48 protein-coding genes (2 of these 48 only partly in view) are annotated in these 57,179 nt (G+C 73.5%); 29 read left to right on the top strand and 19 right to left on the bottom strand.

Going from position 1 to position 57,179, the window contains the following annotated elements; all coding sequences use genetic code 11:
* Positions 1–2,289: the 5' portion of a SpoIIE family protein phosphatase gene (locus ACIRS4_RS10265; protein WP_404192752.1), read on the bottom strand. 213 nt of this gene lie to the left of the window's left edge; only the first 2,289 of its 2,502 coding nucleotides appear in the window; its start codon is at positions 2,287–2,289; its stop codon lies beyond the left edge, outside the window.
* A 139-nt stretch (positions 2,290–2,428) separates the two neighbouring features.
* On the opposite strand from ACIRS4_RS10265, the gene ACIRS4_RS10270 reads away from it, so the two are divergent.
* On the top strand, positions 2,429–4,582 hold the full coding sequence (locus tag ACIRS4_RS10270) for a SpoIIE family protein phosphatase (protein ID WP_404192755.1): 2,154 nt from the start codon (positions 2,429–2,431) through the stop codon (positions 4,580–4,582).
* A gap of 172 nt (positions 4,583–4,754) precedes the next feature.
* On the opposite strand, the gene ACIRS4_RS10275 is transcribed toward ACIRS4_RS10270, so the two are convergent.
* Positions 4,755–6,245, bottom strand: a complete 1,491-nt coding sequence (locus ACIRS4_RS10275; RefSeq protein ID WP_404192757.1) for a S1 family peptidase — start codon at positions 6,243–6,245, stop codon at positions 4,755–4,757.
* Positions 6,246–6,433: 188 nt separating this feature from the next.
* On the opposite strand from ACIRS4_RS10275, the gene ACIRS4_RS10280 reads away from it, so the two are divergent.
* From ACIRS4_RS10280 to ACIRS4_RS10325, 10 genes are all read left to right on the top strand, one after another.
* Positions 6,434–6,847 (top strand): PaaI family thioesterase, encoded by a 414-nt coding sequence (locus ACIRS4_RS10280; RefSeq protein WP_404192760.1) that lies wholly within the window; start codon positions 6,434–6,436, stop codon positions 6,845–6,847.
* 533 nt (positions 6,848–7,380) lie between these two features.
* Complete coding sequence (locus ACIRS4_RS10285) at positions 7,381–7,596, top strand: type A2 lantipeptide (protein ID WP_404192763.1); 216 nt, start codon at positions 7,381–7,383, stop codon at positions 7,594–7,596.
* An 84-nt stretch (positions 7,597–7,680) separates the two neighbouring features.
* Positions 7,681–8,487 carry an HlyD family efflux transporter periplasmic adaptor subunit gene (locus ACIRS4_RS10290; RefSeq protein ID WP_404192766.1) on the top strand — a complete coding sequence of 269 codons (807 nt, stop codon included), beginning with the start codon at positions 7,681–7,683 and terminating at the stop codon, positions 8,485–8,487.
* Positions 8,484–10,706 (top strand): NHLP family bacteriocin export ABC transporter peptidase/permease/ATPase subunit, encoded by a 2,223-nt coding sequence (locus tag ACIRS4_RS10295; protein ID WP_404192769.1) that lies wholly within the window; start codon positions 8,484–8,486, stop codon positions 10,704–10,706. Before ACIRS4_RS10290 ends, ACIRS4_RS10295 begins: the two co-directional genes overlap by 4 nt.
* Before the next feature lies 1 nt (position 10,707).
* Positions 10,708–13,551: an NHLP bacteriocin export ABC transporter permease/ATPase subunit gene (locus ACIRS4_RS10300; RefSeq protein ID WP_404192772.1), complete on the top strand. Its 2,844-nt coding sequence runs from the start codon at positions 10,708–10,710 to the stop codon at positions 13,549–13,551.
* A gap of 64 nt (positions 13,552–13,615) precedes the next feature.
* On the top strand, positions 13,616–14,623 hold the full coding sequence (locus tag ACIRS4_RS10305) for a Ppx/GppA family phosphatase (RefSeq protein ID WP_404192774.1): 1,008 nt from the start codon (positions 13,616–13,618) through the stop codon (positions 14,621–14,623).
* Positions 14,624–14,635: 12 nt separating this feature from the next.
* Entirely contained in the window at positions 14,636–14,812 is a 177-nt protein-coding gene (locus tag ACIRS4_RS10310; RefSeq protein WP_404192776.1) for a hypothetical protein, read from the top strand.
* 102 nt (positions 14,813–14,914) lie between these two features.
* Positions 14,915–15,928 carry an iron-containing redox enzyme family protein gene (locus ACIRS4_RS10315; RefSeq protein ID WP_404192779.1) on the top strand — a complete coding sequence of 338 codons (1,014 nt, stop codon included), beginning with the start codon at positions 14,915–14,917 and terminating at the stop codon, positions 15,926–15,928.
* Positions 15,929–15,940: 12 nt separating this feature from the next.
* A complete protein-coding gene (locus tag ACIRS4_RS10320) occupies positions 15,941–16,603 on the top strand; it encodes a HemK2/MTQ2 family protein methyltransferase (protein ID WP_404192782.1) in 663 nt (220 codons plus the stop codon).
* Positions 16,584–16,781: a CDGSH iron-sulfur domain-containing protein gene (locus tag ACIRS4_RS10325; RefSeq protein ID WP_404192785.1), complete on the top strand. Its 198-nt coding sequence runs from the start codon at positions 16,584–16,586 to the stop codon at positions 16,779–16,781. The genes ACIRS4_RS10320 and ACIRS4_RS10325 overlap by 20 nt, the downstream gene beginning before the upstream one ends.
* A gap of 241 nt (positions 16,782–17,022) precedes the next feature.
* Here ACIRS4_RS10325 and ACIRS4_RS10330 read toward each other — a convergent pair whose 3' ends face one another.
* From ACIRS4_RS10330 to ACIRS4_RS10355, 6 genes are all read right to left on the bottom strand, one after another.
* The gene (locus ACIRS4_RS10330; protein WP_404192788.1) at positions 17,023–17,457 is read right to left on the bottom strand and encodes a protease inhibitor; all 435 of its coding nucleotides are present in this window, start codon (positions 17,455–17,457) and stop codon (positions 17,023–17,025) included.
* Positions 17,458–17,797: 340 nt separating this feature from the next.
* On the bottom strand, positions 17,798–19,486 hold the full coding sequence (locus ACIRS4_RS10335) for an RICIN domain-containing protein (protein WP_404192790.1): 1,689 nt from the start codon (positions 19,484–19,486) through the stop codon (positions 17,798–17,800).
* Positions 19,487–20,023: 537 nt separating this feature from the next.
* Positions 20,024–20,401: a toxin Doc gene (locus ACIRS4_RS10340; RefSeq protein WP_404192793.1), complete on the bottom strand. Its 378-nt coding sequence runs from the start codon at positions 20,399–20,401 to the stop codon at positions 20,024–20,026.
* Positions 20,402–20,404: 3 nt separating this feature from the next.
* On the bottom strand, positions 20,405–20,650 hold the full coding sequence (locus ACIRS4_RS10345) for a hypothetical protein (RefSeq protein WP_404192795.1): 246 nt from the start codon (positions 20,648–20,650) through the stop codon (positions 20,405–20,407).
* 87 nt (positions 20,651–20,737) lie between these two features.
* The gene (locus ACIRS4_RS10350) at positions 20,738–22,978 is read right to left on the bottom strand and encodes a glycoside hydrolase family 9 protein (RefSeq protein ID WP_404192798.1); all 2,241 of its coding nucleotides are present in this window, start codon (positions 22,976–22,978) and stop codon (positions 20,738–20,740) included.
* Positions 22,979–23,200: 222 nt separating this feature from the next.
* Positions 23,201–26,296 (bottom strand): glycoside hydrolase family 2 TIM barrel-domain containing protein, encoded by a 3,096-nt coding sequence (locus ACIRS4_RS10355; RefSeq protein WP_404192801.1) that lies wholly within the window; start codon positions 26,294–26,296, stop codon positions 23,201–23,203.
* Between the two features lie 270 nt (positions 26,297–26,566).
* Here ACIRS4_RS10355 and ACIRS4_RS10360 point away from each other — a divergent pair, with 270 nt between their 5' ends.
* Together ACIRS4_RS10360 and ACIRS4_RS10365 are read left to right on the top strand one after the other, a co-directional pair.
* Positions 26,567–29,134, top strand: a complete 2,568-nt coding sequence (locus ACIRS4_RS10360; RefSeq protein WP_404192803.1) for a SpoIIE family protein phosphatase — start codon at positions 26,567–26,569, stop codon at positions 29,132–29,134.
* Positions 29,135–29,266: 132 nt separating this feature from the next.
* Positions 29,267–30,523, top strand: coding sequence for an SLC13 family permease (locus ACIRS4_RS10365; protein ID WP_404193106.1), 1,257 nt, complete (start codon positions 29,267–29,269; stop codon positions 30,521–30,523).
* 49 nt (positions 30,524–30,572) lie between these two features.
* On the opposite strand, the gene ACIRS4_RS10370 is transcribed toward ACIRS4_RS10365, so the two are convergent.
* Positions 30,573–32,714: a ricin-type beta-trefoil lectin domain protein gene (locus ACIRS4_RS10370; RefSeq protein ID WP_404192806.1), complete on the bottom strand. Its 2,142-nt coding sequence runs from the start codon at positions 32,712–32,714 to the stop codon at positions 30,573–30,575.
* A 387-nt stretch (positions 32,715–33,101) separates the two neighbouring features.
* On the opposite strand from ACIRS4_RS10370, the gene ACIRS4_RS10375 reads away from it, so the two are divergent.
* The 3 genes from ACIRS4_RS10375 to ACIRS4_RS10385 all read left to right on the top strand — a co-directional run bounded on the left by ACIRS4_RS10375 (position 33,102) and on the right by ACIRS4_RS10385 (position 35,345).
* Positions 33,102–33,929, top strand: a complete 828-nt coding sequence (locus tag ACIRS4_RS10375; protein ID WP_404192808.1) for a phytanoyl-CoA dioxygenase family protein — start codon at positions 33,102–33,104, stop codon at positions 33,927–33,929.
* 205 nt (positions 33,930–34,134) lie between these two features.
* Complete coding sequence (locus ACIRS4_RS10380; RefSeq protein WP_404192810.1) at positions 34,135–34,755, top strand: LysE family transporter; 621 nt, start codon at positions 34,135–34,137, stop codon at positions 34,753–34,755.
* Positions 34,756–34,895: 140 nt separating this feature from the next.
* Positions 34,896–35,345 carry a nitroreductase family deazaflavin-dependent oxidoreductase gene (locus tag ACIRS4_RS10385; RefSeq protein WP_404192812.1) on the top strand — a complete coding sequence of 150 codons (450 nt, stop codon included), beginning with the start codon at positions 34,896–34,898 and terminating at the stop codon, positions 35,343–35,345.
* 118 nt (positions 35,346–35,463) lie between these two features.
* Here the strand turns inward: ACIRS4_RS10385 and ACIRS4_RS10390 are convergent, their stop codons facing one another.
* Positions 35,464–36,381, bottom strand: a complete 918-nt coding sequence (locus ACIRS4_RS10390; protein ID WP_404193108.1) for a cation diffusion facilitator family transporter — start codon at positions 36,379–36,381, stop codon at positions 35,464–35,466.
* Between the two features lie 284 nt (positions 36,382–36,665).
* Here ACIRS4_RS10390 and ACIRS4_RS10395 point away from each other — a divergent pair, with 284 nt between their 5' ends.
* Positions 36,666–37,685, top strand: coding sequence for a glutathione S-transferase family protein (locus tag ACIRS4_RS10395; protein ID WP_404192814.1), 1,020 nt, complete (start codon positions 36,666–36,668; stop codon positions 37,683–37,685).
* A 59-nt stretch (positions 37,686–37,744) separates the two neighbouring features.
* Positions 37,745–38,041: a DUF4235 domain-containing protein gene (locus ACIRS4_RS10400; RefSeq protein WP_404192817.1), complete on the top strand. Its 297-nt coding sequence runs from the start codon at positions 37,745–37,747 to the stop codon at positions 38,039–38,041.
* Between the two features lie 74 nt (positions 38,042–38,115).
* On the opposite strand, the gene ACIRS4_RS10405 is transcribed toward ACIRS4_RS10400, so the two are convergent.
* Positions 38,116–38,508 carry a VOC family protein gene (locus ACIRS4_RS10405; RefSeq protein ID WP_404192820.1) on the bottom strand — a complete coding sequence of 131 codons (393 nt, stop codon included), beginning with the start codon at positions 38,506–38,508 and terminating at the stop codon, positions 38,116–38,118.
* A gap of 175 nt (positions 38,509–38,683) precedes the next feature.
* Here ACIRS4_RS10405 and ACIRS4_RS10410 point away from each other — a divergent pair, with 175 nt between their 5' ends.
* Positions 38,684–39,046, top strand: a complete 363-nt coding sequence (locus tag ACIRS4_RS10410) for a DUF1304 domain-containing protein (protein ID WP_404192823.1) — start codon at positions 38,684–38,686, stop codon at positions 39,044–39,046.
* Complete coding sequence (locus ACIRS4_RS10415; RefSeq protein ID WP_404192826.1) at positions 39,043–39,606, top strand: TetR/AcrR family transcriptional regulator; 564 nt, start codon at positions 39,043–39,045, stop codon at positions 39,604–39,606. The genes ACIRS4_RS10410 and ACIRS4_RS10415 overlap by 4 nt, the downstream gene beginning before the upstream one ends.
* 105 nt (positions 39,607–39,711) lie before the next feature.
* On the opposite strand, the gene ACIRS4_RS10420 is transcribed toward ACIRS4_RS10415, so the two are convergent.
* Together ACIRS4_RS10420 and ACIRS4_RS10425 are read right to left on the bottom strand one after the other, a co-directional pair.
* The gene (locus tag ACIRS4_RS10420) at positions 39,712–40,827 is read right to left on the bottom strand and encodes an NAD(P)-dependent alcohol dehydrogenase (protein ID WP_404192829.1); all 1,116 of its coding nucleotides are present in this window, start codon (positions 40,825–40,827) and stop codon (positions 39,712–39,714) included.
* A gap of 38 nt (positions 40,828–40,865) precedes the next feature.
* Positions 40,866–42,320 (bottom strand): aldehyde dehydrogenase family protein, encoded by a 1,455-nt coding sequence (locus tag ACIRS4_RS10425; protein WP_404192832.1) that lies wholly within the window; start codon positions 42,318–42,320, stop codon positions 40,866–40,868.
* A gap of 104 nt (positions 42,321–42,424) precedes the next feature.
* Here ACIRS4_RS10425 and ACIRS4_RS10430 point away from each other — a divergent pair, with 104 nt between their 5' ends.
* On the top strand, positions 42,425–42,862 hold the full coding sequence (locus ACIRS4_RS10430; protein WP_404192835.1) for a MarR family winged helix-turn-helix transcriptional regulator: 438 nt from the start codon (positions 42,425–42,427) through the stop codon (positions 42,860–42,862).
* 225 nt (positions 42,863–43,087) lie between these two features.
* A complete protein-coding gene (locus tag ACIRS4_RS10435; protein ID WP_404192838.1) occupies positions 43,088–43,468 on the top strand; it encodes an anti-sigma factor antagonist in 381 nt (126 codons plus the stop codon).
* Between the two features lie 55 nt (positions 43,469–43,523).
* On the opposite strand, the gene ACIRS4_RS10440 is transcribed toward ACIRS4_RS10435, so the two are convergent.
* Positions 43,524–44,474: a ribose-phosphate diphosphokinase gene (locus tag ACIRS4_RS10440; RefSeq protein ID WP_404192841.1), complete on the bottom strand. Its 951-nt coding sequence runs from the start codon at positions 44,472–44,474 to the stop codon at positions 43,524–43,526.
* Positions 44,475–44,718: 244 nt separating this feature from the next.
* On the opposite strand from ACIRS4_RS10440, the gene ACIRS4_RS10445 reads away from it, so the two are divergent.
* Positions 44,719–45,381, top strand: a complete 663-nt coding sequence (locus ACIRS4_RS10445; RefSeq protein WP_404192844.1) for a DUF4230 domain-containing protein — start codon at positions 44,719–44,721, stop codon at positions 45,379–45,381.
* 124 nt (positions 45,382–45,505) lie between these two features.
* Positions 45,506–46,132, top strand: a complete 627-nt coding sequence (locus tag ACIRS4_RS10450; protein WP_404192846.1) for a VanZ family protein — start codon at positions 45,506–45,508, stop codon at positions 46,130–46,132.
* Positions 46,133–46,141: 9 nt separating this feature from the next.
* Here ACIRS4_RS10450 and ACIRS4_RS10455 read toward each other — a convergent pair whose 3' ends face one another.
* Positions 46,142–46,378 carry a hypothetical protein gene (locus tag ACIRS4_RS10455; RefSeq protein WP_403809764.1) on the bottom strand — a complete coding sequence of 79 codons (237 nt, stop codon included), beginning with the start codon at positions 46,376–46,378 and terminating at the stop codon, positions 46,142–46,144.
* A gap of 130 nt (positions 46,379–46,508) precedes the next feature.
* Positions 46,509–47,318 carry an SDR family oxidoreductase gene (locus ACIRS4_RS10460; protein WP_404192849.1) on the bottom strand — a complete coding sequence of 270 codons (810 nt, stop codon included), beginning with the start codon at positions 47,316–47,318 and terminating at the stop codon, positions 46,509–46,511.
* 155 nt (positions 47,319–47,473) lie between these two features.
* Between ACIRS4_RS10460 and ACIRS4_RS10465 the strand changes: the two genes are divergently transcribed.
* The 4 genes from ACIRS4_RS10465 (at position 47,474) to ACIRS4_RS10480 (ending at position 51,893) form a co-directional block, all read left to right on the top strand.
* Positions 47,474–48,511: a PHP domain-containing protein gene (locus ACIRS4_RS10465; RefSeq protein WP_404192851.1), complete on the top strand. Its 1,038-nt coding sequence runs from the start codon at positions 47,474–47,476 to the stop codon at positions 48,509–48,511.
* 156 nt (positions 48,512–48,667) lie between these two features.
* Positions 48,668–49,324 (top strand): HAD family hydrolase, encoded by a 657-nt coding sequence (locus ACIRS4_RS10470; protein ID WP_404192854.1) that lies wholly within the window; start codon positions 48,668–48,670, stop codon positions 49,322–49,324.
* A gap of 35 nt (positions 49,325–49,359) precedes the next feature.
* On the top strand, positions 49,360–50,529 hold the full coding sequence (locus ACIRS4_RS10475; RefSeq protein WP_404192857.1) for an aromatic acid exporter family protein: 1,170 nt from the start codon (positions 49,360–49,362) through the stop codon (positions 50,527–50,529).
* Between the two features lie 344 nt (positions 50,530–50,873).
* Entirely contained in the window at positions 50,874–51,893 is a 1,020-nt protein-coding gene (locus ACIRS4_RS10480; RefSeq protein ID WP_404193110.1) for an SDR family oxidoreductase, read from the top strand.
* Between the two features lie 74 nt (positions 51,894–51,967).
* Here the strand turns inward: ACIRS4_RS10480 and ACIRS4_RS10485 are convergent, their stop codons facing one another.
* Genes ACIRS4_RS10485 through ACIRS4_RS10495 form a run of 3 tightly spaced genes read right to left on the bottom strand, consistent with a single transcriptional unit; the run spans position 51,968 to position 56,479 of the window.
* Positions 51,968–52,231 (bottom strand): hypothetical protein, encoded by a 264-nt coding sequence (locus ACIRS4_RS10485; RefSeq protein ID WP_404192859.1) that lies wholly within the window; start codon positions 52,229–52,231, stop codon positions 51,968–51,970.
* A gap of 59 nt (positions 52,232–52,290) precedes the next feature.
* The gene (locus ACIRS4_RS10490) at positions 52,291–53,247 is read right to left on the bottom strand and encodes a phosphotransferase family protein (RefSeq protein WP_404192862.1); all 957 of its coding nucleotides are present in this window, start codon (positions 53,245–53,247) and stop codon (positions 52,291–52,293) included.
* A gap of 22 nt (positions 53,248–53,269) precedes the next feature.
* Positions 53,270–56,479: a bifunctional cytochrome P450/NADPH--P450 reductase gene (locus ACIRS4_RS10495; protein ID WP_404192864.1), complete on the bottom strand. Its 3,210-nt coding sequence runs from the start codon at positions 56,477–56,479 to the stop codon at positions 53,270–53,272.
* Between the two features lie 155 nt (positions 56,480–56,634).
* On the opposite strand from ACIRS4_RS10495, the gene ACIRS4_RS10500 reads away from it, so the two are divergent.
* A protein-coding gene (locus tag ACIRS4_RS10500) for an HD domain-containing protein (RefSeq protein WP_404192866.1) crosses the window boundary here: on the top strand, positions 56,635–57,179 show its 5' portion. Its footprint extends 52 nt past the window's final position; only the first 545 of its 597 coding nucleotides appear in the window; its start codon is at positions 56,635–56,637; its stop codon lies beyond the right edge, outside the window.

Consider the following 57,179-nt stretch of genomic DNA (forward strand, 5'->3'; position numbering starts at 1 on the left):
CCGGACCCGGCCGTCGGTGTGCACGAGGGCGTTGGTGACGAGTTCGGAGACGACGAGCAGGGCCGCGTCCATGGCGTCGGCGGGCACGCCCCATGTGCGCAGCGTGCGCCGGGTGAAGCGGCGGGCGTGCCGGGCCGCCTCGGGGACCCGCCACACCGTCCAGCCCTCGCGCAGCGGCTTGACGGACATGCCGTCGTAGCGCATGAGGAGGAGCGCCACGTCGTCGCCGCGGTGGGCGTCGCCGAGGAGGGCGTCGGCGACCAGGCCGAGGTGCGCGGGGTCGGCGAGGGACAGGCCGTGGGCGAGGCGTTCCAGGCCGGCGTCGATGTCGCAGTCGGCGGACTCCACCAGGCCGTCCGTGGTCAGGGCGAGGACGGTGCCGGGCAGCAGCCGCAGCGGGGCCATCGGGAAGTCGGCCTGGGTGACCACACCGAGCGGCGGCCCGCCGTCGGACTCGGTGATCTCGGCGGAGCCGTCCGGGTGACGCAGGACGGGCGGCGGGTGCCCGGCCCGCACGGACCAGGCGGTGCCGGCCTCCATGTCGACGTCGACGTAGCAGCAGGTGGCGAAGAGGTCGGTCTCCATCTCCACCAGCAGCCGGTTGGAGTGGGCGACGACGACGTCCGGCGGATGCCCCTCGGCTGCGTAGGCGCGCAGCGCGGTGCGCATCTGGCCCATGAGGGTGGCGGCGGCGGTGCTGTGTCCCTGGACGTCGCCGATGACGAGGGCGACGTGGTGGTCGGGCAGCGGGATCACGTCGTACCAGTCGCCGCCCACCTCCAGACCGGCGGTGGCCGGCAGGTAGCGGGCGACGGCGACCGCCCCGGGGAGCCTCGGCAGGCGGCGCGGGAGCAGCTGGCGCTGGAGCATGCCGACGAGTTCGTGCTCGGCGTCGAAGGCGTGGGCGCGGGTCAGGGCCTGCCCGACGAGGCCGGCGGAGGCGGTGAGCAAGGCGCGTTCCTCGGGGCCGAAGGTGTGCGGCTGGTCCCAGCCGATGAGGCAGGCGCCGGTCATCCGGCCGGCGGCGGACAGCGGCAGCACCGCGAGGCCGCCGGGGCCGACCTCGGCGAGGGCGGGCTCCAGGGCGGTGCCGGCCGGCCAGATCCGGGTACGGCCCTCGCGCAGGGCGGAGGCGAGGGTGGGCATGGCGCGCACGGGTGCGTCGGGCCACTCGGTGCGCCACTCCAGCCGCCACAGCTCGGGCCAGGCCTCAGGTTCGGGCGGGTCGAGGACGGTGACGACGAGGCGATCGTTCTCCAGCGTGGCCAGCGCCATCCGGTCGGCGCCGAGCGGGGAGCGCAGGGCGGAGACGACGGCACGGCTGACCTCGCGAACGGTGCGGGCGGCGGCGAGCGAGGCGGCGAGCCGCTGGACGCGGGCCACGTCGGTGACGTCGGAGCGCAGGGTGGAGACGTCGGCGACGGTGCCGGCCAGTCGGGCGGGGCGGCCCGCGCCGCCGGGCAGGAGACGGCCGCGCAGCCGCACCCACCGGGGCGGGCCGTCGCGCCGCAGCACCCGGAACTCCAGCTCGCGGTCGCCGATCGACATATGGCCGGCCTCGACCACGGACATCAGGGACGGCAGGTCCTCGGGGAGGGTCAGGCCGAGCAGAGTCTCGACGCGGCCGTCGAATCCGTCCCGGCTCAGGCCGAACAGCTCCAGCAGAGCGTCGCCGGCCTCGACCCGTCCGGTGTCCATGGCGAGCCGGAAGGCGTGGGGGCCGTCCTCCTCGACGACGGTGCCGGAATCGGCGGCGGTGTCGGAGTCGGCGACGGCCCGGGAATCGGCGGCAGGACCGGCAGCGGTTTCGCCGTCGGCCGTCCTCGGGGCGGCGGCGGCCGGGGTCAGGGCCTCGGCGACGAGTGTCAGGAACGCGCGGTCCTGCGGGCCGAAGCCGCCGGGGCGCTCGCCGGCGACGAGGAGGCAGCCGCCGCCGGACACGGGCAGGGCGGCGACGTGGACGCCCTGCCCGGTCCGGTCGGGCTCCGCCGGGCCGGACCAGACCGGTCGGCCGTCGCGGTGAGCGCGGGCGGCCGGGGAGTCGCCGTCGGCGGGGTAGTTCTCGCTCAGCCCGTAGAACCGGTGGGGGACGCCGGCCGAGTCGACCAGGTGGAGCCGGCCGCCCTCGGGGGCGTAGCGGGCGGCGAGGGCCGCACCGGCGAAGACGAGCGCCTGTTCGAGGACGCGGCGGAGCCGTTCGGGTGAGGCCGGACCGGAAGCGATCGCTCCGAGAGCGGCTTCGGCACGCGACGCTCCCGTTCCGCGCTGCGCAGCGCCCTCACTGACCACGTCGGTATTACAGCGCTTGTCCCGGGTTCACGCAGCCCTTGCGGCGTCACCGGGGCCCGCCCGGCGGTCGGCCGCCGTGCGCGTCGGGCCGTCCGGGGGCAGATTTGGTTGCCTGGGGAGCGCGCGGCCGGGCGAGGAGGTGGTCGCCGTGTCCGAAGGGCAGACGTCCGGCGGGCGGCCGGCGACGGTCGCCGCCCCGGTGGGCCAGCCGGTGCTGTCGCTGGCGCTGACCGCGGTGATGGACGCCGTCGGGGCGCACTCCGGCGCGGTCTACCTCCGTCCGGACGACGAGCCGGTGCTGGAGATGGCCGTGATGGCGGGGCTGCCCCGGTCCTTCGCGGCGCCCTGGGAGCGGGTGGGGCTGAGCGCGCCCGTCCCGGTCGCCGAGGCGGTGCGCGAACGCCGGCTGGTGTGGGTGGGCGGTGAGGAGGACATGGCCCGGCGCTATCCCCGCGTCGCCGTCGTCCTGCCGTACCCCTTCGCGCTGGCGGCCGCGCCGGTGGCGACCGGGACGAGGGTGTACGGCGCGCTCTACGTGACCTGGCCGGGCTCGCATCCTCCGGAGCTGTCCGACCGTGAGCGCGGCGCGCTGGAGTCGGCCTGCGAGCGGCTGGCGCTGCGGCTGGAGCGGGCGGCGGCGCACAACCGTCCGGTGCGGGCGGAAACCGATCCGCTGGACGCGGGCCCGCTGGGCGGTGTGTCGGGCACGCTCGGCACGGTGGAGGCGGCGCGGATGGTGGGCCGGCTGCCGTACGGGATGTGCTCGCTGGACCTCACCGGGCGAGTGGGCTTCGCCAACGCGGCGGCGGGCGAGCTGCTGGGCGTCCCGGTGAGCGGGCTGCTGGGCACCCAGCTGTGGGCGTCGGTGCCCTGGCTGAACGACCCGGCGTACGAGGAGCACTACCGGGCCGCGCTGATCAGCCAGGTCGCCACGTCGTTCGTGGCGTTGCGCCCGCCGTCCGAGTGGCTGTCGTTCCGGCTGTATCCGAGCACCACGGGGATCAGCGTGCGGATCAGCCGGGCCCGGGGCGTGGCGGAGCCGGGTCCGCCCCGTGCCGGGCAGGGGGACGCGCCGACGCGGCTGGTGTCGATGTCGCAGGCGCTGAGTCTCGCGGGGGCGCTGACGGAGACGGTGAGCGTGCAGGACGTGGTGCGGCTGGTCGCGGACGAGATCGCGCCCGCCGTGGGCAGCCGGGCGCTGGCGCTGCTCGGGGCGCGGGCGGGCCGGCTGCATGTGCTGGGGCACCACGGCTATCCCGATCCGCATGTGGTGGAGCGGTTCGACGGGATGCCACTGAACGCCCCGACCCCCGGTGCGCACACCGTCTCGCACGGGGTGCCGGCGTTCTTCGACTCACGGCAGCAGCTGGAGCGCCTGTATCCGGCCCGGCACGCGACACCCGACGGCTTCGCAGCCTGGGCGTTCCTGCCGCTGATCGCCTCCGGCCGCCCGGTGGGGGCGTGTGTGCTGGCGTACCCGCGGCCGCGGACGTTCTCCACGCACGAGCGGGCGGTGCTGACGAGCCTGGCGGGTCTGATCGCGCAGGCCCTGGACCGGGCGCTGCTCTACGACGTGAAGCACCAGCTGGCCCACGGGCTCCAGGCGGCGCTGCTGCCGCATTCGCTGCCGGTGCTGCCCGGGATCGAGGCGACCGCCCGCTATCTGCCGGCCACCCGGGGCATGGAGATCGGCGGCGACTTCTACGACCTGGTGTCGGCGCGGCCGCTGCCGGCGGCGGTGATCGGTGACGTCCAGGGCCACAATGTGACGGCAGCGGGGCTGATGGGGCAGATCCGCACCGCGGTGCGCGCGTACACGACGGTGGGTCAGGAACCGGCGGAGGTGATGCGCAGCACCAACCGGCTGCTGTTCGACCTGGGTTCGGACCTGTTCGCGAGCTGTCTGTACCTGCGGCTCGACCCGGCGCGCGGGCGGGCGGTGATGGCGCGGGCCGGGCATCCGCCGCCGCTGCTGCGCCGGCCGGACGGCCGGGTGCGGGTCCTCGACCTCGCGGGCGGTCCGCTGCTGGGCATCGACGGCGGGGCGACGTACGCGACCACGGAGGTCGACCTCTCCCCCGGCTGTGTCCTCGCCCTCTACACCGACGGCTTGATCGAGACGCCGGGCGTGGACATCGAGGACGCGGTGGCCGCGCTGGGCCGGCGGCTGGCGGAGGCCGGCGAGTCGCCCTTGGAGGAGCTGGCCGACGAGTTGGTGGGCCACTACGCGGCGGCCGGGGAACGGATCGACGACGTGGCCCTGCTGTTGCTGCGGGCCGCCGACGGAGACTGACGGCCTCTCAAAGGTCCTGGAGATGCCGCGCGTGCGGTGACCCGGCCGGCCTTCCCACCGGCAGGTCACCGCACGCGCGTGGCCCGGCCCTCCCGCCGGAGGGCCGGACCGTTCCACCGACCGGCCCGGAACCGCTGGGTGGGGCCGGCGGTGGGGCTGTCAGGCGCCTCGGTCAGTGCTTGTCGTTCTGACCGTCGCCGCCGTTCTGGTCGTTCTGGCCGTTCTCGGCGCCCGCGCCGGCCTCCTGGCCCGCGCCCTGGTCACCGGCGCCCGCGCCGTTGTCCTGACCGCCGGCCTCCTGGCCCGCGTTCTTGTCACCGGCGCCCTGGCCGGCCTGCTCGCCGCCGGCCTCCTGGCCCGCACCGGCCTCTTCACCGGCGCCCGCGCCGTTGCCCTGGCCGGCCTGTTCGCCGCCGGCCTCCTGGCCCGCGCCCGCGTCCTGACCCGCACCGGCCTCCTGGCCCGCACCCTGGTCACCGGCGCCCGCGCCGTCGCCCTGGCCGCCGGCCTCCTGGCCCGCACCCGCGCCGCCGCCCGCGCCACCGGCGCCGAGGGTCGCGCCGGTCGCCTCGAGGGCGGTGGTCACCGGCTGGAAGAAGGTCTCGCCGCCGACGGTGCAGTCACCGCTGCCGCCCGAGGTCAGACCGATCGCCTGGCCGTCCTGGGTGAACAGCGAGCCGCCGCTGTCGCCGGGCTCGGCGCACACGTTGGTCTGGATGAGACCGGTGACGGTGCCCTCGGGGTAGTTGACCGTGGCGTCGAGGCCGAGGACCTGGCCGTTGGAGAGGCCTGTGGTGCTGCCCATCCGGAAGACCTCGGTGCCGACGGTCGCCTCGGCGGCCTCGGTTATCGCGACCTTCTGCTGGCCGACATTGACCTCGCTCGGGGCCTGGGTGGCGGCGTCGTCGTACTTCACGAGTGCGAAGTCGCCCTCGCCCGGGAACACCGCCTGGTCGACCGTGCCGATCGGCTGGCCGTTCTCGGAGTCGGACCACTGTTCGGCCGCGACCCCGCAGTGACCGGCCGTCAGGAAGGCCGGGGAGCCGTCCCCGGCGGTGACGTTGAAGCCGAGGGAGCAGCGTGCTCCGCCGCCGAAGATGGCGTCGCCGCCGGAGACGAAGGGCTTGAACGTGCCGGCCGACTTCTTGATGGTCGCCATGTTCGCGCCGAGGCTGTTGACGGTGGACTCCAGCCGGTCCCACTTGCCGCCGGTGACGGTGGAGTCGGCCGTGACGAGGATCTTGTTCGTCTTGGGGTCGACGGCCCACGAGGTGCCCGGGATGGTCGCCTTGGCCTTGAGGGTCTGCGAGGCCGCCTTGAGCTCGGCCGGGCTGTTCTCGACCTGGCGGACCTGCGCACCCGCCTTCTTGGCCTGCACGACGACGTTGTTGTCGTCGCCGGAGACGTCGACGACGTTGACCACGAGCTGCTTCTGGCCGTCGTCGTAGTAGGAGCCGGCGAAGGCGTCGCCGAGGAGCTTCTCCAGCTGCGAGGCGAGGTCCGAGGCGTCCGAGGCCTTCAGCGTCCTGGGAGCGGCCGCCGCCGCGTTGTTGCCGTCCTGGGAGGCGTTGGCGTTGGGGAGCAGGAGTGCCGCAGCACCGAGCGCCGCCACGCCGCCTACCGCGATCGCGGCCTTACGCTTCGGAATTCGCTTGTGACTCAAAAAACTCGACCTCCTGGGGGACGGGGTCTGGCTGCCGGGGATCGGCAGCTCCGTACAGCGGCGCCTGGTTGCCGAGGAGTACGCGGGGGAGGCGGCCCGCGTTCATCCCGATTGCCAATTCTCTTTGCACAACGATGAATCGGCCATGACCGGAGTCCGACCGGGCGGCCCGGGGAACAATCGCCCATATGACGATGACGACCGCCGAAGCCGACAAGATCCTTTCCGACAGCTTCGCGCCCTGGGTGCAGGCCCTGGGCCTGAGGGTGGAGAGCCTCGGAGCCGACCATGCCGTTCTGCGTCTGCCCTGGTCACAGGAGTTGGCGCGAGAGGGTGGCGGGCTGTCGGGGCAGGCGTTGATGGCCGCGGCGGACACCGCCACCGTGATCGCCGTGTCGGCCGCCCGGGGGGCCTTCGTACCGATGACGACGGTGCAGCAGTCCACCTCGTTCCAGCGCGCGGTGGCCGATTCGAATGTCTTGATTCATGCGGTCCTCACCAAGCTGGGCCGCCGGATGGCGTTCGCCGACATCACCATGACGGCCGAACGGACGGGAGAACTCGCCGCCCGCGCCAGCACCGTGTACTCGCTTCTGGGTTGACGTCCGGTCAGCGAGGACCGCGCGCCGTTCGACGAGGGGTGCCGCGCCCCGCTCGGCGGGTGGCGCCGCGCCCCGCACAAAACACCGTCCGCATCCGGATGCTGACGCTCCGTCCATCACGGCAAGCGGAATCCCTGCTTCAGAGAATCTGCACACCGATTACCCACGCCGGTCACGGCGGGCAGGAGTTCTGCACATCCGCGCGCCGCCCTCCACGTCATTGGGGCGGGAGTGTCGGATTCGCCGCGCCCGCTCCGGCCGACCGGCCGGGCGGAGCCCGGCCGAGGTGTGAAGAAGTCGCCGACAAGCCGTGCCCGAACCTGCACGGTTCAACCGTCCTGTGACGCATGTTCCCTGGTGAGAGCGCTGATTGATTGGATGCGTCAGCCCCGGACCTGCTTTGATCCATCGCACCGCAAGGTCGCAGCGGCTCCCGGAGACGGGGGCCCGGCGTCCACGGTCGCGGCCGTCATCTGTCCCCAGAGGGGGCCGCTCCCCCCTTACGAGTTATCCATATGAAGGGAAGTTCCCCCATGAACTCCACCCCCCAGGTTGAGACCGTCGAGATCGCCGACGCCGACCTCGACAACGTCTCCGGCGGCCTGTCCGTGAACGCCCTGGGCACCGTCACCGGCCTGGTGGACGGCATCGCCCCGGTCTCCGGCGTGGTCGACACGGCCGTCGGCACCGTCGAGGGTGTCACCGGCCTGAGCACCGCCCCGGTCACCAACGTGGTCGCCGGTCTCTGATCGCACCACCTGTGACTTCTGAGTCCCGGAGCCGTCCCTCGGCTCCGGGACTCGTCGCCGTACCGGACCCCCCGAGAGAAGCCCGTGCAGTTCCGCCAACAGGCCCTAGCCAAGCTCCAGTCGCCGGAGGAACTCGACCTGCCGGTGCGGTTCGCGCGCCCCCAGGGCTGGCTGGTGCTGTCGGCGACCCTGATCGCCCTCGTCGCCGCTTCCGTATGGGCGGTGACCGGCTCGGTCGCCTCCACTGTGAGCGCCCCGGCCGTCCTCACCCACGGCGAGGGCAGCTACGTCCTGCAGAGCCCCGCCGCCGGCCAGGTCACCGCGGTCCTCGCGCGCGAGGGTCAGCGGCTGCCGGCGAACTCCCCTGTCCTCAAGGTGCGCACGCCCCAGGGCGAGACCGTGGTCCGCACGGTCGCCGCGGGCCGCGTCACCGCGCTCGCCGCCACCCTCGGACAGATCATCTCCACCGGCGCGAACGTCGCCGCCGTCGAGAAGGTCGCCCACGCCGACGACCCGCTGTACGCCACGGTGTACGTGCCCGCCGAGAACGCCGCCTCCATCCCCGAGGACGCGGCCGTGGACCTGACCGTGCAGACCGTGCCCGCCCAGCAGTACGGCGTGCTGCGCGGCCATGTGAAGGCGGTCGACCGCACGGCCCAGTCGGCACAGCAGATCGGCGCCTACCTCGGGGACAGCCAGCTCGGCGAGCAGTTCACCGAGGACGGCCGCCCGGTGGCCGTCCTGGTCCGCCTCGATACCTCCCCCTCGACGAAGAGCGGCTACCGCTGGTCCTCCGCGAACGGGCCGCCGTACCCGCTCGCCTCCATGACCATGGCCACGGGCTCGATCCGGCTGGCCGACCAGCGTCCCGTCGATTGGCTGCTTCCGTGACCACCACGCAGGAGACCCGGGGCAGACGGCGCGCGGCTCCGCCCCGCCGCACCGTCCCGAAAGGCCGCCGGGGGAGCGTCCGCACGCCCACCGTCCTTCAGATGGAGGCCGTGGAGTGCGGCGCCGCCTCCCTCGCCATGGTCCTCGGCCACTACGGCCGGCACGTCCCGCTGGAGGAGCTGCGCATCGCCTGCGGGGTGTCGCGCGACGGCTCCCGCGCCAGCAACCTGCTCAAGGCGGCCCGCAGTTACGGGCTGACGGCCAAGGGCATGCAGATGGACCTGGCCGCCCTCGCCGAGGTGAAGGCTCCGGCCATCCTCTTCTGGGAGTTCAACCACTACGTCGTCTACGACGGCATGGGCCGCCGCTTCGGCCGCCGGGGCGTGTTCGTCAACGACCCCGGCAAGGGCCGCCGGTTCGTGCCGATGGAGGACTTCGACGGCAGCTTCACCGGTGTGGTGCTGGTGCTGGAGCCGGGCGAGGACTTCGAGCGGGGCGGGCGCAGGCCGGGCGTGCTCGGAGCGATGCCGGCCCGGCTGCGCGGCACCGCGGGCACCCTGCCGGCCGCCGTCCTGGCCAGTCTGCTGCTGGTCCTGGTGGGTGCGGCGGTGCCGGCGCTCAGCCGCACCTACATCGACATGTTCCTGATCGGCGGCCAGACCTCGCTGCTGGACGTGCTGTTCGCGTCCATGGGCGCGTGCGTGCTGCTCACCCTCGCCCTGACCTGGTTGCAGCAGGCCAACCTGCACCACGGGCGGATCATCTCCTCGACGCTGTCCAGCGCGCGGTTCCTGCGCCATCTGCTCCGGCTGCCGGTGACCTTCTTCTCCCAGCGCAGCCCCGCCGACCTGGTGCAGCGCCTGCAGTCCAACGACGCGGTGGCCGAGACCCTGGCCCGCGACCTCGCCTCGGCGGGCGTGGACGCGGTGGTCGTCGTCCTCTACGCCGTCCTGCTCTACACCTACGACCCGCAGCTGACGTTCGTCGGCGTGGGCGTGGCCCTGCTGAACATCGTCGCCATGCGGATCGTGATCCGGCTGCGCGCGACCCGTACGGCGAAGCTGCGCGCGGACAACGCGCGGCTGACGAACACGGCGTACTCCGGGCTGCAGCTGATCGAGACGATGAAGGCGACCGGCGGGGAGGACGGCTACTTCCGCAAGTGGGCCGGGCAGCACGCCACGACGCTGGAGGAGCAGCAGCGGCTCGGTGTGCCGAGCGCCTGGCTCGGGGTGGTCGCGCCGACGCTCGCCACGCTGAACAGCGCCCTGATCCTGTGGATCGGGGGGATGCGGGCGATCGAGGGCCATATCTCGGTGGGTCTGCTGGTCGCCTTCCAGGCGCTGGTCACCCGGTTCACCGCCCCGCTGACCCGGCTCAACGGCGTCGCGGGCCGCATCCAGGACTTCGCGGCGGACGTGGCGCGGCTGAAGGACGTGGAGAGCTTCCGCGCCGACCCGCTGTACGACCGGCCCGGCGGCGCGGACTCCACGCGCCGGCTGCACGGGCACGTCGAGCTGGAGAACATCGCCTTCGGCTACAGCCCGCTGGACAAGCCGCTGCTGACCGGGTTCGACCTGAGCGTCGGGCCGGGGCGGCAGGTGGCGCTGGTCGGCGGCTCGGGCAGCGGCAAGTCGACGGTGTCCCGGCTGATCTCCGGCCTGTACACGCCCTGGGAGGGCGTGATCCGCATCGACGGCAGGCGGCTGGAGGACATCCCGCGCGGTGCGCTGGCGGCGTCCGTGTCCTTCGTCGACCAGGAGGTGTTCCTGTTCGAGGGCACCGTCCGCGACAACGTGGCGCTGTGGGACCCGTCGATCCCGGACGAGGCCGTGGTGGACGCGCTGCGGGACGCGGCGCTCTACGACGTCGTCATGCGGCGGCCCGGCGGCATCCGCAGCACGGTGGAGCAGGACGGCCGCAACTTCTCCGGCGGTCAGCGCCAGCGCCTGGAGATCGCCCGGGCCCTGGTGCGCCGGCCGAGCATCCTCGTCCTGGACGAGGTGACGAGCGCGCTGGACGCGGAGACCGAGCTGACGGTGATGGACAACCTGCGCCGGCGCGGCTGCGCGTGCGTGGTGATCGCGCACCGGCTCAGCACGGTCCGCGACAGCGACGAGATCGTGGTCCTTGAGCACGGCACGGTCGTCGAGCGCGGGCGGCACGAGGAGCTCCTCGCACGGGGCGGGGCGTACGCGGCGCTGGTCAGGGAGCGGTGAGATGACGGTCACGCACGAAGGGGACGTCGTCCTCGCCGCGCTCGGCACGATGGGCGCGCCGGTCGACTGCGCGGGGGCCGGGCGGCTCGACCTCGAAGGGCCGCAGGTGCTGTGGCTGGTCGCGGCGGGCGCGCTGGACCTGTTCGCGGTGGACGCCGGGCAGCAGGGCCACTGGCACCACCTGGGCCGGCTGGAGGCGGGCGCGCTGCTGCTCGGCCCGGTCGCCGGCCCCCATCACACGCTGGTGGCGCGGCCGTTGCGCGACTGCGTGGTGCGCCGTATCGACCTGCGCGAGCTGTACCAGCCCGCGAGCACCCAGACCTGGTCCTACGACGAGTACGGCAACCCGCAGTACGTGCCGCCGACGTCGAGCCCGCTGGAGTACGCCCTCGCCCTGGGCGTGGGCCGGGGGCTCTCCGTCCTCTTCCAGGCGCCGATGGCCTCGGAAGGGCCCTCGGAGGTCACCGACGACGACGTGTTCTGGATGCAGGTCCCGCCCGGCAGCGTGCAGTACGGCTCGCTGTACGGCGCGGAGGCCGCCGCCGATCTGCTGATGGACCCGGCGGTGTGGCAGTCCATGGTGGACCAGCAGTACCGGCTGCTGACCACGCTGGACCGTTGGATCGAGCAGCTGGAACGCACCCACGAGACCCGCACGGCCGCCGGCATCGAGGCCGGTGAGGCGGTGCGCGCGCGGGCCGACCGGACGTTGCTGGCCTCGATCGGCAAGAACGGCAGGAACGACAGGCAGGACGGGAAGGGGCCCCGGCGCGCCACGGCCGCCGACGCGGACGCCACGTTCGCGGCGTGCCGGCTGGTCGCGCGGGCCGCGGGGATCAGCCTCGTCGAGCCCGCCCCCGCGGGCGACGACGACGAGCGTCTCGACCCGGTCGAGCAGGTCGCCCTCGCCTCCCGGGTGCGCGTCCGCGCGGTGCGCCTCGACGGCCGCTGGTGGCGGGACGACGTCGGGCCGCTGGTCGGTCACCGGGCGCTGTCCGGCGCGCCGGTCGCGTTGCTGTGGCGGCGCGGCGGCTATGTGGCGGTCCATCCCGCGACCGGGCGGGAGACGCCCGTCGAGAAGGCGAACGCGGAGGAGTTCGAGCCGCGGGCCGTGATGTTCTACCGGCCGCTGCCGGAGAAGCGGCTGGGTCCGCTCGGGCTGCTGCGGTTCAGCATGCGCGGCACCGGCCGGGATCTGACGCACCTGCTGCTGAGCGGGCTGGTCACGGTGGCGATCGGGGCCCTGGTGCCGATCGCCACCGGCAAGGTGCTCGGCGAGTACGTGCCCAGGGCGCAGGCGGATCCGATCGTCCAGGTCTGTCTGGCGGTGATGGTCAGCAGTCTGGTGGCCGCGTCCTTCATGCTGCTGCAGAACCTCACCATCCTGCGGCTGGAGGGCCGCGTCGAGGCGACGCTGCAGCCGGCGGTGTGGGACCGGCTGCTGCGGCTGCCCACCAAGTTCTTCGCCGAACGCTCGACGGGTGAACTGGCGAGCGCGGCCATGGGCATCAGCGGCATCCGCCGGCTGCTGGCGGGGCTCGGCCCGTCGGTGGCGCAGGCGTCGACGATCGGCGCGATGAACCTGGGACTGCTGCTCTGGTACAGCGTCCCGATGGCGATGGCGGCGATCGGCATGCTGGTCGTGATCGCCGGCGTCTTCCTCGGACTCGGGCTGTGGCAGGTGCGCTGGCAGCGGCGGCTGGTGACGCTCTCCAACAAGCTGAACAACCAGGCGTTCCAGACCCTGCGCGGGCTGCCGAAGCTGCGGGTGGCGGCCGCCGAGAACTACGCGTACGCGGCCTGGGCGGAGCAGTTCGCCCGCAGCCGTGAGATGCAGCAGCGGCTGGGCAGGATCAAGAACCTCAACACCGTGCTGGGCGCGGTGTACCTGCCGCTGTGCTCGCTGTTGATGTTCATGCTGCTGGCGGGTCCGGCGCGCGGTGCGCTGTCGGCGGCGGACTTCCTCACCTTCAACACGTCGATGACGATGCTGCTGACCTCGGTGACCTCGCTGACGGGCGCGTTCGTGTCGGCGGTGGCGGCGCTGCCGCTGTTCGAGGAGATCCGGCCGGTGCTGGCGGCCTCGCCCGAGGTGCGGGCGGCGAGCACCCGGCCGGGCCCGCTGTCCGGAGCGGTCGAGGCCCGGCGGCTGTCGTTCCGCTACTCCGACGACGGTCCGCTCGTCCTGGACGACGTCTCCTTCGAGGTGGGCGCGGGCGAGTTCGTGGCGGTCGTCGGACCGAGCGGCTGCGGCAAGTCCACGCTGCTGAGGCTGCTCATCGGGTTCGACCGTCCGGTGTCGGGCAGTGTGCTGTACGACGGTCAGGACCTGGCGGCGCTCGACCAGTCGGCGGTGCGGCGGCAGTGCGGGGTCGTCCTCCAGCACGCGCAGCCGTTCACCGGCTCGATCCTCGACGTCATCTGCGGCACCGGCGCGTACACGCCGGAGGAGGCGATGGCGGCGGCCGAACTGGCGGGGCTGGCCGAGGACATCAAGCGGATGCCGATGGGGCTGCACACCATCGTCGCGGGCAGCGGGTCGGTGTCCGGCGGCCAGCGGCAGCGGTTGATGATCGCGCAGGCGCTGATCCGCCGGCCGCGCATCCTCTTCTTCGACGAGGCGACCAGCGCCCTCGACAACGAGACGCAGCGCACGGTCATCGAGAGCACCCGCAAGCTCAACGCGACCCGCGTCGTCATCGCCCACCGGCTGTCGACGGTGATGGACGCCGACCGGGTGATCGTCATGGAGAACGGCAAGGTCGCCGAGCAGGGGCCGCCGGCGCGGCTGCTCGCCGACCCGGGAGGGCGGCTGCACGAGCTGGTGCGGCGTCAGATGACGTGATGCCCGCGGGGCGGCCGACGCCCGGCACGGGCATGGCGGTGTGGGCCTGGGTACTCGTCCGGTCATGAGAATGAGCGTCCTGGACGTGGGGTCCAACACGGTGCGGCTGGTGGTCGCGGATGCGCAGGACGGGGTCCCGCTGCCGGTGCACACGGCGAAGTGGCGGCTGCGGCTGTCCGAGAGCGTCAAGCCCGGCGAGCCCATCCCGCAGGAGTGCGTGGAGCGGCTCGTCGCGTCGGTCGCCGCCGCGAGCCGCGCCGCGACCCGGTGGGGCGCGGCGAGTCCGTTGGCCTTCGCGACGGCCATGGTGCGCAACGCCCCCAACCGGCGGGAGGTGCTGCGCACGGTCCGTACCCGGACCGGCGTCCCGCTGTGCACGCTGCCCGGTGAGGTGGAGGCCGAGCTGACGTTCCTCGGGGCCCGCCGCTGGATGGGCTGGCGGTCGGGGCCGCTCGCGCTCATGGACATCGGGGGCGGTTCGTTCGAGGTGGCGTTCGGGCGGGGCCGGCTGCCGGACTTCGTGGCCTCGCTGCCCCTCGGGGCGGGCCGGCTCACCCACGAGCATTTCGCTGAGGAGGACCCGCCGTCGCCGGAGCAGGTGCGGGCGCTGCGGCGCAAGGTCCGTCACCAGCTGCGGGACGTGGCCGCCCGGATCCGCTGGGAGGGACCGCGCACGGCGGTGGCCACCTCCCGTACGTTCCAGCAGCTCGGCCGGTTGTGCGGGGCGCCGCCCGGACGGCACGGGCCGTTCGTGCCGCGTGTCCTTCGCTCCCGGGACCTCGGCGAGGCGGTCACCCGGCTCGCGGCGCTGCCCGCCGCCGAGCGGGCCCGGTTGCCCGGGATCTCCGCGCCGCGCGCGGCTCAGAGCCTTGCCGGGGCGGTCGTGGGGCATACGGCCATGAAACTGGTCGGGCTGAAGACGGTCACCGTCTGCCCGTGGGCGATCCGCGAGGGCGTGCTGCTGCGGCACATCGAGGACGGCGCGTCCTGGTGGGCGGAGGTCACCCGGCACTCCGAGGAGGCCGCGCCCCCCGACCCGGTGCCACTGCGGATCGCCGCCGCGAAGAACTGAAGGGAGCCACCCATGTCGGACGACAGCCAGCGCCCGGAGAACGAGACCGCGCTCGAAGAGGTGATGCGGGAGATCGAGGAGGCGGAACTGCGCTCCGACGACTCCCCCGAGGCCCGCCACCACCGAGGCGAAGCCGCAGAGGCCATCACCCCGAACCCCGACGCCCAGAACCGGTCCGAGGGCGACTGACGCGTCTCCCGCGCCCCCCGGGACGCCTGCTGCGTCCCGGGGGGCGCGGGGCCGGCAGCGTCTGCGGGGGTGCCCCAGGCTCACACTGGGTACCCGGCCGCCATGTCACACGTCACCGAAGGCCCCCGCCTCCCGGCCGCGAGAGGTCCCCTCTCCTCGGCCGTACGGGAGTACCTCCTGGGCACGGGCCCCCGGCCCGCCCCGGAGGCCGCCCTCGCCGCACCCCCTTACGGCGACGACCTCCAGCTGGCCCTCTATCTCTGCTACGAGCTGCACTACCGCGGCTTCGCCGGCGTCGGCGCCGACCGCGAATGGGACCCCGCCCTCCTGGAGCTCCGGGCCGCGCTGGAAGACCGCTTCCTCTCCGCCCTGCGCGAGGACACCCCCGTGCACGACACCGTCGAGGACGCGCTCGCGGAGCTGCTCGTGGAACCGGTCGACGGCGCGGGCGTCTCTCACTTCCTCCGCGACGAGGGCGAGTTGTGGCATCTGCGGGAGTACGCGGCGCAGCGGTCGCTCTACCACCTCAAGGAGGCCGACCCGCATGCCTGGGTGCTGCCCCGCCTGTGGGGCCGGGCGAAGGCGGCGATGGCGGCGGTGGAGTTCGACGAGTACGGCGGCGGCCGCCCCGACCGCGTCCACGCGCGCCTGTTCGCGGACCTGATGACCGACCTCGGTCTGGACACCGCCTACGGCCGCTACCTGGACGCGGCCTGCGCCGAGACGCTGGCCACCGTCAACCTGATGTCCCTGCTCGGCCTGCACCGCTCCCTGCGCGGCGCGCTGGTCGGTCACTTCGCCACGGTCGAGATCACCTCCTCCCCCGGCTCCCGCCGCCTCGCCGAGGCGATGCGCCGCGCGGACGCCGGGCCGGCCGCCGCGTACTTCTACGACGAGCACGTGGAGGCCGACGCCGTCCACGAGCAGGTCGTACGGCACGACGTGATCGGCGGGCTGCTGGAGGAGGAACCGCACCTGGCCCCCGACATCGCCTTCGGCGTCGGCGTCACCGGCCTGCTGGAGGACCGCCTCGCCGACCGCCTGCTCGGCTGCTGGCGTGCGGGGCGCTCCTCCCTGCGCACTCCCCTCGGTTCCGGTTTGGCCCATATTTCCTGAAGGTCGGGGTACTTGGTCGCCGTGAATCCGCTGGTACCGCCGGGCGTGTACGCCCCTCAGGAGGACACCGACCTGCTGGCAGGCGCGTTGTCCGAAGAAACGCTGGCCCCGGCCGCGCACGTCCTCGACGTGGGGACGGGCTCCGGCGCGCTCGCCCTGGAGGCCGCGCGACGGGGAGGCCGGGTCACCGCCGTCGACGTGTCCCGGCGGGCGGTGTGCGCCGCGCGCTGGAACGCCCGGCGGGCCGGCCTGCCGCTGCGGGTACGGCGCGGAAACCTCTTCGAGCCCGTGCACGGGGAGTCCTTCGACCTCATCCTGACCAATCCGCCGTACGTCCCGGCCCCGGCCGGCGCCGCGCGGCCGCGCGGGTCCGCGCGGGCCTGGGACGCCGGCGGGGACGGCCGGATGGTCCTGGACCGGATCTGCCGGGAGGCACCCGCCCTGCTGCGGCCCGGCGGGGTGCTGCTCATGGTGCAGTCGGCGCTCAGCGATCCCGACCTCACCCTGGCGCATCTGCGCGCGACCGGGCTCAAGGCCTCCGTCACGCGCCGCCGCCGTATCCCGTTCGGCCCGGTCCTGCGCTCACGCGCGGACTGGCTGCGGCGCCGGGGGCTGCTCTCCGCCGACGAGGACGACGAGGAACTGGTGGTGGTCCGTGCCGAACTCCCCCACTGACCGGCCCCGCCGGATCAGCATGCAGCGCAAGGGCCCCCTGCTGGTGGAGGGTCCCGTGGAGGTGGAGCTGGAGGACGGCTCCGTCGTCGCGTCCGACCGCTTCCGGGTGGCTCTGTGCACCTGCCGCCGCAGTCGCCGCTACCCGTGGTGCGACACCAGCCACCGCGACCGCGCGTAGTCGCCCCGGGGGTCGCGATCGTATACGACCGGACAGCGGACGGGGCCCGTCCGGCGGATCGCGCCGGACGGGCCCCGAGGCGGGTCGAAGGACCCTGGGTGATCCCCAGGGGACGGCGGGCGGCCCCACTCCGCCCGGTCCGCCCCCTGGGGGCGAGATCGCGGTGTCCCGTGTCCAGTGGCTCGCACTCCCCACGTCACGAGCCTCTCGCGGCGTCCACAGGAGCCACGCGATCCCGGTCTCAGAAGGCGAAGAGGCGGCTCCCGGAGGAGTTCTTCATGCACTCGTTCGCGAAGGTGCGCTCGTAGGAGACGCGCTTGCCCTGCCACACGCCGTCGACGGTGACGACGACGGGGTCGTACTGCCGCGTGCACATCACATCGCTCGTGCCGCTCGCCAGCGCCTCGAAGTCACCGCCGGCGGCGCGCAGTTCGGCACAGGCCAGGGCGGGGGCCGGATGGCTTCCGGAGGAGCCGGGCGCGCAGGTCAGGGTGACGGCACGGGCCGGGCTGACGGCGGCGGCGCTCTCGCCGTGCCCGAGGGTCAGCACCAGGGCCGACGGGGCGTACAGCGAGTCCGGGGCGGCCTGGGCGGCGAGCGCGGACCCGGTGAGGGGTCCGCAGAGGGCGGTGGCCGTGAGGCCGATGGTCGCTGCCCAGCGCGCGGTGTTCCGCATTGTGTGCATCCTTCCGCTCGATTCGGTGCCGGCCGGCGTCGGTGGTGCCGGACGCGGCGAGCGCGAGTCTGCCGAGAACGCAGCCGAATCTCACATCGACCCCACAGGTTTCAGTAACCTTTGGTGTTCAAGCAGTGGCGTGAAGTTACAGCCTTTGACCGTTTCAAGCCCGGAAGCAAGCGCTTCGTGATCCCTCGATCCGCCTCGGTGACCGGTTTTCATACGCTCGTTAATAGTCCGGAAACATTCCGCATCCCGGCCGACCGGGCCCCCGGACGGCGCCGCACCGCACCGGGGACCCGATCCCGATCCCGGTATGGCACCGCTCGTGGAGCGCCCCTCAGGCCGTGCGGTCCGGCAGTTCGACCGGCTGGGCCTGGGGCGCGCCGGTGCCGGTGATCTTCAGGGAGCCGGGGCTGGCGGTGACGGCGTCGGTCAGCCAGCGCTGCCCCGTGGAGCGGTCGCGGACCTTGACGACGACGTCGGTGCCGGGCTCCTCGTCCGCGGAGCCGAGCGCGAGGTTGCCGTCCCAGCGGGGCAGCAGCTCGCCCTGCGCGGACAGGTCGTAGCGGACGTCGGCGGCACGGCCGTCGTCGGCCTCCGCGCAGGCGCCGAGGATGACCACACCGGCGTCCGCGCGCGAGTCGACGCACAGGGCGGGGTCGGCGGCGCTGCGCAGCTGCCCGTCACCCTGGTACGACCACCGCTGCGAGGGCTCGGAGCCGCAGTCGTCCAGCTCGACCGCCGCACCCGGCCGGACCTCGCCGCCCCGGACGTCCATGCAGAGGTCGGCGGCGGCGTTGCGCAGCCGGGTCTCACCGGGCACGGTGGGCAGTCGCGCGGTGTCCGGGGCAGAGCCGTCCGGGGCGGGAGCCGTCTGGGAGCCGGCGCCAGAGGCGGCGCCGCCGGAGGTGCTGGTGGAGGCGGCGGGGTCGGCGCCGCCGTCGTCCGGCCACATCCCGGCGGCGAGCAGAGTGGTCAGCAGACCGGCGGAGGCCAGGCCGACGCCCGTGATCAGGGCCTTGGGGGACTTGGGGCCGCCGGAGTCGCGCCGGCCGGGCGTGGGTATGCGTTCGAGCAGCGCGCCGGCGCGTCCGCCCTTGCGTGCACGCCCCTCGCCGGACGCGCGCCGGCCGCCGCGTGGCCGGCCGCCGCCGTGACGGGCGGAGCCCCGGAGACGGACGCTCTGCCGGCCGGCGCGGCCGGGCCGCGAGTCGACGTAGCGGCGGCCGCCCCAGCCGAGCACGGCCTCGGCGAGCAGCACGCCCAGATCGCCCTCGAAGTGGCCGAGCTGCTCGGCCGCGGCACGGCAGTAGCGGCAGGCGTCGAGGTGCTGGCGGACGTCCGGCAGGAGTTCGCCGCCGCGGCCGATGGGGACGTCGAGAAGGCGGTTGTAGAAGCGGCAGTCCTTGCTGGGGGCGAGTTCCCGATGGGCGCGGACACAGCCCTCGCGGAGTTTGTCCCGGGCCTGTTCGTGGACGGAGGCGACGGTGTCGGTGTCCATGCCGAGCAGACCCGCGGCGACGGTGATCGGCTCGGCCTCGACCTCCATGTGCCACAGGACGCAGCGGGCGACGGGAGGCAGGCTCTGGAAGGAGTGTTCCGCGAGGACCCGGTTGTCCGGGATCATCGACTTGGCGGTCCGCATCCCCCGCGCGCCCGCCGGCTTGCGCAGTTCGGGCAGCACCCCTGACAGCCCCTCGTCGGCGGCCCAGATCCGGATCGTGTCCCTGACGGTCACCAGCAGGCGCGGGCGCAGTCCGGTGCCGGGCTCGCCCAGCTTGAGCCGGTCGAAGACCTGGTGGAAGGCGGCCGTGGTGACCATGGACGCGGAGGCGGCCGAGGTGGCGAGGCAGATGACCGCGTACTCGTGCACCGGCTGCCAGTGCCGCGCGATGAGCAACGCGGTGGACTGGGCGACCTCGCTGTCCGTGCCGCTGCGGGTACCGGCGGCCAGGGACTCGTCCGATTCTCCGGGGCCCGTGCCGGGCGGGGGGTAAGGAGGGCGAGGAGGTTGCGGGTTGAGCACTGAGCGGCGTCCTTCGGTATGTACCTGTCCGGCACGGCGCGGAGCACGCGTTCGCCTCCGCCGGCGAACGCGGGGCGCCCGGCCCCCGGCCCCCGCACGAGTGGTTCACCTTCGCACAACTGAGTCGTGCGCAACAAGCTGCCGGGGTTTCCCGGCCACTGTTGAAAGAAAGTCGATAAGACGACCGTGAATTTGTGCCCGATTGTGGGCCTCGTGGTCCGTCTCCGTCGCGATGTCAGCAGTACCGGGGGGCACTTGGCGCCCCGTGTGAAACTCACGCACGCGCCCGCGTGACGCACACGTTCCCGGCGTGAGCCGTCGCGTAGTGGACTGGGGGGCGCGGCCCTTCCTCGGAGGCCCCGCACGGGAAGGCGGCTCTCCCGTGCGAAACGGCCGCCGGCCGTGTTCCTCCCGCCCTCGGCCGGCGGCCCGGAGGGCTCTCCCAGGGAGTGTCCCGCCGACGCCGGTGATCGATGACATTTAGATCTGGCAGGACCTGAGCCGGTCAGGTGATCGAGGACGCCTACGAGACAGCCCTTAGATCTGCCAGGACCTGAGCCGGTCGGCCGCGCCGTAGACGTCGGTCCTGCCGCCGATCAGGTCGCGGGCGAGGTCGACGAGGGCGCCGTAGGGCGGGTCGATGCCGACGCCGCTGACGAACATGTAGGCCACCGCCGTGGCGCAGGCGAAGCGGGCGTTGGCCGACGGCAGGGGCCTGAGCAGCGCGAGGGTGTGCAGCAGCGCGGCCGCCCGCCAGGCGGGGTCGGAGTCCACGCCGAGCCGGGGCGGGTCCACCCGGTGCCGGGCGACGGCGGCGACCAGCGCGGAGAAGTCGTTGACGGCCGGCTGGTCCGGCAGGACCTCTTCATGGCGCTGGAGCAGCCACGGCACGTCGATGTGGATGACGGGCGCCATCGCTCAGGCGACCCGCCCCGCGCCGGCGGCGGGCGCCTCGTCGTCCGGGAAGGCGGCCGCGAACTCCTCGGCGTGGGAGGCGAAGAACCGCCGGAAGGCCTCCGCGCCTTCCTGGAGCGCCCGGTGCCGGGCGATGTCGGCGGCGGCCGCCTCCCGGACGAGCGCCTTCATCGACGTGCCGCGTTCCTTGGCGATCTGCCGCAGGTCGTCCAGCTCGCGATCGCTGAACTCCACATTGAGGGCTGGCATGCCCCTCACGGTACCTTTCGGGTACTCGACCGTAAATAGTCCCAGGTCAGAGCGTTGACGAAGCGGTACCGCGAGGGGCTGCCCAGATCATGTCTGGTCGGCCACGAAGGACGCGATCCGGGCGAGGGCGGCGTTCCAGTTGATGGCGGTCTCGTTGGTCGACCAGGACTGGATGTCGTCGATGTAGCAGAACTGCCCGACGCAGCCGGTGAGCTTGGACTGCGCGAACGGGTCCTGGATGCTGGAGTTGGGGCCGCCGGCGAGGGTGCCGACGGGCGGGTCGGGCAGGGTCGGGTCGAGCTGGCGGGCGTACCAGCGACTGTGCTGCCGGTGCGCGTTGACTTCGCCGTAGCCGGTGACGTAGGAGATGTTCAGGGCGTTGCGGCCGAGCACGAAGTCCATGCTCTGGACGGCTCCGTCGCGGTACTTCGAGGCGCCCGTGATGTCGTAGGCGGTGGCGATCACCACGGCGTTGTTGAGGACCTGGTGGGCGGAGCCCCAGTCGTAGAGGTTGCCGTCGGGCGCGTACGGCATGCCGTACGGGTGGGCGCGCAGGGTGGCGAGGTAGCGGTCGGCGCCGGCGGTCACGGAGCGGCGGACTTTGTCGCGGCCGGGGAGTTTGCTCGGGACGGTCGCGAGGTCGAGGCGGGCCGCGGCGGCGGTGCCGCCCCAGCTGAAGCTGACGGCCTGGAAGACGTCGGCGGTGTGCTGCGGGGAGTTGACGACGTGGTCGGCGAACTGGCTTTCCCCGGTGGTGAGATAGAGCTCGGCCGCGGCCCAGTAGAACTCGTCGCTCACGTCCTGGTCGCCGTAGGCGCCGCCGCCGGTGCCGTCGCCGGGGTCGGCCAGGACGGCGGGGTGGGCGAGGGCGGCGGTCCAGGCCTTGCGGGCGGCGGTGAGGGCGCGGGCGGCGAAGGCCTTGTCGTAGGGCTTGTACAGGCGGGCGGCCTGGGCGGCCGCGGCGGCCAGGTTGAGGGTGGCGGCGGTGGTCGGCGGGTGCAGTTCGCGCTTCTGCGGGTCGGCGGCGGGCAGCAACGGCAGTCCGGTCCACTGCTCGTCGTGGATCTTGTGATGGGCCATGCCGGCCAGTGGCTGCCCGTCGGGCACCTGCATCCGCAGCAGGAAGTCCAGCTCCCAGCGGGCCTCGTCGAGGACGTCGGGGACCCTGTTGCCGCTCTCGGGCAGGGCGAGCGTGCCGTCGCCGAGTTTCGCCGGGCGGCCGGTGCGGGCGTGCAGGGAACGCTCGTAGGTGCTCAGCAGTTCCCAGGTGCTGATGCCGCCGTTGACGACGTACTTGCCGTGGTCGCCGGCGTCGTACCAGCCGCCGCTGACGTCCAGACTGTAGTCGCACACCCCGGGTTGGCACGGTACGGCCCGGTCGCCCTGGTTGGGGGCGACGCCGACGTGGCCGGCGGCGCGGCCGTAGCCGGGGCGCAGGTCGTCGCGGATCGGGGTGCCGCTGCGCTGGGTGTAGAAGTACTTGACCGCGTCCAGGCGGAGCCGTTCGTAGGCGGCGGCGTCGATGTCGAACGGGCGGCTGGTCTCGCCGTCGGCGACCAGGGTGAAGCCCGCGCCGCGCCCCCGATAGGCGCCGAAGTCGACGGAGTGGACGTTCTGCCCGGAGGAGGCGTCGACCCCGCGCGGCGCGGTCCAGCCGTGGGCGACGGTCGCCCCGGCGGCGTTCTTGAGCGCCCAGGGCAGCTTCGTGGTCGCGTCGGTGACGAGGGTGGCGTTCTTCGGCCCGGCGGGCAGGTAGGCGACCTGGTTGACGCGGACCCGGGGCCCGGTGTCGGGCTCGTACACCTCCGGCGGCACCCCGCCCAGCAGGGACACGTCGTCCACGCAGAACCGCCAGGGGGTGGCGCTGCCGCCGACCTGGAAGGCGACCTGGGCCCGGTCGGAGTCGACGGGCGCGGTGAAGGTGTAGGAGTACGAGCCGGCCGCGGCGTCGAGGACCGGGCTCGCCTCCTGCCAGGTGTCGTACGGATCCACCGACAGACCGACGATCGCGCGCACGACGTGGCCCTCCGGCACGCCGGAGGCCTTGAAGGAGAACCGGTAGGTCTCCCCCTTCACGAGGGTGATGTCGCTCTGGCCGACGGCGGAGTCCCAGCGGTTGACGGTGCCGCCCGGCACGTCGGCGCAGAGCCGGCCCTCGGTGGGCCCGGCGGTGACGTTGCTGCTCCACCATCCGTCGGCGGTGCTGTCGAAGGTGCCGTTCCTGACCTGCTCGACCTCCTCGGCGCCGGCCTGCGGCACGGGCAGCGCGGTGAGCGCCGCGCCCAGCAGGGCCGCCAGGGACAGCAGGGTGGTTCTGCGTCGTTTCACGTCCGGATCTCCTGGGCTCCTCGGGGGAGCGCGTCCTCCGCAACGGATGGGAGCGCTCCCAACGACGGTCGCAGGACATGTTTGTTGGAGTCATGACACCCCGTCAACGGTCCGGACGGGACGCGTTGCGCGAAGCGCCGTCCTGTCCGGACTCCCGGGGCCCACGCCTGCGGGGCCCGCACCTCCGGGGCCCACGCCTGCGGGGGCCTACGCCTGCGGGGCCTACGCCTCCAACTTGCTGATGCGCACCGCTCCCCGGGCCTCACCGGGGTGAGCGCTGGTCAGGGTGAGCCGCAGCCGGGAACCGGTCACCGCGTCGAAGGTGATCACGGTCGGCTCGTCGGAGACCCGTGCCCGGTCGACAGCCGCGCCGGACACCGGCCGGTACTGCCGGCCGTCCCAGACCTCGACGCCGATCTCGGCGGGCAGACTGTGCGCGGGCCCGACGGTGAACGACGCCTCCACCCGGTCGAAGGTCCGCGTCCGCCCCCAGTCCACCGACACCCAGTCCCGCGCCCGGGCCTGACCGAAGGCCGGCAGCAGGGCGGTGGCCGCCTTGACGAACGCGTTGGACCAGCCGGTGGCCGGGTCGCCGTCCAGCATGGCGGCGGGCAGGGTGTCCGGCCGTCCCGAGTAACTGGCGTCCGCATACGGGTAGTTCACCGGCGCCGGGTGTTCAGGGGCGAAGACGGCGGCGGGGGTGGTCGCGGCCGAACGGGCGTGCGTGGTGGGGACGGTGGCCGTGCCCCGGCGCAGACCGTCCACGCACGCGGTCACCTTCAGCGCGCCCGGCTTCGGGCCCGACCGGAGGATGGCGAGCGCCTTGCCGCCGAAGGCGGTCCGGGTCGCGGCCTGGTAGCGCTCGGCGCTCTCCTCGCGCCCGTTGTCCACCCCGGCGAGGGAGCCCCCGCTCACCTCGAACGAGATCAGGTGCTCGGCGTCGGGCACGACCACCCCGCGCGCGTCGACGATCTCGGCGGTGACGAAGACCAGCGAACGGCCGTCGGCGGGGAGGGACTTGCGGTCGGGGGTCAGCCGCACGGCGTGCGGGACTCCGGCGGTGCGCAGCACGTCGGTGGCGACGGCCTTGCCGCCCCGGCGGGCCACCGCCTTCAGCTCGCCCGGTTCGTAGGGGACCTTCCAGGTCAGGTGCAGCTTGCCCGCGCTGCCGTTGGGGCTGGTGTAACTCCCGGGCCAGGGACCGGCGGTGAAGGTCTTGTCGTCGCCGGTGGCCTCCGTGGTCTCCAGGTACTCCCGCCCGTCGACGGTCGTCTTACGGTCGAACTTCCTTGTGCCCAGGGACTTTCCGTTGAGGAACAGCTCCACGGTGTCGACGTTGGCGTACGCCCACACCTCGACGGTGTCGCCTTCCTGGTGGTTCCAGGTCATGGGCAGCAGATGGACCATCGGCTCCTTCGTCCACTGGCTGCGGAAGAGGTGGTACATGTCCTTCGGAAAGCCGGCGGTGTCGACCGCGCCGAAGAACGACGCCTTGACCGGGAACACGTCGTACGGCGTGGGCTCGCCGATGTAGTCGATGCCGGACCACAGGAACTGCCCGGCGAACCACTTGCGGTCCCGGTCCTTCTTGTGGCCGTACTCGCCGCTCATCGTCCAGGAGGCGAGGTTGTTGTCGTAGGAGGAGACGGCCCGCCGGCCCGGGGTGTGGTTCTCCCCGGTGTTGAGGTGCTCGGGCTCCTGGTAGACGCCCCGCGTCGAGGTCTCCGAGGAGGACTCCGACTCGAAGAGGAACAGCCGCGGATAGCGCGCGTGCAGGGCGTCCACCGACTTGGCGGTGTTGTAGTTGAGGCCGAGGCCGTCGAGCTTGGCGAGGATCAGGTCGGCCGGCGAACCGGGGGCGGGCACGCTGCGGTGCCGGTGGGAGCCGATGACGACCGGGCGGGTGTCGTCGTACGCCTTGACGGCGGCGATGAGCCGGTCGGCGATGGGCAGTCCGGCGGCGGAGGTGAACTCGGAGATCTCGTTGCCGATCGACCACATGACGACGGCGGGCGAGTTGCGGGCGGCCAGCACCATCTCGGCGACGTCGCGCTCGGCCCACTCGTCGAAGAACCGGCCGTAGTCGTAGCGGGTCTTGGGGGTCTTCCAGCAGTCGAAGGCCTCCACGAGCATCACGATGCCCAGTTCCTCGCAGATCCCGATCATCTCCGGGGAGGGCGGGTTGTGGGAGGTGCGGAAGGCGTTGACGCCCATCGACTTCATGATCGTCATCTGCCGGCGGATCGCGTCGGCGCTGACGGCGGCGCCGAGCGCGCCGAGGTCGTGGTGGAGGTCGACGCCCTTGAGCTTGGCGTGGACGCCGTTGAGGTGGAAGCCCTCGTCCGGGTCGAGACGGCAGGTGCGGATGCCGAAGGGCGTGCGGTACACATCGCCGCGCCGTCCGCCGACGCGCAGCTCGGTCTCCAGGGTGTAGCGGTGGGGAGCGGCGAAGTCCCACAACATCGGTTCGGGTACGGCGAGTTCGTGGTCCTCGCCGGCCTTGTCCACGACGGCGACGGTGGAGGACGCGCGCGCCACGGTGCGGCCGTTCGGGGCGAGGACCCGGGAGATCACCTCCACGTCCGCGCGCGTCCCGGAGGCGTTGACGACGTCGGTCCGCACCCGGACCAGGGCCCGCTCCGCGGAGACTTCGGGGGTGGTGACGCGCGTGCCCCAGCGGGCCACGTGGACCGGTTCGGTGACGATCAGGCGGGCCTCGCGGTAGATGCCGCTGCCGGAGTACCAGCGGCTGCTGGGCAGCCGGTTCTGCACCTTGACCGCGAGCACGTTCTCGGTGACGCCGTCGGTGTGCGCGAGGTCGGTGAGGTCGAAGGCGAAGCCGGTGTAGCCGTAAGGGTGACGGCCGACCTCTGTGCCGTTGACGTAGACGCGGGAGTCCATGTAGACGCCGTCGAACTCGACCGAGATCCGCTTGTCCGCGCAGGCCGGCGGCAGAGTGAAGGCGAGCCGGTACCAGCCGAGGCCGCCGGGGAAGAAGCCGGTCCCGCTGGTCGTGCCGTGCTCGGTGGTCGGGGTCTGCTCGATGCTCCAGTCGTGCGGGACGCGAACCCGCCGCCAACCGGAGTCGTCGTGACCCGGATCGGCGGCGTCGTCGTACTCCCCGGTCGGGTCGGTGATGCCGCCCGGGTTCACCAGGGCGAACCGCCAGCCGTCGCGCAGCGGGATCGCGCGGCGGCCCGCCGGGGCCGCGCCGCCGGTGGCGGCCCCGGCGGAATGGCAGGCGGAGGTGGCGAGGAGCGCGCCGGCGACGGGCGCCGCCGTGGAGGCGAACAGAATCGATCTGCGAGTGACCGTCATGGCGACTGTTCTCCCTCATCAGGAACCAGAAGTACGCACAAATGATCGTCAGCAAACAGAATCTGATGTCCTTCGACTGCCGTCCGTCAAGAGCGCCGCTCGGGCGGTCCGCCCGCCGGCCCCCACACGCCGGTCGTTCGGCCGGATCGGCCCGTGTCCGCTCCCGCCGTGAGCGGACGGGCTCCCCCGCCGTGCCCGGGACACAAGCACTAAGGTGGAACCGAAGTGGCGCGCCTGTTCACTGTGAGTGTCCGCGATGGAGTGGGGACGATGAGCCCGGACTACCCGTTCGACGATGCCTCGACGGCGCGGGCGGTCATCCACGAGGACGGCACGCTCACGGACTGGAACGAGGGGGCTCGTCTGCTGCTCGGCTACGAGCGCTCCGAGGTGGTCGGCCGCCCCGCCTCCGCCCTGCTGGCCGACGATCCTGACGACGCGGCGCCCGCGGACCGCAACGGCCCGGCGGTCCATGCCGGCCCGGTGGACCGCAACGGCCCGGCGGGCGATGACGACCCGGCGGACCAGGACGACCCGGCGGATTGCGCCGGTCCGGCTCGCGGAGGAGACGATCCGGCCGACGGCAGTGCTCCTCCGGCCGGCCGAGGCGAGTCGCCTCGGCCTCCCGGGCCCCGCGAGGACCGCTGGAGCGGCACCCTCGCACTGCGCCACCGCGACGGCCGCACGGTGCCCGTCTGGATCCTCGCCCACCGCAGACGGCTCACGGACGACGCCCCGGCCACCTGGCTCGCCGTGACGCCGCTCGCCGGCGGCTTCCCCGCGCCGGAGGAGGACGACCTGGTGCGGTCCGCCCTCGCCCAGTCCCCCTGCGCCACGATGATCTTCGACGAGCAACTGCGGCTGCGCGGCATCAACGACGCCATGTCCGACCTGGTCGACCTGCCCTCCGCCCGCATCCGGGGCCTGCGCGCCACCGACATCGCCGGCCGCCCGCAGAGCTCGCAGATGGAGAGCCGGATGCGTCTCGCCCTCACCAGCGGCGAGCTCCAGGAGTTGCAGACGTTCATGAAGGCCACCGGCGAGGACCGGGCGCACGCCTGGCTGGCCAGGATCGCGCCGCTCACCGACGCCTCGGGGCGCACGCGCGGCGTCTGCGTCACCGCCCACGACTTCACCGGCCACTTCCTCGCCCGTGAGCGGCTCCAGCTGGTCAACGAGGCGAGCGTGCGCATCGGCAGCACCCTCGACGTCACCCGTACCGCACAGGAACTGGCCGAGGTGTGCGTGCCCACGCTGGCCGACTTCGTCAGCGTCGACCTGCTCGATCCGCAGGAACACGGCGGCGAGGCCGTCGGCCCGCTCACCGCCCCCGTCCATCTGCGCCGGGCCGCGCATCACTCGGTCAACCCTGGCGCCCCGGAAGCCGTGGTCGCGCCGGGCGAGGTGGACGTCTATCCGGAGAGCTCCCCCCAGGCCGCCTCCCTGCTCGCGGGCCGCGCCGTCGGGGCGGGCAGCCCGTCCGGCGACCTCGCCGCTTGGCTGTCCTGGGACGACAGGCGCTTCAGCCGGATCGCCGAGTACGGCATCCACGCCACGATGTCGGTGCCGCTCCAGGCCAGGGGCACGACCCTCGGCGTCGCCGTCTTCACCCGCTTCCGGCGCCCCGACCCGTTCTCCCCCGACGACGTGCTGCTGGCCGAGGAGGTCACCGCCCGGGCCGCCGTCTGCATCGACAACGCCCGCCGCTACTCCCGGGAGCGCGAGACCGCCCTGGCCCTGCAGCGCAGTCTGCTCCCCCGCACACTGCCCCGGACCGCCGCCGTCGACGCCGCGTCCCGTTATCTGCCCGCCGCCCGCGCCGGAGTCGGCGGCGACTGGTTCGACGTGATCCCGCTGTCCGGGATGCGGGTCGCCATGGTCGTCGGCGACGTGGTCGGACACGGCATCCAGGCCTCCGCCACCATGGGCCGGCTGCGCACCGCCGTGCGCACCCTCGCCGACATCGACCTCGCGCCGGACGAGCTGCTCACCCACCTCGACGACCTGGTCCTGCGGCTCTCCGAGGAGGCCGGCGGCGAGGGCGGCAGCCCGGGCGAACTGGGGGCGACCTGCCTGTACGCGGTGTACGACCCGGTGTCCCGGCGCTGCACCCTGGCCCGCGCCGGGCATCCCCCGCCCCTGCTGCTGCCGCCCAAGGGCGCCCCGCGCCGCGTCGACCTGCCCGCCGGCCCCCCGCTGGGCCTGGGCGGGCTGCCCTTCGAGTCCACCGAGCTGTCGCTGCCCGAGGGCTCGGTGCTCGCGTTCTACACCGACGGCCTGATCGGGCCCCGCACCGACGGACCGGGCACCGGTCACGAAGCCCTCGGCGACGCCCTGGCCGGGCACGTCGAGTCCCTCGACGAGACCTGCGACCGCGTCCTGGGCGCCCTGCTGCCCAAGGGCGGCGCCGCCGACGACGTGGCCCTGCTGCTCGCCCGCACCCGGGGGCTGCCCGCGTCGCAGGTCGCCACCTGGGACATCCCCGCCGACCCGGCGCTCGTCGCGCCGGTCCGCAAGCAGGTCGTGGAGCAGCTCGACCGCTGGCGGCTGAGCGAGGCGACGTTCACGGCGGAGCTGGTGGTGAGCGAGCTGGTCACCAACGCCATCCGGTACGGGGCACGTCCCATCCGGCTGCGGCTGATCCACGACGCGGCCACGCTGATCTGCGAGGTGTCCGACAACAGCCACACCGCGCCGCACCTGCGCCGGGCGAAGACCTGGGACGAGGGCGGCCGGGGGCTGCTGCTGGTCGCGCAGCTCACCCAGCGCTGGGGCAGCAGGCACACGGCCGAGGGGAAGACGATCTGGGCGGAGCTGGGCCTGTTCGACGAGGAGTGAGACACGACGGCCCCAGGTGAACCGAGGCGCTCGGTCCACCGCCGGTCTCGAAACCCGGGCGTTTGGCATGTCCTTTACCCGCGCCTGTTTTTATGGCGGGGCACCCTCTCGACCACGCCCCGGAGAACCGCCCTGAACGCCCCGCTCGCCGTCGTCCTGTCCGTCACCCTGCTCGTCGCCTCACTCACCTGGGCCGTGCTGCGCCCCGCCGGCCGCTCGGAGGCCCTGGTCGCGGTCCCGGCAGCGGCGTTCGCGGTCGTGGCCGGAGTGATCTCCCCGCAGCACGCGCTGGCGGAGGCGGAGCGGCTGGGGCCGGTGGTCGGTTTCCTGGCGGCGGTGCTGGTGCTGGCGCACCTGTGCGACGTCGAGGGGCTCTTCACGGCGTGCGGGGCGTGGATGGCCCGCCGTGCGGCGGGCCGCCCCCGGCGGTTGCTGACGGCCGTGTTCGTGCTGGCCTCGATCGTCACCGCGGTGCTCAGTCTGGACGCCACCGTCGTGCTGCTCACGCCTGTGGTGTTCGCCACCGCCACTCGGATGGGGGTGCGCTCCCGGCCGCACGTCTACGCCTGCGCCCATCTGTCGAACACGGCCTCGCTGCTGCTGCCGGTGTCCAATCTGACGAACCTGCTGGCGTTCACGGCGAGCGGCCTGAGCTTCACGCGGTTCGCCGCGCTGATGACGCTGCCCTGGCTGGTGGCGGTGGCGGCGGAGTACGCGGTGTTCCGGCGCTTCTTCGCCGCCGACCTGCCGGCGGCCGAGCCCGTCCCCGACGACGGCCCGGCACCGGAGGTGCCGCTGTTCGCGCTGATCACCGTCGGCTGCACCCTGGCGGGCTTCGTGGTGGCGTCCGCCGTCGGCCTGGAACCGGTGTGGGCGGCGCTCGCGGGAGCGCTGGTCATGGCCGGGCGGGCGCTGGCGCGGCGGCGTGTGACGCCGGCGGCGGTGGTGCGGTCCGCCGCCCCGGGATTCCTGGCGTTCGTGCTGGCGCTCGGGGTCGTGGTGCGGGCGGTGGTCGACCACGGGCTCGCCGACGCGCTGCGGCGCGTCCTGCCCGACGGCTCGGGTCTCCTCGCCCTGCTGGGGCTGGCCGCGGTGGCCGCCGTCCTCGCGAACCTGATCAACAACCTGCCCGCGGTGCTGGTCCTGGTGCCGCTGGCCGCCCCGGCCGGAGCGGGGGCGGTGCTCGCGGTGCTGCTCGGGGTGAACATCGGCCCGAACCTGACGTACGCCGGATCGCTGGCGACGCTGCTGTGGCGGCGCGTGGTGCACGCTCACGAGGAGCGGGTCGCCGTCGGGGAGTTCACCCGGCTGGGACTGCTCACGGTGCCGGCCGCGCTGATCCCGGCGGTGGTGGCGCTGTGGGCGTCGGTTCAGGTGCTCGGCGTCTGAGGCCCCCTCGGGGCGGGCGCACACCCGGCGCCCGCCACGGACGTCGGCTTCAGCGGCGCCAGTCGTTCGCGCCGCCGCCCCATTGACCGCTACCCCATTGACCGCCGCCGCCCCATTGGCCGCCGTAACCGCCGCCGGAACCGAAGTCGCTCCCGTAGTCGTGTCCGCCGCCGTACCGGTAGCCGTCACCGTGACCGTCCCAGCCCTGGTCACCGGTTCCGCTGCCGCTGGACCAGCCGGTGTCGCCGGTACTGCCGCTCGGCGGGCAGGCGTACCAGGGCTGCCAGCAGGAGGCGCCGGTGGAGCCGGACGGGGGGCCGGCCGACGCGGGCTTCCCGGCCGGCGGCGACTGCGGCTTCGAGGCGGACGGGGTCGGGGTGGCGGACGGCGCGGGGGCCGGGGTCTTCGCCGCCTTGCGCGTGCGGAGCGCGTCGGAGGTGTCGGCGAGAGTGCTGCTGTCGGCGTCCCAGTTGACGATCTGCATCTGCGGACCGGGATGCGAGGTGTCGATCACCCAGGCCTGGGCGGTGCCGTCCGCGCGGTTCTTCAGGACCACCGCGCCCGAGCCGTCGGTGGCGGCGGGGGCGAGGGCGAGGTTCTGGTTGCCGCGCGGGACGAGGGTGCCCTGGAGGGTGAAGTCGTAGCGGACGTTCTTCGCGTCAGGGGCGGAGGCGGCCACGCACGGCGACAGCCGCACCGAGAAGCCGAGCTGGGAGTCCAGGCACAGGTCGGGGCCCAGCGTGCTGCGCAGCAGTCCGTCGGTCTCGTACGTCCACTGCTGGTCGGCGGCCGACGAGCAGACGGCGAGCTGTGCCTCGGCGCCCTGGACGGCCTTCCCTCCGGCGATCCCGATGCACATCCCCGACGACGCGTTGTGCAGCCGTCCGCGCAGGGTGCCCTGGGTGACCCGCTCGGCGCCGGCCAGGGACGGGTCGGCGGAGTCGGTGTCCGGGGCGGCGGAGCGGCCGGGCTCGCCGCCGGCGGCCGGGTCGGCGTCGTCGCCGCCGACGGCGGACCAGATGACCAGCGGCAGCACGACCAGGCCGCTGACCGTGAGGACGGCGACGGCGAGGTTGCGGCGGCGGACGCGGCGGGCCGCCTTCTGCGCGGAACGCCGGGAGAGGGCACGGGAGCTCGCGGGCACGAGGTCGGTCCCGGGCGTGCGCGCCTGTGCAGTGGGATCAGGGGCGGCGGTGGGAGGCGTGCCGCCGGTGAACGCGTCGACCGGGGGTGCGAAGGGCGCGGCGGACACGGTGGGGGGCTCGGAGGGCACGGGCGGCAGGGCGTGGGAGTCGTCCGTGAAGGCCTCGCCCACGATCATCGGAGGCCGCCGGCGCTCGGGGGCCGGGGCGGGCGGCGGAGCGGGATTCGTCCTGAGCTCCCGGTACTCCCCGGCGGCCCAGCCCAGCACGCCCTCGGCGAGCGCGGCGCCCAGGTCCGCCTCGAACTGGCCGAGCTGGTCGGCGGTGTGCGCGCAGTGCCGGCACCGGTCGAGGTGGGCGCGCAGGTCCGGGTCGACGTCGACGCCGCCGCGGCGGCAGGTGACGTCGAGCAGCCGGTCGTAGCGGTGGCACTCCTCCTCGACGGCGAGTTCGCGGTGGACCTGGAGGCACTCCTCGCGCAACCGCTCGCGGGAGCGGCGCAGTTCGATCCGGGCGCCGTCCTCCTCCATGCCGAGCAGAGCGGCCGGGGAGGCGAGCGGCTCGGCCTCGGCCTCGGCGTGCCAGAGCAGGCAGCGGGCGGTCTGGGGCAGCCGGTGGAACGCCCGGGAGAGCAGCCGTCGGTTCGGCGGCGGGAGCAGGCGGGCGGCGAGCTGTTCGCTGTCGCCCTCCGCGGCGCGCAGTTCGGGGTGGAGCAGATCGCGGCGGCCGTCGGAGTCCCACTCGGCGGCGATGCGGCGCACGGTGACCAGCAGGTAGGGGCGCCAGGCGGCGGTGGGGCCGTTCTGCCGCAGGGTCTCGCCGAAGAGGCGGGTGAAGGCGGCTGTGGTGAGCATGCCGGCGGCGCGCTCGCCGGCGGCGCAGAGCCGGGCGTAGGCGATGGCCGCTTCCCAGTGCCGGTCCAGCAGTTCGCCGACGGGGTGCAGGGCGGGGGACGCCCCCGCCCAGTTCTTCAGCTCGGCGCTCAGCTGTTCGTCCGTCACCTCGAGGCGCCGCGCCGAAGAAGAACTCGACAGGCCTTCGTCTTTCACGGCGGCATTCCTCCGGGAGGGGGCATACGGCATCAGGTCCCATACCGACGGGTATGGGACCCCGCCGTGGGGGTGACGGGATGCTCTCGCACAGGATTCGGTGTCTGCGGCGTCCGCGGGACGGAACTCTTTCGAAACGTGGGGAGGACGGGTGAGACACCTCGTGCGCACGTGGGGAAATCGCTTCCGTGCGCCGACAGGGCACACCTTTGCACAGGCGGACCAGGCAGAACAAGTGATCCAACTGTTTCCTGTCCGGCTCGGGCGGGAAACAGGCTTGACGAACCGTCAACAAGTCGTTCACGGCTTGTCCGCATTCGGCACGCTTCCTCTGGTGCCGCCGTGACGGACCGACGGTGCGACGACCACATACCTGGGAGGGCTCGTATGGCCGTCACGGACATCGGCGTCGCCGGGGCTCCCGCCCCCGTCCTCACGGAGGCGGGGCTGCGGCGGTATCGGGAGGACGGCTTCACCGTGGTGCGGGGGCTGTTCGGCCTGGACGAAGTCAACCGGCTGTGCGACGAGTTCGCCGCGCTTCACGCGGACGGGCGGCCGGTGCCCGGTCACTTCGAGCCACGGCCCGGCGACGACCCGCTGCACCGCTACCCGAGGGTGATGCAGCCGCACGAGTTCCTCCCGCTCGCCCGGCGGACGCTGCTGGACGCGCGTCTGCGCGACGTGCTGGAGGCGCTGTTCGGGGAGGAGGTGCTGGCCGCGCAGAGCATGTTCTACTTCAAGCCGCCCGGTGCCCGGGGGCAGGCGCTGCACCAGGACGACTTCTACCTCCGGGTGGAGCCGGGCACCTGTGTGGCCGCCTGGCTGGCCTGCGACCGGATCGACCGGGGCAACGGCGGTCTGGAGGTCGTCCCCGGCTCGCACCGCATGGGGCTGTTCTGCCCGGAGGAGGCGGACGAGTCGCTGTCGTTCGCACGGGAGTACGTGCCGCCGCCGACGGGGCTCGCGCCGGCGCCCGTCGACATGGCGCCCGGGGACGTGCTGTTCTTCGACGGGCATCTGGTGCACGGGTCACAGCCCAATGCGAGCGGTGAGCGGTTCCGCAGGTCGTTCATCGCGCACTACGTCGGCCGTTCGGCCGAGCGCATCGGGGGGTACTACCGCACCCTGTCGATGAGCGGGGAGCGGGTGGCCCTGCCGGAGAGCGAGGGCGCGGGCCCCTGCGGCACCGAGTTCGCCCCGCAGGGCCCCCACTGACCCGACCGTGCGCCCCGGTACGCCTGACGCGTTCGACGCTGCTCCTGCTCGCCGTGGAAAAGTGCTTGCCGCCGGCTCGCGGACCGGCTCATCATCGGGCCATGTTCTCGCTCGCAGTCCCTGTGCCGCTGTCGTCCGCCGCCGCTCGCCCGGCGCGGTCCCAGCAGCAGCCCGGGCGTCCCCGGAGGCCCGACCCCGCGCGCCCGTGACGGCCGCGCTCGTCGCCGGCCTGGTCGCGGGATACGGCATCGCCGTACCCGTCGGCGCGGTCGGGACGTACCTCGTCTCCCTCACCGCACGGTCCTCCCTGCGCACCGGGGTGTGCGCCGCGCTGGGCGTCGCGGCCGCCGACGGGATCTACGCCCTGCTGGCGACGGTGGGCGGTACCGCCGTCGCCGTGGCGCTGCGGCCGGTGCTGACGCCGCTGCGCTGGGCGTCGGTCGTCGTGCTGCTGGCGCTGGCGGCGTGGAGCGCGGCGTCCGCCGTACGCCGCTACCGTGCCCACCGCCTCGCCGTCCGGTCCGACCCGCCCCCGCCGAGTCCGGCCCGGGCCTTTCTGAGCCTGCTCGGCATCACCCTCCTCAACCCGACCACCGTGGTCTACTTCGCCGCGCTGGTCCTCGGCGCCGGCGCGCAGGACGCCGTACGGCCTCTGGAGCAGGGCGTGTTCGTGCTGGCCGCGTTCGCCGCGTCCGCGAGCTGGCAGGTGCTGCTCGCCGGCGGCGGCGCCCTGCTGGGCCGGGCGCTGACCGGGCGGCGCGGCCGACTGTCCACGGCGCTGGTGTCCAGCGGGGTGATGACGGTGCTGGCGGTGCGGCTGCTGTGAGGAGTGAGACGGCGCGGACGCGGTACGGATGAAACGCCGCCTCACCGGTGTTGCGGTGTGATGCGGCACGTGCGGGCCCGGCGGCTGTGCCGGACGGCACGGGACGACACGACCGAACGCGAGCGAAGGGGACGGATGCCATGCCTCTCGAAGGCGAGTACGAGCCCAGCCCGACCAAGTGGGTGCGCGATCAGGTGGAGCTGTACGAGAGCTCCGGCGGCAAGGAGGGGACCACGCTGCAGAACACGGGGAGGCCCGTGATCGTGCTGACCACCCTGGGCTCCAGGAGCGGGAAGATCCGCAAGACGCCGCTGATGCGGGTCGAGCACGAGGGACGGTACGCGGCTGTCGCCTCGCTCGGCGGCGCGCCCAAGCACCCGGTCTGGTACCACAACGTCAAGGCCGATCCCCGGGTGGAGCTCCAGGACGGGCCCGTGAAACGGGACATGACCGCCCGTGAGGTCACCGGCGAGGAGAAGGCCCGGTGGTGGGAGCGGGCCGTCGCCGCCTATCCGCCCTACGCCGACTACCAGGAGAAGACGGACCGGGAGATCCCCGTCTTCGTCCTGGAGCCGACCGACAGCCACTGACCTGCGGAAATCCAGGGAGGCGCGGCGCGGGCGGGCCCGCGGGGCGACGGCGCGGAAACCGTCGTGAAGAAATCCGTCCCGGACGCGCATGGACGCGTCCGGGGCGGGCACGCGAAGGTCAGGCCCCGCCGCGTTCCCCCGTCGCGGCGGGGCTTTCCGCCGCCTCATGGGCGAGACGGTCGGTCACGTCGAGGAAGATCTGGTCCGCCTCGGGGACCGTACGGGCGATGGACCTCTTGATGCGGACGGCGACCTCTTCCACTTGCTCGCTGTCCAGCCCCGGCGCGAGGTCGACGCGGGCCGCCACCAGGGCGGAGTCGAGTCCCGTCTTCATGGTGAACAGCGCCTCGACGCTGTCGATCTCCGGCTGCGCCTCGAGCAGCGCGCAGATGCGGGCGCCGGTCTGAGGGTCGGCGGCCTCGCCGATCAGCTGGTCGCGGGCCTCCCGGCCGAGGCGGTAGGCGACGAACACGAGCAGCACGCCGATCGCGAGCGAGGCGCAGGCCTCCCAGACCACCTGCCCGGTGACCATGTGCAGGACCATGCCGAGCGCGGCCAGGAGGACTCCGAGCACCGCGGTGCCGTCCTCGGCGACGACCGTGCGCAGCGCCGGGTCGCGCAGACCGGCCCTGCCGCCCTGCCTGCGCACCTGGTGCAGGGCCCGCAGCAGCGAGGCTCCCTCGGCGAGCAGGGCGAGGCCCAGCACGGCCAGGCCCGCGACATAGCCGCTGAACTTCTCCTCCGCGCCGTTGCGGAGGGCGTCGACGCCCTGGAAGAAGGAGAAGCAGCCGCCCATGACGAAGATGCCGACGGCCGCGAGGAGCGACCAGAAGAAGCGTTCCTTGCCGTAGCCGAAGGGGTGGCGCCGATCCGCCGGGCGGCGGCTGCGGCGCAGGGCGGCGAGCAGGAAGACCTCGTTCAGGCTGTCGGCGACGGAGTGCGCCGCTTCCGACAGAAGGGCCGGCGAGCCCGCGAGCAGGCCTCCGACTGCCTTGGCGATCGCGATGACCAGGTTGGCCCCGAGGGCCACCAGCACCGTGACGCGCGTCCTGCGGTCCGCGGCCCGCTCCGTCCGGGCGCCTGTCGCCGTCCCGCCGTCTCCCTGCGCGCGTCCTTGCGCCGCCTCGTTCGCCGGCGCGCCGCTCGTGGCCGCGCCGCTCTCGGTTTCCCCGTCGCGGGCTGTCCGTGGTGTGTCGTGTTCGGAGGGTGTCCCAGTCACCCAACGGCGGATGCCCCGGCCGATCGGGCTCACACCGTGCCGTCGGCGGAAAACGGGGAACGCGTTGAAAGGGCACGCACGCACCACGAACAGGAGCGACCATGAGCGGCGGGGGCGACGGGAACAGCGCCTTGGGACACAAGACGTTCACCCGGTCCAAGAGCCGGTTCACGGACCGGATCACCGCGGACGGCCGGGACGGCTGGCCCGTGGAGGCCGGCCGGTACCGTCTGGTCGCCAGCCGCGCCTGCCCGTGGGCGAGCCGGGCGGTGATCTCACGGCGGCTCCTGGGCCTGGAGGGCGCGCTGTCCCTGGCGATCGCCGACCCGATCCAGGACGACCGCAGCTGGCGGTTCACGCTGGACCCCGGCGGCCGCGACCCCGTCCTCGGCATACGTCATCTCAGCGAGGCCTACGAGAAGCGGGAGCCCGACGCGCCGGGCGGGGTGAGCGTGCCGGCGATCGTGGACGTGCCGAGCGGGCGGCTCGTCACCAACGACTACCAGCGCGTCACCCTCGACCTCGCCACCGAATGGACCGCCCTGCACCGGACGGGCGCACCCGTCCTCTATCCCGAGGCTCGGCGCGACGAGATCGACGCGGTGATGGCCGAGGTGTACGAGGACGTCAACAACGGGGTGTACCGGGCGGGTTTCGCGACCGGGCAGGCCGAGTACGAGGAGGCGTACGCCGGCGTCTTCCGGCGGCTGGACCTGATTGCGTCGCGGCTCGCCGGGCAGCGGTACCTCGTCGGGGAAACGATCACGGAGGCGGACATACGGCTGTTCACCACGCTGGTGCGGTTCGACGCGGTGTATCACGGTCACTTCAAGTGCAACCGCTGGAAACTGACGGAGAATCAGGTTCTGTGGGCGTACGCCCGGGACCTCTTCCAGACGCCGGGGTTCGGCGACACCGTCGACTTCGACCACATCAAGCGGCACTACTACCAGGTGCACACCGGGATCAACCCGACCCGGATCGTGCCACTGGGCCCCGACCTGTCGGGCTGGCTCACCCCGCATCGCCGAGAAGAGCTGGGCGGACGCCCGTTCGGGGACGGGACGCCGCCCGGACCGGTGCGGGCCGGCGAGGAAGTGCCGGCGCCCGGCAGGCCCTGACCCGCGCCGGCTCCCCGCCCATCCCCCCATCCCCACCCCCAAGGCACAAGGAGGCACACGTGAGCAAGAAACAGAAACTCCCCCTCGTCTACCAGCCCGTCGGTTTCGTGTTCGGCTGGGCGAGCGGCGCGCTGGCGGGGCTGGCCTTCCGCAAGGTCTGGAAGGCGATCCGGCACGAGGACGACGCGCCCGACGCCCTGGACCAGGACCGCGGCTGGGGGGAGGTCCTGCTCGCCGCGGCGATCCAGGGCGCGATCTTCGCCGCGGTGCGCAGCGCCGCGGACCGCACCGGCGCGAAGGCCATCGAGCGGTCCACGGGCGTGTGGCCGGCGAAGGACAAGGGCGGCCGCGACTGAGGCCGCCCGGCCCGCTTCCTGATTCCGCGTGATCCTGAGGCGGTCCGTCCCGGAAGGCTCCGGGACGGACCGCCTCACCCCTGCTTGGGGGCCGTGGAGGGCACCCGGCGCAGGGTGAAGGAGTGTCCCGCCGGGTCGGCGTAGCCGCGCTCCTCGTACGGTCCCGGGGCGCCCTTGGCCTCCAGCGGGCGGCCGCCGAGCCCGACGACCCTGCGCTCCGCCTCGTCGAGGTCGTCGACGAGGAAGTCCAGGTGCGCCTGGAGGGAGTTCTCGGGGCGGGGCCAGCTCGGCGGGGTCGCGTTGACGTCGCGGCGGAAGGCGAGCCGGGTGCCCTCGGCGCCCCGTATCTCCACGCGGTTGGCGGTGACGTCGGTCTCCTCCGCGTCCATCAGCCCCTTGTAGAACTCGGCGAGTTTCTCGGGTTCGGCGCAGTCGAGCACTACGACCCCCGCTTTCACCAGTGCCATGTCTCCTCCGCAGGTCTTGGACCGGGGACGGTCCGAACCCGCCCCCCGAAAACCCCGGATACCCCGCACCCCGTGTCGTGCACGTCACTCGTCCGCGGCGGCTTCCTGGACAGCTGTCCAGCTATTGTGGACACCTGTCCAAGAACGAGAGAACGCGTCGGAGACGAGGAGAACGATGGAAACCCTTGCGCAGGTGCTGGTCGGGCTGGTCGCCGCGCTGCACTTCTACATCCTGGTGATGGAGATGTTCCTGTGGCAGAAGAAGCCCGGGCGGGCGCTGCACGGGTTCGACGCGGAGATGGCGCGGGCCACCGCCCCGATGGCCGCCAACCAGGGCCTCTACAACGGGTTTCTGGGCGCGGGCCTGGTCTGGGGGCTGGTCGCCGCCGATCCGACCGGCTTCGGCGCTCAGGTCTTCTTCCTCTCCTGCGTGATCGTGGCGGGCGTCTACGGCGCGGCCACGGCCAACCGCCGCATCCTGGTCGCACAGGCGCTGCCCGGCGCCCTCGCCCTGGCCGCCGTCCTCGTCGCTCGATGACCCGCGGCGAACCCGAGGATCCGCGGGCCGCCCGCACCCGGGCCAGGCTGCGCGCCGCACTGCTGGCGGAGTGCGCGCGGCGCCCGCTGGCGGAGGTGGGCGTGGCCGCGCTGGTGCGGCGGGCGGGGGTGGGCCGCGCCACCTTCTACGTGCACTACCCCGACCTGGAGGCGCTCGCGGTCGATGCCTGCGCCGACGTCGTCCGCGAGGCCGTGGAGGCGCTGCACTCCTGGCAGGGGCGGCCCGACCCGGTGCGGGCCCCGGCGGCGCTGGCGGAGTTCTTCGCCTCGCTCACCCCGCACGCCGCGCTGTACAGCGCCCTGTTGACCCCGGGTGGCGGCGGGCCGCTCGGTCTGGTGCTGCACCGGGACCTGCGGGAGTACAGCCTGCGGGAGCGGCAGCGGGCGGGCGCGGCGGACGCGCCGCTGGTCGCCTCCGCCGTGGCGGCGACCTTCGCCGGCGTCCTGGCGGACTGGCTCCACGGTCTCCTGGACGCCGGGCCCGCCGAGATCGCCGACCAGGTGTGGCAACTGCTGGTGGCCCTGCACGCCAGCCGCTGACCCGGCCGCGGCGCTAGGGCATGTTCCGGGTCTCCCGCGAGCGAAGCCGATCGTGGGGGAGCCGCGCCAGGCGTCGCGCCGCAGGCGGGAAACCCTGAACAGGCCCTAGAGATCGTTGAAGGTCAGGACCGGCTTGATGGTCTTGCCCTCGGTCATGTCCCGCACCGCCCGGCCGATGTCCTCGAAGGCGTAGACGCCGATCAGACGGTGCAGCGGAAGCCGGCCCGTCTTGACCAGTTCGACGAGGGCCGGGATGAACGTCTGGGTCTCGCTGTCGCCGAGGGTGAGGCCGACGACCCGTTTGCCGCCGAGCAACCCGTTGACGTCGAGGGCGACTTCGGTGCCGAACGGCGGGGCGCCGACGACGACCAGGGTGCCTCGGGCGGCGAGCGTGTCCACGCCCCGGCGGAGCACGCCGACGTTGCCGGTCGTCTCGACGACGCCGTCCGCGCCCCGGCCGCCGGTGATCTGCGCGATCGACTCGCCGAGGTCGGCGGACCCTGCGTCCACGGTGTGGGTGGCGCCCAACTCCTCGGCGAGCCGCAGGCGTTCGGCCACCCGGTCGACGGCGACGACGGTGGTGGCCGGGGAGAGCGCCGCCGCCATGACCGCCGACAGGCCGACCGCGCCGGCGCCGAGGACGACGATCGTGTCGCCGGCGGCCGGCCGCAACACGTTCCAGACCGCGCCGACTCCGGTCTGGACTCCGCAGCCGAGCGGGGCGATCGACGTCAGCGGCACGTCCGGATCGACCTTGACGAGGCTGCGCTCGTCGGCCAACGCCCGCTCGGCGAAGGAGGACTGGCCGAAGAAGTGGCCGCCGAGGGGTTCGCCGTCCCGGCTGAGGGTGCTGCTGCCGTCCGCGCGGCGGCCGCCGAGGAGGTTCAGCGGCAGCCAGGTGGAGCAGTACGCCGGATGCCCGCCACGGCAGTCGCGGCAGTCTCCGCAGGAGGTGAAGGAGAGCACGACATGGTCGCCGGGGGCCACCCCGGTGACGGCCGCACCGACCGCCTCCACCACGCCGGCGCCCTCATGGCCGAGGACTCCGGGCAGCGGGAAGGGCAATCCGCCGCTCGCCACACCGAGGTCGGTGTGGCACAGGCCGGCGGCCACCAGACGGACCACCGCCTCGTGCGGTCCGGGGTCGTCGAGGACGACGTCGGAGAGGGTGAAGGGCGCGCCGCCGGACTCGACGACGGCGGCACGGGTGGTGAGGGGCATCGCGCGAACTCCTTTGATATGTCCTGCCGTTCGTGAGGTCAGCCCAGCGAGACGACGACGGACCTGACCTTGGTGTAGGAGGCGAGCGCCTCGGGCCCGTACTCGCGCCCGAAGCCGGAGTCCTTGACCCCGCCGAAGGGGACAGCGGGGTCGAGCATCGCCCAGTCGTTGACCCAGACGATGCCGGCCTCGAGCCGGTCGGCGACCCGGTGGGCGCGCGCGAGGTTGCTGGTCTGCACACCCGAAGCAAGGCCGTACGGCGTGGAGTTGGCGAGCGCGACGGCCTCGTCCTCGGTGTCGAAGGGCTGGACGGTGAGGACCGGTCCGAAGATCTCCTCCTGGACGACCCGGGAGTCGTTGGGCAGGTCGGCGATGACGGTCGGCTTGTAGTAGTAGCCGCCGTCGAGGTCGAGTCGCTCGCCGCCGCAGACGATGCGGCCGCCCTCCTCGCGGGCGAGGGCGACGTACTCCTCGACCTTGCGCAGGTGCCTCTCCCCCGCCATGGGGCCGACCACGGTCTCCGGCTTCCGCGGATCGCCCACGGGGACGCCGGGTACGGCCTCGGCGAGGATGCTCAGCAGGGTGTCGTGGACCGGGCGGGCGACGAGCAGACGCGGGCCGCCCATGCAGAACTGGCCGGTGTTGAAGACGAAGCCCTTGATGATCGCGCCGACGGCGTTCTCCAGGTCGGCGTCCTCGAACACGATGTGCGCGGCGTTGCCGCCGAGTTCCATCGTGACGGGCTTGAGAAACTCGCCGGCGACGGCGGCCGCGTGCCGGCCCACCGCGGTGGAGCCCGTGAAGGCGATCTTGTCGACGCCGGGGTGGCGCAGCAGGGCCTCGCCGGCGACCGGGCCGGCGCCGGTGACCACGTTGACCACTCCGTCGGGGACGCCGGCCCGCTGGAGCAGCCCGGCCATGTACAGGGCGCTGAGCGGGGTCTCGTCGGCGGGCTTGTGGACGACCGTGTTGCCGGCGGCGAGGGCGGGGGCGAGCTTGGATCCGGCCAGGATCAGCGGGAAGTTGAACGGGGTGATCGCGGCGACCACTCCGAGGGGGCCGCGCTTGGTGTACGCGTGCGCGTTGAGCGGTACGTCGCGGGTGGCGCCGTCCAGCGCGAAGGCGAGGGAGGCGTAGTACTCGTAGTCGTTCGCGGCGTTGGTGACGTCGACCGCATGGGCCAGGGTGACGGGCTTGCCGACGTCGAGGCTCTCCAGCCGGGCGAGCTCGTCGGCCTCGGCGCGGATCAGTTCCGCCACGCGGTGCAGCACACGCCCGCGCTCCCGGCCGCTGAGCCCGGACCAGTGCCCGGCGTCGAAGGCCTCGCGGGCCGCGCGCACGGCGGCGTCGACGTCGGCGGCGCCCGCCTCGGCGACGGTGGTCACGACGGCGCCGCGGGACGGGTCGACCACCTCGGTGCGCGCTCCGTCGGCGGCCTCGCGCCATCGTCCGCCGATGAAGAGCCGGCCGGGGTCGATCTCGAAGGTGGTCATCGCCGCTCCTCAGCATCGTCGCCAAGTTTTCAAGTAACAGGATTCCTGTTGATGCGCAGTCTCTTCACAGACAGGATTCCTGTCAATGCTCTAGGCTCCTCCTCATGGCCGGCACCCGGACGACCAAGACGCCCCCCTCCCTCCTCTACATGGTGAAGCAGGTGGAGCTCGTCGTGCGCTCCCACCTGGACGAGCTGGTCAGGCAGTCCGGGATCACGGCGTTGCAGTACACCGCGCTGACCGTGCTGGAGCGGCACGACGGGCTGTCGGCGGCGCAGCTGGCGAGGGACTCCTTCGTGACCGCCCAGTCCATCGCCGATCTGGTGCGCTCCCTGGAGAACCGGGGCCTGGTGCGCCGCGAGCGCAACCCTCACAACCGCCGGGAGCTGCTGATCCTGCTCACCGAGGAGGGCCGGGCGCTGCTCGCGCGGTACGAGGGGCCGGTGCGGGAGCTGGAGGAGCGGATGGTGCGCGACCTCACGGCGCACCAGGGCGAGCAGTTCCGGCTGGCGCTGTCCAAGGCGTGGCAGGCCCTGTCGTAGCGCGTCGTCCGCCGCGCGCCCGCGCACGCCCCCCTTTGCGACCACCTTCGCTCACTATGCGAAAAAACTCGCGCAGAGTCGGTTGCAATTCGAAGACATATGTCAATCGAACATGCTGGAATTCACTCCATCGGGGGTAACTTGCTGAGGCGGGGAACTGCTGTGCGCTCCCCCGTCGTTGGAGGCTCCCGACCGGTGGAGCGCGGTGTTGGAGGCGATGTCGTCGTGCAGCAGGAACCCACCGCGGACACCCCGCATCTGCGCGTCCGCGAGGACCGGGGGTACACGGTGCTGGAGTTCCGGGGAGAGATCGACCTCCTCGCCGCGACCGAGATCGTCCCGCACCTCGACGCCGCCACCGCGGCGCCCGCCCCCCGGGTCGTGATCGACCTGAGCCGGATCGAGTTCTTCGACTGTTCCGGACTGCGCCTGCTCTACCGCGCCCGCGGCCGGGTCGTGGACCACGGCGGGCATCTGCACCTCGTCTGCGCCCACCCGCTGACCCTGCGCGTCCTGCGGGCCACCGGCCTGTCCCGGCTGCTGCCCCCCGCGCCGACCCTGGACGCCGCCCTGGAACGGCCCGGGGCCGCCTCCGGTTCCTTATGACCCGACGGATCGATCCCTCAGAGCCCCGCACCACCCTGGACACACCCCCCGCCCGTCAGCTGCGAGGCCCCTCGAACAGGGCGCTGACCGACTCCCCGTTGTGAATGCGGCGCACGGCCTCCGCGAGCGCCGGCGCGATGGACAGGATCCGCAGCTTGTCGGTGTGCTCCTCGATCGGCACCGGCACGGTGTTCGTGCACACGATCTCCAGCACGTCGGACTGCTCGCTGAGCCGCTTGAGCGCCCCGGCCGCGAACAGGCCGTGCGTACACGCCACACGCACCGACCGCGCCCCCAGCTCCCTCAGCCGGTCCAGCAGTTCCAGCACGGTGCTGCCCTTGGCGATCTCGTCGTCCAGGACGATCACGTCCCGCCCCGCGACCTCCCCGATCACGGAACTGATGCTCACCCGGTCGTCCGGATAGCGCTGCTTGGCGCCGGCCGCCACCTGGGCGCCGATCATCCGGGCGAAGGCGGCGGCCTCCTTGGCGTTGCCCAGGTCGGGTGAGACGACGGTGGTGCGGGAGAGGTCGTGGCGGCGGAAGTGGGCGGCCAGCTCGCGGCGGGCGTGCAGATGGTCGACCGGCATCGAGAAGAAGCCGTGCACCTGCGGGGCGTGCAGCGTCATGGCGAGGACGCGGTGGACGCCGGCGGCGGCCATCAGATCGGCGACCAGCCGCCCGCCCAGCGAGATACGGGGCGCGTCCTTCTTGTCGGAGCGGGCGTAGGAGTAGTGCGGCATCACCACGGTGATCCGGCCGGCGGACGCGCCACGGGCCGCGTCGCACATCAGCAGCAGCTCCACCAGATGCTCCTGCACGGGCCTGACCAGGGGCTGGACCAGGAAGACGTCCCGCTCCCGGCAGTTTGCCTGGAGCTGGACCTCCAGGCAGTCGTTGGCGAACCGGCTCACCCGCGTGGGGCTCAGGGGGACGCCGAGATGGGCGCAGACCTCGGCGGCCAGCTCGGGGTGGGCGCTGCCGCTGAACACGGAGATGTCTCGCACGATCGGCTCCTCGCATGACCTTGGGGGTCCTTAGAGCTCCGATCTCACATGCTGACGGATCTTCCGCGCCCCGTCATCCTCACCGGCCCGTGAGGCGGGACACCTCACGGCCGGGCCCTCCGCGGACGCCCTCGGCGGCCCTCGCGCCCGCCGCACGCCTCCCGCCTTCGTCACAGCTCCTCAACAAGGCGGTCTGACACGGGGATTGGCGGGAATCCGGTGAGCAGGAAGGAGGAGCGTCGACATGACGACTTCCATCAAGCGCATGCCCAGGCGCATGCCCGGCTGGGCGAAGGCGCTCACGGCCGTCGTGGTCGTGCTCGCCGTGATGTTCGCCGGGATCCGGCTGAGCCTGCTGCCCGGGCTGCGGGACTTCTTCGGCACCGAGACCCGGGACCGCACGGGCCCCGCCCTGCTCCAGTCCATCCAGGACATGAGCCGCTACGAGGCCGCCTCGGGGAACTTCCAGGTCGTGGTGGACCTGGAGAAGGACGCGAAGTTCCTGCCCGACGCGGTCCGCGGCACCCGCACCCTGTACGTCGGGGCGGGCACCGTGGACGCCTACGTCGACCTGGGCCAGGTCGGCGACAAGGACGTGACGGTCGACGAGGACCGCACGTCGGCCACGCTCCGGCTGCCGCACGCGCGGCTGGGCACCCCGGCCCTCGATCCCGACCGCTCCTACGCGGTGTCCAAGCAGCGCGGTCTCCTCGACCGCCTGGGCGACCTGTTCTCGGACAACCCCAACGGCGAGCAGGCCGTGCAGAAACTGGCGGTCAAGCACATCGGCGACGCGGCGAAGGACAGCGGGCTGACCGCGCGCGCCGAGGCCAACACCACCGACATGCTCCAGGGCCTGCTGCGCTCCCTCGGTTTCAAGGAGGTGCGCGTCGCCTACGGCGCCTGACCCTACGACGCTTCCCCGGTCCCGTTCACGACCCGTCGGCGGCGTGGACGGGACCGGCGGCATCCTCGGATCGTTCGCGGGTAACCGCGTTATCACGCAGCGAAGTTGAAGACTGGAGGACTGCATGGCACGGGCAGCTCTACCTCCGCGGACCGCCGCCGAGCGCGCGCGGAGCATGTTCCGCCTGGGCACCGCGAGGTCCGCGAAACCGGCGACCGCAGCGCCTGAGGCGCACCCGGAGCCGCCGGAACGGACGGAGCGGACGACCGGGCGGCGCGCCGGGCCCGAGCGCCGGCCGCTGCCGCTCCCCCTGCGGGCCCTGGCCATGCTGGCCGCCTTCGCGTTCATGGTGGCCTTCGCGGTCGTGCTCGCCCGCCTCACCCTGGAGCCCTCCCCCGCCTCCGAGGCGCTCATCCACACCAACATGAAGCCGGGGCGCTCCCTGCGCGCCTACCTGGACCAGCCGGAGCTGCGCGACGCGGTGAAGCAGATCGGCGGGAACCTGCTGCTGGGCGTGCCGTTCGGCGTGCTGGTGCCGGTGGTCGCGCCGCAGACGCGCGGGGTGCTGCGCGTCCTGCTGCTGACGGCGGCGGTGATGCTGCTCGTGGAGTGCGCGCAGGGCGCGCTGGTGACCGGACGCGCCTTCGACATCGACGACGTCATCCTCAACACGACCGGCGCCCTGATCGGCTACCTGCTCATCGGGCGGCGGATGAGCCGGGCCGTGCACGCGCGCGTACGGCGCGCCTGACGCCGGGGGTCAGCGCGGCGACCAGGTGTAGCGGTCGCCGCCGACCCACCGCACCACGTCCGGGTCGTCCAGGTCGTGGACCGTGACGCCGAACGCGGCGGCTGTCTGCAGGACGTCGGTGACGGTCCTCGCCTCACCGACCACCTCGCCGTCGATTTCCACGATGCGGAACGGCGACCTGCCCGGCTGCACTCCGAGCACCGTCACCCGCGGGTGGGAGATGTAAGGGCTCGCACTTTCGGTCATGACATCGAGGGTAGAGCGACCCCGCCCGGTGTGAGGTGTTGGATCACGCTCCGGCCGGGCTTCTCCCCGCGCCCCGGACCCTCGCCCGGGCCTCGCCCCCCGGTCCGGCGAGGGCCCCCGGCGTCGCGGCTCAAGGGCGGCGCCATGCGTCGCTCTCCAGATGGGATCCCGCCTGCGGCCCCATCCGCAGCATGCCGCCGTCCACGCTCCACGAGGCGCCGGTGACGTAGGAGGCGTCGGGTCCGGCCAGGAAGGCGATGACGGCGGCGACCTCGCGCGCGTCGCCGGGGCGGCCCAGCGGGACGCCGGGGCGGTCGACGGTGTGCACGTCGGCGTCCTTCTGCCCGGTCATCGGCGTGGCGATCTCGCCGGGCGCGACGGCGTTGACGGTGATGCCGAACTCGGCCAGTTCCAGCGCCATCACCTGGGTGAGCAGTCCGAGCCCGCCCTTGGCGGCGCAGTAGGGGGCCGCGCCGACCCGGGGCTGGTGCTCGTGGACGGAGGTGACGTTGACGATCCGGCCGCCGTCGCCCTGCCGGATCATGTGCCGCGCCGCCTTCTGCCCGCACAGGAACGGCCCGACCAGGTCGACGTCCAGCACCCGGCGGACGTCGTCGAGTTCGAGGTCGAGGAACGGGGTCATGGTGCCCGTGCCGGCGTTGTTGACGAGCACGTCGACCCGGCCGAGCCGGTCGCAGAGTTCGTCGACGACGCCGGCCGCGGCCGGCAGCCGGGTCAGGTCCATCTGGGCGACCACCGCCCGCCTGCCGTGCGCCCGCACCTCCTCCGCGGTCTCCTCCGCGCCCTCGATGTCGGTGTGCCAGGTGATGCCGACGTCCGTCCCGCCCTCGGCGAGGCGTACGGCGGTGGCCCGGCCGATGCCGGAGTCGGCGCCGGTGACCAGGGCCACCCTGGGGCGCGGTGCGGTCGGAGCGGTCATCGGCGGCCTCCTCGGGATCGCGCGCTGACGTCGCGGCTGGGGAGGCCGCAGTACCCGGGCGCGCACGGGACAAACCGCCGGGGCCCGCGGTGCGGGCCGGGCCGAGTCGCGCAAGTCTGGGGACTGCCGGGGAAGCCGGGAGCGAGGAGGTGGCGATGGATCCCGTCGATGCTCTGGAGCGGATCGCTTTCCTGCTGGAGCGGTCCCTCGCGCCGACGTACCGTGTGCGGGCCTTCCGCGGCGCGGCCCGCGCGCTGCGGCGGCTGCCCGCCGGGGAGGTCGAGCGGCGCGCGGCCGCGGGGACGCTGGAGCAGCTCAAGGGCGTCGGCCCGAAGACCGCGCAGGTGGTGCGCGAGGCGCTCGACGGGCGGACGCCGGCCTATCTGGAGCGGCTGGAGGGCGAGGTCGGCGCACCGCTCACGGACGGCGGCGCACGGCTGCGGGCGCTGGTGCGCGGCGACTGCCATCTGCACTCCGACTGGTCCGACGGCGGCAGCCCGATCGAGGAGATGGGCCGGGCGGCGGCCGCGCTGGGGCACGAGTGGGCGGTGCTGACCGACCACTCGCCGCGTCTGACGGTGGCGCGCGGGCTGTCGCCGGAGCGGCTGCGCCGCCAGCTGGACGCGGTGGAGGAGCTGAACGCGACCTGGGCGCCGTTCCGGCTGCTGACCGGCATCGAGTGCGACATCCTCGACGACGGCTCGCTCGACCAGGAACCGGAGCTGCTGGAGCGACTCGACGTGGTCGTGGTGTCCGTGCACTCCAAGCTGCGCATGGAGTCCCGGGCGATGACCCGGCGCATGGTGAACGCGGTCCGTGATCCGCACGCGGACGTGCTGGGTCACTGCACCGGGCGGCTGGTGACGGGGCGCGGCCGGCCGGAGTCGCAGTTCGACGCGGACGAGGTGTTCGCGGCGTGCGCCGAGTCGAACACGGCCGTGGAGATCAACAGCCGCCCCGAGCGCCTCGACCCGCCCCGCCGCCTGCTGCGTCGCGCCGTCGCGTCGGGCGCGCTCCTGTCCATCGACACCGACGCCCACGCCCCCGGCCAGCTGGACTGGCAGATCCTCGGCTGCGCGCGGGCCGAGGAGTGCGAGGTCCCCCCGGAGCGCGTGGTGACGACCTGGCCGCTGGACGCCCTGCTGGCCTGGACGCGGGACGGCCGCCCGCCGCCGGGATCGGCCGACGCCTGAGTCACCGGGACGGCGGACGTCCGAGCCGCAGCGGGCGGTCCGCCGCGAACCGGCACCGACCAGGCACGGAACAGTCACAGTGTGGGCTTGACGCAGGGAGCCCTGGGTACCCGGGCCGACGGCTCCGCCGGAGCCCGCCCGGAGAAAGGACCACGAATGGAACGCGCCGCCGTCTTCGACGTCGACGGCACCCTCGTCGACACCAATCACCTGCACGTCGTCACCTGGTGGGAGGCCTTCCGCCAGGCCGGGCACCGGGTGCCCATGCACGCCGTGCACCGGGCCATCGGGCTCGGGTCCTCCGACCTCGTGGCCCATCTGCTCGGCGACGACCGGGACGAAGGCGAGGCCGACGAGCTGAGCGCCGCCCACAAGGCCCTGTACGCGCAGTACTTCGACCGGCTGCCCGAGCTGAAGGACGCGGGTGCGCTGCTGAAGCGGCTGCACGGCGACGGCTGGGCGGTGGTCCTCGCCACCTCGGCGAGCGGCGCGGAGCTGTCGGCGCTGCGCCGTGCCATCGACGCCGACGAGGCGATCGCCGCCACGGCGAGCGCGGACGACGTCGAGGAGGGCAAGCCCGCCCCGGAGCCCGTCGAGCACGCGCTGGAGCTGGTCGGGGTCTCCCCCGAGCGGGCGGTGCTCGTCGGCGACACGGTGTGGGACATGCGGGCGGGCAGCAAGGCCGGCGTGACGTGCGTGGGCGTGCTGTGCGGGGGCATTCCGCGCGCGGATCTGGAGGAGGCCGGCGCGCAGACGGTGTACGCCGACCCCGAGCACCTGCTGGCCTCTCTGGCGGACAGTCCGCTGGCATGAGCGTCCGGGTCACGACACACGGGACGGACGTACCCGTGACACGTTGGGGAGAGTCCGTACGCCGCGAGGTCGACGGCGTACGCAGGGCGGTCGGGGCGGCCTGGGGCGGGCCGGGACGCGAACGCGACCTGATCGTGCAGGCCCTCAAGGCGGCGCTGGCCGCGGTGATCGCCTGGCTGGTGGCGGGCGACTGGCTGGGCGACCCGATGGCGCTGATGGCGCCCTGGGTGGCCATCGTGCTGGTGCAGGCCACCGTGTACGGCTCGCTGCGCCAGGCCGCCCAGCAGCTGGCGGCGATCTGCGCGGGAACGCTGCTCGCCTCGGGGGCGCAGGCGCTGACCGACGACACGCTGGGCGCGCTCGCGCTGTCGGTGCCGTTGCTGATGCTGCTGTCGCACTGGCCGCGCTTCGGCGATCAGGGCATCTACGCGGCGACGACGGCGGTGTTCACCGTGGCTTCCGGCGCGGTGTCGGTGTCGGCGGTGGGCCATCGGGTGGAGCAGGCGGCCATCGGTGCGCTGATCGGGGTCGCGGTGAACGCCTTCGTGCTGCCGCCGGTGCACCTGCGGGACGTGCGCGAGAACCTGGCGTGCCTGCCGCGGGAGGCGGGCGAGGTGCTGCGCTCGGTGTCGGAGGGGCTGCGCGACGGCGACTGGGACGAGTCGACGGCCGCCGGCTGGTCCAGTGCGGCCTCCCGGCTGGAGCGGCGCCGGGACGGGCTGCGGGCGGCGCGCGGCTGGTGCCGGGAGAGCCTGCGGCTGACCGGCGGTCCGCTGCGGGTGCTGCACCGGGTGCCGCTGAACGTGCCGCCGGAGGCGGAGGACGCCCGCTGGGAACGGGTCACGGACCATGTCACCGCCCTCACCCGCACCCTGGTCGTCGCGGTCGACGACGACCGGGCGCCGGCCCCGCCCGAGGCGGCGGCGCTGCGGGTGTACTCCCGGCTGCTGGAGCTGATCGGCGACGCGTGCGAGAACGAGGCGCGACGGCTGCTGGGCGAGGGTCCCCCGGATCGCGGGAGCGACGACGCGCAGGACCGCGACGCGGAGATGGCGGAGCTGCGCGAGCGTCTGCAGGAGGCGCTGCGCGACCACGCCGGGCAGGGCGCGGCGCACACGGCCGTGCTGGGGTCGCTGCTGCTCCAGGCGGAGAACCTGTGGGCGGAGGTGCTGCCGGGGGCCCGCAAGGAACATCTGGGCGAGTGACGCGGATCACCGCGAACAGGGACGACTCGGGGAACACCGGCCCTCGGTCCCCCGTTGAACAGACCGTGGGTGCGGACGGGACAGTGTCCCCGGGCCTCACCATTCGCCCACAGGGACGATCGTTCGGCTGAAGCCCTGTGGAGCCTTTCGCCGAGAGGCGACCGCCGTCCGCACCCACCTTCGAACCGCCCCGACCGTGATTCCCCCGTCCCGGTCGGGGCTCTCGCATGTCCGGCCGGTCTCTTGGCCCCTCGCGGCGTGGGTACTCGGGTCGCTCCAGCCGGCCGGGCGCTCCGGTCGGGCGGCGCGGGCGAGAGGAGACGACGGTGAGCGACGGGTCTGGCATGAAGGTCGTCGTCACGGGCGCGACCGGCAACGTCGGCACGAGCGTGGTGCGGCACCTGGCACAGGATCCGCAGGTCGCGTCGGTGGTGGGGGTGGCCCGGCGCGTTCCCGGCCAGGCGCCCGCGAAGACGCGGTGGGCCACGGTCGACCTCGGCTCCGGCGAGGCCGACGCCGCCGCCCTGGCCGAGGTGTTCGAGGGCGCGGACGCGGTGGTGCATCTGGCCTGGGCCTTCCAGCCGACGCACGATCCGGCGCTGACGTGGCGGACGAACGTCCTGGGCAGCATGCGGGTCTTCGAGGCGGTGGCGGCGGCCGGGGTGCCCGTCCTGGTGCACGCGTCGTCGGTGGGCGCGTACTCGCCCGGCCCCAAGGACCGCGCCGTGGACGAGTCCTGGCCGACCCATGGCTGGCCGGACGCCGCGTACTGCCGTGAGAAGGCCTATCTGGAACGGGCTCTGGACACCTTCGAGCGCGACCGCCCGGAGGTGCGGGTGGTGCGGATGCGGCCGGCGTTCCTCCTGAAGCGGGAGTCGGCCAGCGAGCAGCGCCGCATCTTCGGCGGGCGCTTCCTGCCGGGGCCGATCGCGCGTCCCGAGTTGCTGCCGTTCCTGCCCGACGTGCCGGGCTTGCGCGTCCAGGCCCTGCACACGGACGACGCGGCCGAGGCGTACCGGCTCGCGGTGCTCACCGAGGTGCGCGGCGCATTCAATCTGGCGGCCGATCCGCCGGTCGACGCGGAACTCCTCGGCCAGATGTTCGACGCCCGTACGGTGCGGCTGCCCCGTACGGCGGCCCGCTCGGCCATCGCCGCAGCGTGGAACCTGCACCTGCTGCCCGCCTCCCCGCACCTGTTCGACGCGGTCCTGCGTCTCCCGCTGATGGACTGCACCCGGGCCCGTGTGGAGCTCGGCTGGCGTCCGCAGCACACGGCGACGGAGGTGCTGGAGGAGTTCGTCCTCGGTATGCGCGCCGGCGCGGGCGAACCGACGGAGCCCCTGCGGGGGCGGAAGGTGGGGTGACGACGACGGACCGCCGCCCGCCTCCTCGGAGGTGGGCGGCGGTCCGTCGGCCAGTCCCTCGCCGAACGCGTCGCTCAGTCGGCCGGTTCCTCCGGAACGGGGTGTTCCGGGTGGACCGTGGCCGGTTCCGGAGCGCCCTGGGGGCCGGTGCCCGCTTCGTCCGTGTCGGGGACGTCGGCGGGCTCCTCCTCCGAGGCGCCGCCGCTGTCCCCTGTCCCGTCCGAGCGGCCGGGTGCGACGTCCCAGGGGTCCTCGCCGGCCGTGGCCTGCTGGTCGGGCAGGTCGCGCGGCACGGGTGCGCCGTTCTCGCCGGGTCCTTCGAGGCGGTGGTCGGCCACTGCGTCCTCCTCACGTGTAGATCCCTCCGCGAGTACCTCCGCCCCGGCCGGCGAAACCCTCAGCGCGCGCTCTCGATCTCCCGCAGGGCCGCGAGGAGCTGGGGGGCCACGGTCTCCTGGGTCCACCGGACGCGGCCCTCGTCGACCTCCCGGGGCACGGTTTCCGTGAGCATGATCAGGTAGAGGTACGCGCGGTACAGGGCGAGCCGCAGACACGCGGGCCGGTCGAACACGGCGCGGCCGCCCGCCTCCCGGTAGCCCGCGAGGAACGCCTCGTCCTCGCGGATGTCGCCCAGCAGCGCGAGGGAGACGAACTCGGCGAGCGGGTCGCCCCAGAACATGCGCTCGCCGTCGATCAGGCCCCCTATGCGCGGCTCCCCCGCCGAGCGGTCCACCAGGATGTTCCCGGACCACAGGTCGAAGTGGACCGCACGGGGTGAGACGACCTCGTCCAGCGCGTCGTACGCGGTCCGCAGCACGTCGGCGATCTCGTCGGCGGGGCGGGGCAGCCGGGCCCGGTGGTCGCGGGCGTCGGCGAGGATGGCGTCGAGCATCGCGGTGAACGCCGTGCGCCAGTCCGGGGCGAGCGGCCCGAGGGCCTGGGAGGGGTATCCGAAGCCGGGTCCGCAGATCTCGTGCAGGCGGGCCACCTGACGGCCCAACTCGGTGCGCAGGTCCCTTCGCCCGGCCGCCGTGAGGTCGTCGCCCCAGGGGGCGCCGGGGCAGGCCGTCATCAGCAGGTGCGGCCCGTCGAGCGTCACCACGCGCGGCGCCGCCACACCGGCCTGGGCCGCGGCGCGGTAGAACTCCGCCTCGGAGATCAGCAGTTCGCGCTCGTAGCGCAGGCCCGGCGCGGTGGGCGCGACCTTGAGGACGTACCGCGTACCGTCCGTGAGGCGGAGTTCCTCGACGGTGTTGTAGGTGCCGCCGTCGAGCGGGCGGAGGCGGGCGAGGCGGCCGGGCGGGATGCCTGCCGCCTGAAGGCTGCGCAGGGCCCGTTCCCAGGAATCCGTCACTCGCGCCCACCCCTTCCGCGCGTCAGCCGGCGGCGTACACGTCCTCGACGTACCGGCCGTTGGCGATCAGCTCGTTCAGCCACGCCTCGGCCGCCGTGTCGTCGGCACCGGGCGTGCGGTCCCGGAACAGGGTACGGAACGCGTCGCGCACGCCGGGCGCCATCCGGCTCCCGTCGCCGCACACGTACACCCGCGCCCCGGCGGTGAGGAGCCGCCACACCTCGTCGCCCTCGGCGGCGATGCGGTGCTGGACGAACAGCGCTCCGTTCTCCGGGGCGGCGCTGAACGCGGGGCGCAGGGAGAGAGCCCCGGCCGTCTCGGCGGCGCGCAGCTCCTCGGCGTGCAGGAAGTCGGCGTCGGGGGCGTCGCAGCCGAAGTAGCAGAGCGCCGGGGCGAGTCGGACGCCGGACACGAGGGCGGCGACGCGGTCGGCGACGGCTCCGCGGAAGGGCGCGAGGCCGGTGCCGGCCGCCACCATGATCACGGGCGGGGCCGTCGGGTCGAAGGCGTCGAGACGGAACGCCTCCCGGCAGGGCTGGACGCGTGCGTACACGGTGTCGCCGGCCGAGAGTCCGGCGAGGTGGCCCGAACCGGTGCCCCGGTAGACGCCGTTGCCGGACCGGGCGGGACCCTCCAGCAGGGAGACCATGAGGTCGGCGTGACGGGGGTCGACGGCGGGCGAGGAGGAGACGGAGTAGTGGCGGGGGCGCAGCGGCGTCAACAGCTCCAGCAGGCCTGCCCAGTCGAGGGCGCCGCGCAGCGCCGGGTGCTCCTCCACCAGTTCGACGAGGGTGCGCGGGTCGTCCTCGGCGAGGGCGGCGAGGGCCGCGCGCTCCGGCGGGCAGGGGTTGGCCTCGGCGAGGGCCGCGCGCTGGGTGGGGTTCGGACGCTCCTGCAACTCGACGTGGTGTGTCAGCAGTTGACGTACCGTCAACGGCCGGTCCACGGCGAGGCCGTCGCGGCGCGGGCGGGTGGCGCGGATGTCCAGGACCGTGTCGAGGTCGACGCCGAACGCGGCGGCGGCCCGCTCCACGAGCGCCGGGGCGTTGGCGGGGAGCACGGTGAGGTGGTCGGCGGTCCGGTAGGAGGTCCCCTCGGGCAGGGCGATGCGCAGGAATCGCTTGCGTCGCGGGTAGCCGGGCGCGGTCAGGTCGTGGGCCTCGGTGACCGTCATCGGGACGAGGCCGTGGCGTGCGGCGAGCGCGTCGAGCGGGCCGCCGGTGAGGGCGCGGACCTCGTAGGAGGCGGTGGGCTCCTCGCCGCCCGGGGCGGTGGCGGCGGCTTCCGGGTCGCCGTACCGCTCCAGCAGGGCGGTGCGCAGCCGGGCGGTGAACTCGCGTACGGCGCCGGGGAGATCGCCCGAGGCGTCGGCGGCGGCGCGGTCGGTGAGGCGGCTGGCGCCGAGTGCGGTGAGGCGCTCGTCGACGTGGGTCGGGACGTGCTGGTAGGTGGCGGCCCAGTTGCGGTCGCCGACGCCGAGGACGGCGTAGCTGACGTCGGACAGGTCGTGGGTCTCCTCCAGCCAGGCGGCGAAGGCGGTGGCGTCGTCGGTGGGGCGGCCGTTGTAGGAGGCGGCGGTGATGACGACGGGCCGGTCGGTGGGCAGGCCGCCGGCGAACTCGTCCAGTGCGGCGACCTGGGTCTCGCAGCCGATCCCGGCCGCTTCGTCGGCGAGTTGGGCGGCGAACTCGCGGCAGGTGCCGTAGTTGCTGCCGTGCAGGAACAGGGCGGCGGTGCCGGGGCGCACCCGTGCCGGGAGCGTGCCGGTGTCGGTCGTGCGGTCGGCCTCGGCGTGTGCCGTGCCCGGCAGTTCGGGGTGGACCCGGTCGGCGGGGGTGCGCGGGGTGAGGGTGAGGGTGAAGCCCTCGGGCTTGAGGGTGAGGGTCTCCTTCACCGTGAGCCGGTAGTCGGCGTGGTCGTTCGGCCGGTAGCGATGGACCAGCATGGCCAGCAGCATGGTCGCCTCGTGCAGCGCGAACTGCCGTCCGATACAGGCGCGTTCACCGGTGCCGAACGGCTTGAACGCGTGCACGGGCCGGGCCGCCTCGGCCTCGGGCGTGAACCTCGACGGGTCGAACAGCTCGGGGTTGTCGCCCCAGACGGGCTGCCGGTGCAGCATCGGCGCGAGGACGAGGACGGACTGCCCGGCGTTGAGCGGGACGCGCCCGCCGAGCACGGTGTCCTCGAGAGGCTGCCGGCTGAAGACGGCGGCCGTCGGCCACAGCCGCAGCGCCTCGTTGAGGACCTGCCGGGTGTAGGCCAGCCGTCCGACCTCGTCGTAGGTCGGCTCGGGGTCGGCGGTGTCGCCCCACAGGGCGTCGACCTCGCGCTGCACGAGCCGCAGCGCGGTGGGGTGCTTGGCAAGGTAGTACAGGGCGAAGGACATCGCGCCGGAGGTGGTCTCGTGGCCGGCGATGAGGAAGGTGATGACCTGGTTGCGGATGTTGACGGGGTCCAGGGTGGCGCCGTCGGCCGGGTGGCGGGCGGTGAGCATCAGCCCGAGCAGATCGTCGCTGTCCTCGGCGCCGGCCTGCGGGCCGGCGCCGGTGCGGGCGGCGATGACGTCGTCGACGACCTGGGCGAGATAGGCGGAGTCGTCGCGGAAGGCGGCGTCGGCGGCCGTGTAGTCCCGGCCCGGGACGCGGGCGAGGCGGGTCATGCTCCACTCCAGGCAGCGGACCATCGACTCGACGAAGGGGTGCGGTTCGTCCCGCTCGAAGGACCCGAAGTCGTAGCCGAATCCGGCCAGCCCGATGGTGTCGAGGGTCATCCGGGTCATGTCGTCGGGCACGTCGACCGGCTGCCCGGAGCGGGCGGCGCCGTCCCAGGCGTCGATGAGCCTGCGGGCGACCTTCAGCATCACCGGGTGGTACGTGCGCATCGAGCCGAGCGCGAACGCCGGCATCAGGATGTCGTGCGCCTTCGACCAGTTGGGCTCGTCGTTGTAGGCGGTGAACAGGCCGTCGGAGGCGAACTCGCGGACGTTCTCCAGGGCGGGCCCGACGGCCTTGGCGAAGCGCTGCTCGTCGGAGAGCTCGGCGACCAGGTCGAGGTCGGAGACGAACAGGGTGTCCCGCCCGTGCAGCCTGCGCACCAGCACCGAGCCGTGCTCCCGCATGAGGTCCATGACCTGCTGGACGGGGGTGAGGCCGGGGCCGGTGGCCGAGATGTCGACGACGGGGACGCCCGCGGGGGCGTCGACGGCGTGCGGGTGCAGCGCGGTGGGGGGCATGGCGCGACAACTGCCTTTCACTGTACGGACGTACCGCACAACAGCGTGATCCACTTCCCCGCGGCCCCCGCACCCCGCCACTACACGATCGTGCAGTGAAAACCCCGCCCGAGGCCTTGCGAAACCGTCACGCCGGCGGTTATTAGGCTGGGCCGATGACCACCGCCGCACATGTGCTGTCGATCGCCTTGGACGAGACGTCCGACCCACCGCTGCGACCGCTGCCCGCGGATGTCGCCGGGCTGCTCGGCGACGTGGGCGCACCACCGCGGCTCGTCGCCCACCTGAGAGCCGTGCACGACGTCGCCGCGGTGCTGGTCGACTGGGCGGGCGACCGCTGCCCGGGGCTGCCCCTGGACCGGGAGGCGGTGCTGTTCGGCGCAGCCACGCACGACGTGGGCAAGGTCGTACACCCGGCCGAGCTGTCCGGCCCGGGCGCACTGCACGAGCCGGCCGGCCGGGAACTGCTCCTGAGTCGCGGTGTCCACCCCGAACTGGCCCGCTTCGCCGCCTGCCACGCCGCCTGGGCCGCGGGCGCCGCCGTCGAAGACCTGCTGGTGAGCCTGGCCGACAAGGTGTGGAAGAACAAGCGCGTGCCGGAGCTGGAGGACCTGGTCGTCGCGGAGCTGTCACGCGTGAGCGGGCGTCCGGCCTGGGAGGAGTTCATGGCGCTGGATGAGTTCCTGACCGAGGTCGGCGA

It is taken from the genome of Streptomyces sp. NPDC101166 (genome assembly GCF_044768125.1).
Classification (GTDB): Bacteria; Actinomycetota; Actinomycetes; order Streptomycetales; family Streptomycetaceae; genus Streptomyces.

Excerpts from the sequence above, each read along its gene's own strand:
- ACIRS4_RS10280 (WP_404192760.1), top strand. The coding sequence starts at position 6,434 with ATGACGATGACGACCGCCGAAGCCGACAAGATCCTTTCCGACAGCTTC.
- ACIRS4_RS10285 (WP_404192763.1), top strand. The coding sequence starts at position 7,381 with ATGAACTCCACCCCCCAGGTTGAGACCGTCGAGATCGCCGACGCCGAC.
- ACIRS4_RS10300 (WP_404192772.1), top strand. The coding sequence starts at position 10,708 with ATGACGGTCACGCACGAAGGGGACGTCGTCCTCGCCGCGCTCGGCACG.
- ACIRS4_RS10305 (WP_404192774.1), top strand. The coding sequence starts at position 13,616 with ATGAGAATGAGCGTCCTGGACGTGGGGTCCAACACGGTGCGGCTGGTG.
- ACIRS4_RS10310 (WP_404192776.1), top strand. The coding sequence starts at position 14,636 with ATGTCGGACGACAGCCAGCGCCCGGAGAACGAGACCGCGCTCGAAGAG.
- ACIRS4_RS10315 (WP_404192779.1), top strand. The coding sequence starts at position 14,915 with ATGTCACACGTCACCGAAGGCCCCCGCCTCCCGGCCGCGAGAGGTCCC.
- ACIRS4_RS10330 (WP_404192788.1), bottom strand. The coding sequence starts at position 17,457 with ATGCGGAACACCGCGCGCTGGGCAGCGACCATCGGCCTCACGGCCACC.
- ACIRS4_RS10340 (WP_404192793.1), bottom strand. The coding sequence starts at position 20,401 with ATGGCGCCCGTCATCCACATCGACGTGCCGTGGCTGCTCCAGCGCCAT.
- ACIRS4_RS10345 (WP_404192795.1), bottom strand. The coding sequence starts at position 20,650 with ATGCCAGCCCTCAATGTGGAGTTCAGCGATCGCGAGCTGGACGACCTG.
- ACIRS4_RS10355 (WP_404192801.1), bottom strand. The coding sequence starts at position 26,296 with ATGACGGTCACTCGCAGATCGATTCTGTTCGCCTCCACGGCGGCGCCC.
- ACIRS4_RS10360 (WP_404192803.1), top strand. The coding sequence starts at position 26,567 with ATGAGCCCGGACTACCCGTTCGACGATGCCTCGACGGCGCGGGCGGTC.
- ACIRS4_RS10375 (WP_404192808.1), top strand. The coding sequence starts at position 33,102 with ATGGCCGTCACGGACATCGGCGTCGCCGGGGCTCCCGCCCCCGTCCTC.
- ACIRS4_RS10385 (WP_404192812.1), top strand. The coding sequence starts at position 34,896 with ATGCCTCTCGAAGGCGAGTACGAGCCCAGCCCGACCAAGTGGGTGCGC.
- ACIRS4_RS10395 (WP_404192814.1), top strand. The coding sequence starts at position 36,666 with ATGAGCGGCGGGGGCGACGGGAACAGCGCCTTGGGACACAAGACGTTC.
- ACIRS4_RS10405 (WP_404192820.1), bottom strand. The coding sequence starts at position 38,508 with ATGGCACTGGTGAAAGCGGGGGTCGTAGTGCTCGACTGCGCCGAACCC.
- ACIRS4_RS10410 (WP_404192823.1), top strand. The coding sequence starts at position 38,684 with ATGGAAACCCTTGCGCAGGTGCTGGTCGGGCTGGTCGCCGCGCTGCAC.
- ACIRS4_RS10415 (WP_404192826.1), top strand. The coding sequence starts at position 39,043 with ATGACCCGCGGCGAACCCGAGGATCCGCGGGCCGCCCGCACCCGGGCC.
- ACIRS4_RS10420 (WP_404192829.1), bottom strand. The coding sequence starts at position 40,827 with ATGCCCCTCACCACCCGTGCCGCCGTCGTCGAGTCCGGCGGCGCGCCC.
- ACIRS4_RS10425 (WP_404192832.1), bottom strand. The coding sequence starts at position 42,320 with ATGACCACCTTCGAGATCGACCCCGGCCGGCTCTTCATCGGCGGACGA.
- ACIRS4_RS10430 (WP_404192835.1), top strand. The coding sequence starts at position 42,425 with ATGGCCGGCACCCGGACGACCAAGACGCCCCCCTCCCTCCTCTACATG.
- ACIRS4_RS10445 (WP_404192844.1), top strand. The coding sequence starts at position 44,719 with ATGACGACTTCCATCAAGCGCATGCCCAGGCGCATGCCCGGCTGGGCG.
- ACIRS4_RS10450 (WP_404192846.1), top strand. The coding sequence starts at position 45,506 with ATGGCACGGGCAGCTCTACCTCCGCGGACCGCCGCCGAGCGCGCGCGG.
- ACIRS4_RS10455 (WP_403809764.1), bottom strand. The coding sequence starts at position 46,378 with ATGACCGAAAGTGCGAGCCCTTACATCTCCCACCCGCGGGTGACGGTG.
- ACIRS4_RS10460 (WP_404192849.1), bottom strand. The coding sequence starts at position 47,318 with ATGACCGCTCCGACCGCACCGCGCCCCAGGGTGGCCCTGGTCACCGGC.
- ACIRS4_RS10465 (WP_404192851.1), top strand. The coding sequence starts at position 47,474 with ATGGATCCCGTCGATGCTCTGGAGCGGATCGCTTTCCTGCTGGAGCGG.
- ACIRS4_RS10470 (WP_404192854.1), top strand. The coding sequence starts at position 48,668 with ATGGAACGCGCCGCCGTCTTCGACGTCGACGGCACCCTCGTCGACACC.
- ACIRS4_RS10480 (WP_404193110.1), top strand. The coding sequence starts at position 50,874 with ATGAAGGTCGTCGTCACGGGCGCGACCGGCAACGTCGGCACGAGCGTG.
- ACIRS4_RS10495 (WP_404192864.1), bottom strand. The coding sequence starts at position 56,479 with ATGCCCCCCACCGCGCTGCACCCGCACGCCGTCGACGCCCCCGCGGGC.